General features: G+C 69.2%; 51 protein-coding genes and 4 tRNA genes (1 of these 55 only partly in view). 21 read left to right on the forward strand and 34 right to left on the reverse strand.

The features are described from left to right. The 4 genes from alaS to M7D61_RS05185 all read right to left on the reverse strand — a co-directional run. Positions 1-2553 (reverse strand): alanine--tRNA ligase (gene alaS / locus M7D61_RS05170; protein WP_298228267.1); only part of this gene is annotated, 2553 nt, incomplete at its 3' end. A gap of 17 nt (positions 2554-2570) precedes the next feature. Then, positions 2571-2756 (reverse strand): hypothetical protein, encoded by a 186-nt coding sequence (locus M7D61_RS05175; RefSeq protein ID WP_298228269.1) that lies wholly within the window; start codon positions 2754-2756, stop codon positions 2571-2573. 190 nt (positions 2757-2946) lie between these two features. After that, positions 2947-3576 (reverse strand): 30S ribosomal protein S4, encoded by a 630-nt coding sequence (gene rpsD, locus M7D61_RS05180; RefSeq protein ID WP_298228434.1) that lies wholly within the window; start codon positions 3574-3576, stop codon positions 2947-2949. A 337-nt stretch (positions 3577-3913) separates the two neighbouring features. Next, positions 3914-5236: a replication-associated recombination protein A gene (locus M7D61_RS05185; RefSeq protein WP_298228271.1), complete on the reverse strand. Its 1323-nt coding sequence runs from the start codon at positions 5234-5236 to the stop codon at positions 3914-3916. Between the two features lie 183 nt (positions 5237-5419). Between M7D61_RS05185 and M7D61_RS05190 the strand changes: the two genes are divergently transcribed. The 3 genes from M7D61_RS05190 (at position 5420) to M7D61_RS05200 (ending at position 8196) form a co-directional block, all read left to right on the forward strand. Beyond that, the gene (locus tag M7D61_RS05190) at positions 5420-6256 is read left to right on the forward strand and encodes a peptidylprolyl isomerase (protein WP_298228273.1); all 837 of its coding nucleotides are present in this window, start codon (positions 5420-5422) and stop codon (positions 6254-6256) included. 88 nt (positions 6257-6344) lie between these two features. Beyond that, entirely contained in the window at positions 6345-7574 is a 1230-nt protein-coding gene (locus tag M7D61_RS05195; RefSeq protein WP_298228274.1) for a DUF349 domain-containing protein, read from the forward strand. A 61-nt stretch (positions 7575-7635) separates the two neighbouring features. Further along, a complete protein-coding gene (locus tag M7D61_RS05200) occupies positions 7636-8196 on the forward strand; it encodes a hypothetical protein (protein ID WP_298228276.1) in 561 nt (186 codons plus the stop codon). 128 nt (positions 8197-8324) lie between these two features. Here M7D61_RS05200 and M7D61_RS05205 read toward each other — a convergent pair whose 3' ends face one another. From M7D61_RS05205 to thrS, 10 genes are all read right to left on the reverse strand, one after another. Further along, on the reverse strand, positions 8325-10577 hold the full coding sequence (locus M7D61_RS05205) for a bifunctional (p)ppGpp synthetase/guanosine-3',5'-bis(diphosphate) 3'-pyrophosphohydrolase (RefSeq protein WP_298228278.1): 2253 nt from the start codon (positions 10575-10577) through the stop codon (positions 8325-8327). Between the two features lie 18 nt (positions 10578-10595). After that, positions 10596-11612: a protein translocase subunit SecF gene (gene secF, locus M7D61_RS05210; protein WP_298228280.1), complete on the reverse strand. Its 1017-nt coding sequence runs from the start codon at positions 11610-11612 to the stop codon at positions 10596-10598. After that, positions 11612-13375, reverse strand: coding sequence for a protein translocase subunit SecD (gene secD, locus M7D61_RS05215; RefSeq protein WP_298228282.1), 1764 nt, complete (start codon positions 13373-13375; stop codon positions 11612-11614). Before secD ends, secF begins: the two co-directional genes overlap by 1 nt. Before the next feature lie 8 nt (positions 13376-13383). Further along, positions 13384-13830 carry a preprotein translocase subunit YajC gene (gene yajC, locus M7D61_RS05220; protein WP_298228284.1) on the reverse strand — a complete coding sequence of 149 codons (447 nt, stop codon included), beginning with the start codon at positions 13828-13830 and terminating at the stop codon, positions 13384-13386. An 84-nt stretch (positions 13831-13914) separates the two neighbouring features. Further along, a complete protein-coding gene (gene ruvB / locus M7D61_RS05225; protein ID WP_298228286.1) occupies positions 13915-14970 on the reverse strand; it encodes a Holliday junction branch migration DNA helicase RuvB in 1056 nt (351 codons plus the stop codon). Continuing rightward, positions 14967-15617 (reverse strand): Holliday junction branch migration protein RuvA, encoded by a 651-nt coding sequence (gene ruvA, locus M7D61_RS05230; protein WP_298228288.1) that lies wholly within the window; start codon positions 15615-15617, stop codon positions 14967-14969. Before ruvA ends, ruvB begins: the two co-directional genes overlap by 4 nt. A 65-nt stretch (positions 15618-15682) precedes the next feature. Then, positions 15683-16237, reverse strand: coding sequence for a crossover junction endodeoxyribonuclease RuvC (locus M7D61_RS05235; protein ID WP_298228290.1), 555 nt, complete (start codon positions 16235-16237; stop codon positions 15683-15685). Between the two features lie 4 nt (positions 16238-16241). Then, positions 16242-16997: a YebC/PmpR family DNA-binding transcriptional regulator gene (locus tag M7D61_RS05240; RefSeq protein WP_298228292.1), complete on the reverse strand. Its 756-nt coding sequence runs from the start codon at positions 16995-16997 to the stop codon at positions 16242-16244. Between the two features lie 34 nt (positions 16998-17031). Continuing rightward, positions 17032-17568: an HIT domain-containing protein gene (locus M7D61_RS05245; protein ID WP_298228294.1), complete on the reverse strand. Its 537-nt coding sequence runs from the start codon at positions 17566-17568 to the stop codon at positions 17032-17034. Continuing rightward, entirely contained in the window at positions 17556-19526 is a 1971-nt protein-coding gene (gene thrS, locus M7D61_RS05250; protein WP_298228296.1) for a threonine--tRNA ligase, read from the reverse strand. The genes M7D61_RS05245 and thrS overlap by 13 nt, the downstream gene beginning before the upstream one ends. On the opposite strand from thrS, the gene M7D61_RS05255 reads away from it, so the two are divergent. The 4 genes from M7D61_RS05255 to M7D61_RS05270 all read left to right on the forward strand — a co-directional run bounded on the left by M7D61_RS05255 (position 19519) and on the right by M7D61_RS05270 (position 22014). Continuing rightward, entirely contained in the window at positions 19519-19671 is a 153-nt protein-coding gene (locus tag M7D61_RS05255; RefSeq protein WP_298228298.1) for a hypothetical protein, read from the forward strand. The genes thrS and M7D61_RS05255 overlap by 8 nt on opposite strands. 23 nt (positions 19672-19694) lie before the next feature. Then, entirely contained in the window at positions 19695-21023 is a 1329-nt protein-coding gene (locus tag M7D61_RS05260; RefSeq protein ID WP_298228300.1) for a nucleotide disphospho-sugar-binding domain-containing protein, read from the forward strand. A gap of 254 nt (positions 21024-21277) precedes the next feature. Next, positions 21278-21727 carry a universal stress protein gene (locus M7D61_RS05265; protein WP_298228302.1) on the forward strand — a complete coding sequence of 150 codons (450 nt, stop codon included), beginning with the start codon at positions 21278-21280 and terminating at the stop codon, positions 21725-21727. Then, positions 21724-22014: a hypothetical protein gene (locus tag M7D61_RS05270; RefSeq protein ID WP_298228304.1), complete on the forward strand. Its 291-nt coding sequence runs from the start codon at positions 21724-21726 to the stop codon at positions 22012-22014. The genes M7D61_RS05265 and M7D61_RS05270 overlap by 4 nt, the downstream gene beginning before the upstream one ends. Positions 22015-22121: 107 nt before the next feature. On the opposite strand, the gene M7D61_RS05275 is transcribed toward M7D61_RS05270, so the two are convergent. The 3 genes from M7D61_RS05275 to M7D61_RS05285 all read right to left on the reverse strand — a co-directional run bounded on the left by M7D61_RS05275 (position 22122) and on the right by M7D61_RS05285 (position 22432). Further along, positions 22122-22196 (reverse strand) — tRNA-Val (locus M7D61_RS05275). Between the two features lie 58 nt (positions 22197-22254). Beyond that, positions 22255-22325 (reverse strand) — tRNA-Cys (locus M7D61_RS05280). Positions 22326-22359: 34 nt separating this feature from the next. After that, positions 22360-22432 (reverse strand) — tRNA-Gly (locus M7D61_RS05285). Between the two features lie 103 nt (positions 22433-22535). Here M7D61_RS05285 and M7D61_RS05290 point away from each other — a divergent pair. Continuing rightward, positions 22536-22608 (forward strand) — tRNA-Val (locus M7D61_RS05290). A gap of 85 nt (positions 22609-22693) precedes the next feature. Here the strand turns inward: M7D61_RS05290 and M7D61_RS05295 are convergent. Both M7D61_RS05295 and zapE read right to left on the reverse strand, forming a co-directional pair. Further along, the gene (locus M7D61_RS05295; RefSeq protein ID WP_298228306.1) at positions 22694-23962 is read right to left on the reverse strand and encodes an ammonium transporter; all 1269 of its coding nucleotides are present in this window, start codon (positions 23960-23962) and stop codon (positions 22694-22696) included. A gap of 301 nt (positions 23963-24263) precedes the next feature. Beyond that, the gene (zapE, locus tag M7D61_RS05300) at positions 24264-25307 is read right to left on the reverse strand and encodes a cell division protein ZapE (RefSeq protein ID WP_298228308.1); all 1044 of its coding nucleotides are present in this window, start codon (positions 25305-25307) and stop codon (positions 24264-24266) included. 121 nt (positions 25308-25428) lie between these two features. Here zapE and M7D61_RS05305 point away from each other — a divergent pair, with 121 nt between their 5' ends. Together M7D61_RS05305 and M7D61_RS05310 are read left to right on the forward strand one after the other, a co-directional pair. Then, the gene (locus M7D61_RS05305) at positions 25429-26328 is read left to right on the forward strand and encodes a sulfurtransferase (protein ID WP_298228309.1); all 900 of its coding nucleotides are present in this window, start codon (positions 25429-25431) and stop codon (positions 26326-26328) included. Positions 26329-26402: 74 nt separating this feature from the next. Further along, the gene (locus M7D61_RS05310) at positions 26403-26840 is read left to right on the forward strand and encodes a SufE family protein (protein ID WP_298228310.1); all 438 of its coding nucleotides are present in this window, start codon (positions 26403-26405) and stop codon (positions 26838-26840) included. Here the strand turns inward: M7D61_RS05310 and M7D61_RS05315 are convergent. Then, entirely contained in the window at positions 26806-28020 is a 1215-nt protein-coding gene (locus M7D61_RS05315) for an alpha/beta fold hydrolase (RefSeq protein ID WP_298228312.1), read from the reverse strand. The two genes, M7D61_RS05310 and M7D61_RS05315, sit on opposite strands and share 35 nt — an antisense overlap. Positions 28021-28076: 56 nt before the next feature. Between M7D61_RS05315 and M7D61_RS05320 the strand changes: the two genes are divergently transcribed. Both M7D61_RS05320 and M7D61_RS05325 read left to right on the forward strand, forming a co-directional pair. Then, positions 28077-28673, forward strand: coding sequence for a DUF3000 domain-containing protein (locus M7D61_RS05320; RefSeq protein WP_298228314.1), 597 nt, complete (start codon positions 28077-28079; stop codon positions 28671-28673). Further along, positions 28666-29871, forward strand: a complete 1206-nt coding sequence (locus tag M7D61_RS05325; protein WP_298228316.1) for an HRDC domain-containing protein — start codon at positions 28666-28668, stop codon at positions 29869-29871. The genes M7D61_RS05320 and M7D61_RS05325 overlap by 8 nt, the downstream gene beginning before the upstream one ends. A gap of 81 nt (positions 29872-29952) precedes the next feature. Here M7D61_RS05325 and dxs read toward each other — a convergent pair whose 3' ends face one another. Genes dxs through dut form a run of 5 tightly spaced genes read right to left on the reverse strand, consistent with a single transcriptional unit; the run spans position 29953 to position 36420 of the window. After that, positions 29953-31887 (reverse strand): 1-deoxy-D-xylulose-5-phosphate synthase, encoded by a 1935-nt coding sequence (gene dxs / locus M7D61_RS05330; protein WP_298228318.1) that lies wholly within the window; start codon positions 31885-31887, stop codon positions 29953-29955. 54 nt (positions 31888-31941) lie between these two features. Next, positions 31942-34629, reverse strand: a complete 2688-nt coding sequence (acnA, locus tag M7D61_RS05335; RefSeq protein WP_298228320.1) for an aconitate hydratase AcnA — start codon at positions 34627-34629, stop codon at positions 31942-31944. 53 nt (positions 34630-34682) lie between these two features. Then, positions 34683-35372, reverse strand: coding sequence for a DUF3159 domain-containing protein (locus M7D61_RS05340; RefSeq protein ID WP_298228322.1), 690 nt, complete (start codon positions 35370-35372; stop codon positions 34683-34685). Then, complete coding sequence (locus M7D61_RS05345) at positions 35369-35965, reverse strand: DUF3710 domain-containing protein (protein ID WP_298228324.1); 597 nt, start codon at positions 35963-35965, stop codon at positions 35369-35371. Before M7D61_RS05345 ends, M7D61_RS05340 begins: the two co-directional genes overlap by 4 nt. Beyond that, on the reverse strand, positions 35962-36420 hold the full coding sequence (gene dut, locus M7D61_RS05350; RefSeq protein ID WP_298228326.1) for a dUTP diphosphatase: 459 nt from the start codon (positions 36418-36420) through the stop codon (positions 35962-35964). Before dut ends, M7D61_RS05345 begins: the two co-directional genes overlap by 4 nt. 28 nt (positions 36421-36448) lie before the next feature. Between dut and M7D61_RS05355 the strand changes: the two genes are divergently transcribed. Further along, positions 36449-36907, forward strand: coding sequence for a DUF3093 domain-containing protein (locus M7D61_RS05355; protein WP_298228328.1), 459 nt, complete (start codon positions 36449-36451; stop codon positions 36905-36907). Between the two features lie 14 nt (positions 36908-36921). Here M7D61_RS05355 and M7D61_RS05360 read toward each other — a convergent pair whose 3' ends face one another. Beyond that, positions 36922-37212, reverse strand: a complete 291-nt coding sequence (locus M7D61_RS05360) for a DUF4193 domain-containing protein (protein ID WP_298228330.1) — start codon at positions 37210-37212, stop codon at positions 36922-36924. A gap of 202 nt (positions 37213-37414) precedes the next feature. On the opposite strand from M7D61_RS05360, the gene sepH reads away from it, so the two are divergent. Beyond that, positions 37415-38422, forward strand: a complete 1008-nt coding sequence (gene sepH, locus M7D61_RS05365; protein WP_298228332.1) for a septation protein SepH — start codon at positions 37415-37417, stop codon at positions 38420-38422. Here sepH and M7D61_RS05370 read toward each other — a convergent pair. Next, complete coding sequence (locus M7D61_RS05370; protein ID WP_366083780.1) at positions 38419-39555, reverse strand: nucleotide pyrophosphatase/phosphodiesterase family protein; 1137 nt, start codon at positions 39553-39555, stop codon at positions 38419-38421. The genes sepH and M7D61_RS05370 overlap by 4 nt on opposite strands. A gap of 75 nt (positions 39556-39630) precedes the next feature. On the opposite strand from M7D61_RS05370, the gene M7D61_RS05375 reads away from it, so the two are divergent. Beyond that, on the forward strand, positions 39631-42102 hold the full coding sequence (locus M7D61_RS05375; protein ID WP_298228334.1) for a DNA topoisomerase IV subunit A: 2472 nt from the start codon (positions 39631-39633) through the stop codon (positions 42100-42102). Between the two features lie 49 nt (positions 42103-42151). Here M7D61_RS05375 and M7D61_RS05380 read toward each other — a convergent pair whose 3' ends face one another. Beyond that, a complete protein-coding gene (locus tag M7D61_RS05380) occupies positions 42152-44233 on the reverse strand; it encodes a DNA topoisomerase IV subunit B (protein ID WP_298228336.1) in 2082 nt (693 codons plus the stop codon). Between the two features lie 120 nt (positions 44234-44353). On the opposite strand from M7D61_RS05380, the gene M7D61_RS05385 reads away from it, so the two are divergent. The 4 genes from M7D61_RS05385 (at position 44354) to ectB (ending at position 47715) form a co-directional block, all read left to right on the forward strand. Continuing rightward, positions 44354-44641, forward strand: coding sequence for a hypothetical protein (locus M7D61_RS05385; protein WP_298228439.1), 288 nt, complete (start codon positions 44354-44356; stop codon positions 44639-44641). A 25-nt stretch (positions 44642-44666) separates the two neighbouring features. Then, positions 44667-45320, forward strand: a complete 654-nt coding sequence (locus tag M7D61_RS05390; RefSeq protein WP_298228337.1) for an alanine racemase C-terminal domain-containing protein — start codon at positions 44667-44669, stop codon at positions 45318-45320. Continuing rightward, positions 45320-46366 (forward strand): alanine racemase, encoded by a 1047-nt coding sequence (locus M7D61_RS05395; RefSeq protein ID WP_298228339.1) that lies wholly within the window; start codon positions 45320-45322, stop codon positions 46364-46366. Before M7D61_RS05390 ends, M7D61_RS05395 begins: the two co-directional genes overlap by 1 nt. An 86-nt stretch (positions 46367-46452) precedes the next feature. Next, entirely contained in the window at positions 46453-47715 is a 1263-nt protein-coding gene (gene ectB, locus M7D61_RS05400; RefSeq protein WP_298228340.1) for a diaminobutyrate--2-oxoglutarate transaminase, read from the forward strand. A 71-nt stretch (positions 47716-47786) separates the two neighbouring features. On the opposite strand, the gene M7D61_RS05405 is transcribed toward ectB, so the two are convergent. The 5 genes from M7D61_RS05405 to M7D61_RS05425 form a co-directional block, all read right to left on the reverse strand. After that, positions 47787-48455: a cobyric acid synthase gene (locus tag M7D61_RS05405; RefSeq protein ID WP_298228342.1), complete on the reverse strand. Its 669-nt coding sequence runs from the start codon at positions 48453-48455 to the stop codon at positions 47787-47789. Beyond that, positions 48452-49732, reverse strand: coding sequence for a Mur ligase family protein (locus tag M7D61_RS05410; protein ID WP_298228344.1), 1281 nt, complete (start codon positions 49730-49732; stop codon positions 48452-48454). Before M7D61_RS05410 ends, M7D61_RS05405 begins: the two co-directional genes overlap by 4 nt. 7 nt (positions 49733-49739) lie before the next feature. Continuing rightward, positions 49740-51062 (reverse strand): RNA polymerase sigma factor, encoded by a 1323-nt coding sequence (locus M7D61_RS05415; RefSeq protein ID WP_298228346.1) that lies wholly within the window; start codon positions 51060-51062, stop codon positions 49740-49742. Positions 51063-51204: 142 nt separating this feature from the next. Then, positions 51205-52521 (reverse strand): MFS transporter, encoded by a 1317-nt coding sequence (locus tag M7D61_RS05420; RefSeq protein WP_298228348.1) that lies wholly within the window; start codon positions 52519-52521, stop codon positions 51205-51207. Further along, positions 52522-53460 (reverse strand): PAC2 family protein, encoded by a 939-nt coding sequence (locus M7D61_RS05425; protein ID WP_298228349.1) that lies wholly within the window; start codon positions 53458-53460, stop codon positions 52522-52524. Between the two features lie 43 nt (positions 53461-53503). Here M7D61_RS05425 and M7D61_RS05430 point away from each other — a divergent pair, with 43 nt between their 5' ends. Then, positions 53504-54982, forward strand: coding sequence for a leucyl aminopeptidase (locus tag M7D61_RS05430; protein ID WP_298228351.1), 1479 nt, complete (start codon positions 53504-53506; stop codon positions 54980-54982). 33 nt (positions 54983-55015) lie between these two features. Continuing rightward, on the forward strand, positions 55016-56458 hold the full coding sequence (locus tag M7D61_RS05435) for a 2-oxo acid dehydrogenase subunit E2 (RefSeq protein ID WP_298228353.1): 1443 nt from the start codon (positions 55016-55018) through the stop codon (positions 56456-56458). 32 nt (positions 56459-56490) lie between these two features. Here M7D61_RS05435 and M7D61_RS05440 read toward each other — a convergent pair whose 3' ends face one another. Further along, positions 56491-56880, reverse strand: partial view of a hypothetical protein gene (locus M7D61_RS05440; RefSeq protein ID WP_298228355.1) — the 3' end only. The gene runs 534 nt beyond the window's last position; 390 of the gene's 924 nt are visible here — the last part of the coding sequence; its start codon lies beyond the right edge, outside the window; the stop codon is at positions 56491-56493.

Genomic DNA, 56880 nt, shown 5'->3' on the forward strand with positions numbered 1-56880 from the left:
GAGCACCGCGGACGCGGTGCGGACGAGCACGCCGGCCTTGGCGCCGGCTTCGCGGGCGGCCTCGCTGGTGGCGACGATGACCGAGGGCTTGCCGTCGACGGTGGCGGTGAGTGCGACGACGGATGCCTGCGACCCGAGCCGCTCGCGCACCGCGAGCGCCACCTGTCGCAGGTCGTCGCCCGAGGCCGCCGTGCCGACGGTCTGCGCGATGAGCGTCACGGAGCCGGCGGGGGCGGCCGCCGCCACGAGCGCCGGCACCTTCTCGAGCAGGGACTTCGACTCATAGGCGGCGATCTTCTTCTCTGCGGCCTTGAGCTCGGCCGCGAGCGCGGCGACCCGCTCGGCGAGCTGGTCGCGCGGCGTCTTGAGGCTGCTCGTCAGCTCGGCGACGAGCGCCCGCTCGGCGGCGAGGTCGCGGAACGCGTCGAGTCCGACGAGGGATTCGACGCGGCGGCTCGTCGCGCCGACGGAGGACTCGCCGATGAGGTTGATGAGTCCGATTTCGGCCGTCGAGACGACGTGTGTGCCGCCGCAGAGCTCGCGCGACCAGGGGCCGGCGATCTCGACCATGCGCACCACGTCGCCGTACTTCTCGCCGAACAGCGACATGGCGCCGAGCGCCTTCGCCTCGTCGATGGGCATCTCGTGGGTGACGACGGCGAAGTTGTCGCGCACCGCGGCATTGGCGACCTCCTCGAGCTCGCTCTTCGTCTGGGCGGAGAGCGGACTGCTCCACGTGAAGTCGAAGCGCAGGTACCCGGCCTTGTTGTACGAGCCCGCCTGGTGGGCGTTCGGGCCGAGCAGCTGGCGGAGGCCCGCGTGCACGAGGTGCGTCGCGGTGTGGGCTTGGGCGGCGGCGTGCCGGTACTGCCGGTCGACGAGCGTCGTCGCGCGGTAGCCGGCGCCGACCTCGCCGACGAGCACCTTCACGGTATGGCTGATGAGGCCCTTCACCGGGCGCTGCACATCGAGGACCTCGAGCTCGTAGCCCGGGCCGACGATGGTGCCCTGGTCGGCATCCTGGCCGCCCGACTCGGCGTAGAGGGAGGTCTCGCGCAGGATGACCTCGGCGATGTCGCCCTCGCGTGCGACGGGGACGGCGGCGCCGTCGACGAGCACGCCGAGCACCTCCGACTCGGTGTCGAGGTCGGTGTACCCGGTGAACACGGTCTCGCCGAGCGCCCGGAGCGGGCGGTACGCCGAGAGGTCGGCGCGTTGGCCCTTCTTCGCCTTGGCATCGGCCTTGGCGCGGGCGCGCTGCTCGTGCATGAGCGAGTCGAACGCCGCGCGGTCGACCGACAGCCCGGCTTCGTCGGCGATCTCGAGGGTGAGGTCGATGGGGAATCCGTAGGTGTCGTGCAGCAGGAAGGCGGTGTCGCCGGCCAGCACCGCGGCGCCGGATGCCTTCGACTCCGCCACGGCGACGTCGAGGATCGTCGTGCCTCCGGCGAGGGTGCGCAGGAACGCCTCCTCCTCGCCGTAGGCGATGCTCGAGATGCGCGCGAAGTCGCTCGCCACCTCGGGCCAGGCCGTCTTCATGGCGTCGCGCGAGGTCTCGAAGAGTTCGGGGAACACCGCGCCGTCGACGCCCATGAGGCGCAGTGCGCGCACGGTGCGGCGCAGCAGGCGGCGCAGCACGTAGCCGCGCCCGTCGTTCGACGGCGTGACGCCATCGCCCATGAGCATGAGCGAGGAGCGCACGTGGTCGGCGATGACGCGCAGGCGCACGTCGTCGTCGTGCCCGGCGCCATAGGTCTTGCGGGCGATCGCGGCCGCGCGGTCGAGCACGGGGCGCACCTGGTCGATCTCGTACATGTTCTCGACGCCCTGCTTGATGAAGGCGACGCGCTCGAGGCCCATTCCGGTGTCGATGTTCTTCATCGGCAGCTCGCCGACGACGTCGAACTCGGTCTTCGACTTCACGTTGGCGATGAGGTTCTGCATGAACACGAGGTTCCAGATCTCGAGGTACCGGGTGTCGTCGACCTGGGGTCCGCCGTCCGGGCCGTACTTCGGGCCGCGGTCGAAGTAGATCTCCGAGCAGGGGCCGGCGGGGCCGGCCTGGCCGGTGGACCAGAAGTTGTCGCTGCGCCCGAAGCGCTGGATGCGCTCGTCGGGCAATCCCGCGATCTGCTTCCACAGCGCGATGGCCTCGTCGTCGTCCTCGAAGACGGTGACCCAGAGGTCGGATTCCCGGAAGCCTAGCCCGCCATCGCTCTCCGGCTGGGTGAGCAGCTCCCAGGCGTATTCGATCGCGCCGGCCTTGAAATAGTCGCCGAACGACCAATTGCCGAGCATCTGGAAGAAGGTGCCGTGCCGGGCGGTCTTGCCGACCTCGTCGATGTCGTTGGTGCGGATGCACTTCTGCACATCGGCCGCGCGCGGGTACGGTGCCGGCTCGATGCCGGTGAGGTACGGGATGAACGGCACCATGCCGGCGACGGTGAAGAGCAGCGACGGGTCATCGCTGACGAGGGACGCCGACGGCACGATGGTGTGTCCGCGCGCTGCGAAGAAATCGAGATAGCGGCGGTGGATTTCAGCGGTCTGCATGAAGGTGCGGCGCGCCCTTACTCGCTCTTGCCGCGCAACTCGGCCTCACGCGCGTAGTAGCCCTCGGCGACCGCGGCGCCGAAGTCGTGCGCCTTCTGGTCGAGTTCGGAGAAGAATTTCCGGCCCTGCTCGGTCTTGTTGACCTGGTGGGCGACGGCGAAGCCGGCGACGGCCCCGGCAAGCAGCCAGAGGACACTCTTCATTTCGTCACTTCCGATCGAGTAGAGAGCACGAGGGCGGGATTCCGAAGAACCCCGCCCTCAAGGCTAACGGTTTGTGCACAACCCGCCTATCGGCGGCGGCAGGGCGGTCCACCGGACCGTCCGGAACGCTACCTCCGCCTTCGGCGGCGGCTCGCGCGCGCAACGGCCCACCGGGCCGTTGCTCTGAGCGCTAGCGAGCCGCGTAGTACTCGACGACGAGCTGAACCTCGCACGTGATCGGCACTTCGGCTCGCTTCGGGCGGCGCACCAGGCGCGCCTGAAGCTTGTCCAGCTCGACCTCGAGATAGGCCGGGACCTTGGGTAGCACGTCGACGTGACCGCCGGCGGCCGCGACCTGGAACGGCTCGGTGCCCTCGGAGCGGGCCTTGACGTGGATGAGCTGGCCCGGCTTCACGCGGAAGGACGGGCGGTCGACGATCTGGCCGTCGACGAGGATGTGGCGGTGAGTGACGAACTGGCGCGCCTGCGAGGTGGTGCGGGCGAAGCCGGCGCGGAGCACGAGGGCGTCGAGACGCATTTCGAGGAGCTCGACGAGGTTCTCACCGGTGAGGCCCTGGGTGCGGTGCGCCTCGTTGAAGACGATGCGCAGCTGCTTCTCCTGGATGCCGTACTGGGCGCGGAGGCGCTGCTTCTCGCGCAGGCGGACGGCATAGTCGCTGTCGCTCTTGCGCTTGGTGCGGCCGTGCTCACCGGGAGCGTACGGACGCTTCTCGAGGTAGCGGGCGGCCTTCGGGGTGAGTGCGATGCCGAGAGCTCTGGACTCGCGGGTCTTGCTGCGGGCACGTGAGGACACGCGGATTCCTTTCGTTGAATTCGATCTCCCGACGGAGCGTGTGCGCTGAATTCGCACACCGACCGCCCCCGCCTTTCGGGGCCGGTCATCTCGTCGCCCGCAGGGCGAGCGACATCAATTCAGTGAGGGATTGCTCGGGGCACCCGGCTACAGGGCGCGCACCAAACCAATAGAGCCTATCAGAGCTCGCCCTGCTCCGGCGTCCCCGGCATGGCATGCCGACTGCGTTCTCTCGGGCTGAGATCCGGTCCGACACGCCGCCGGGGCATCCCTGCTGTGCCGCGCCGCGGAGAAAGTCAGCCCGAAGGGCGGGGCGACCTGCTGAGCGAGGCGCCGACTGCCCCTACTTCCCCCGGATGATCCGCTTCAGCTGCTCCCACCGCGACGCGATCTCACGCTCGAAGCCGTGCTCGGTGGGGCGGTAGTACGAAGCCTCGGCGATCTCGTCGGGCAGGTACTGCTGCTCGACGACGCCCGCCTCCGAGTCGTGCGCGTACTGGTACCCCTTGCCGTGGCCGAGCTTCTTCGCACCCGGGTAGTGGGCGTCGCGCAGATGCGGGGGGACGCGCCCCATCTTCCCGGCGCGGACGTCGGCCAGGGCGGAGTCCACCCCGACGATCACTGCGTTCGACTTCGGCGCGGTCGCGAGGTAGACCACGGCCTCGGCGAGCGGGATGCGCCCCTCGGGCATGCCGATGTACTGCACCGCGTCGGCGGCGGCCACGGCCATCTGCAGCGCGCGGGGGTCGGCCATCCCGATGTCCTCGGCGGCGAGGACGATCATCCGGCGGGCAATGAAGCGCGGATCCTCACCTGCCTCGATCATGCGGGCGAGGTAGTGCAGCGCCGCGTCGGCATCGGAGCCGCGCATCGACTTGATGAAGGCGCTGATGACGTCGTAGTGCTCGTCACCCTGCCGGTCGTAGCGCAGCAGCGCGCGGTCGACGGCGTGCGAGACGAGCTCGGCGGTGATGGTGCCGGTGTGGGAGGCGTCCGCGCCGACGGATGCCGCCTCGAGGGCCGTGAGCGCGCGCCGGGCGTCGCCCGAGGCGAGCTGGATGATCGCCGAGCGCGCCGCGGGTTCCAGAGCGAACCGGCCGCCGAGACCGCGCTCGTCGGCGACGGCACGGTCGATGACGGTGCCGAGGTCGTCGTCCGAGAGGGTTTCCAGGGTGAGCAGCAGCGAGCGCGACAGCAGCGGCGGAATGACGGAGAAGGACGGGTTCTCCGTCGTCGCCGCGACGAGGATGACCCAGCCGTTCTCGACGCCGGGCAGGAGCGCGTCCTGCTGGGCCTTGCTGAAGCGGTGGATCTCGTCCAGGAAGAGCACGGTCGAGATGCCATAGAGGTCGCGGTTGGACTGCGCCTCGTCCATCACCTGCCGGACGTCCTTGACGCCGGCCGACACCGCGGACAGCTCGACGAAGCGCCGCCCCGAAGAGCGCGCGATGACCTGGGCGATCGTCGTCTTGCCGGTGCCGGGCGGACCCCACAGGATGACCGAGACATTGCCGCGGTCGCCGATGGCGTCGCTCGCGAGCGCAACGAGCGGCGACCCCGCCGCCAGCAGGTGCTTCTGCCCGGCGATCTCGTCGATCGTGCGAGGCCGCATGCGCACGGCGAGCGGCACCTGGCCGCTCATCAGCCCGACCCGCGACTCCGCCATGCCGCAAGCCTACGTTCGGGCGCCGACGCTGCTCTCCGGCGCTCCGGGCCCGCTCGCCATCCACCCGAAGTGCGCCGGATCGACGCTAAAACCGGCGGGAAGCGTCGATCCGGCGCACTTCGCGGCGGTTTGGGCGCGCAGAGCGCGACTCAGTAGGGTTTCCCCGGACTCGAAAGGACTCCTGTGGCCAAGAAGACCGACCGCGAAGCCCGTGTCGCGCGGGAGCGGCTCCGCGCCTACCAGGCGCGCCAGGGCGTGCACCAGGCGAGACTGCGCCGTCGTCGCCGCGACAACATCGCGGCCGGTTTCGGCGTCATCGTTGCTGCGATCATCGCCGTCGGAGCTCAGCTCGGCTACTTCGGCGCCGGTCCCGGCGCCCCCGAGCCGGTGCCGAGTTCCAGCGCTTCGAACACCCCCTCGCCGGCCGCGTCGAGCGCCTCGCCCAGCGCCACGGGCGGGAATCAGGGCAACGTCCCAGCCCAGACCGTCGCCGCGAACCGCTCCTGGACCGGCACGCTGACGCTCAACAAGACCATCGCGCTCGGCATCGAGCTCGACGGCAAGGCCGCCCCGCAGGCGGCATCCGCGGTCATCTCGCTCATCAGATCGGGCTGGTACGACGGCACGGTCTGCCACCGTCTGACGACCTCGGGCATCTACGTGCTGCAGTGCGGCGGTGGCAGGACCGTCGCGACCGCGGGCAGCGGCGGTCCCGGCTACAGCTACGGTCCGGTCGAGAACGCTCCGGCCGACAACGTCTACGCGACCGGCGTCATTGCGATGGCCCGGCAGAGCGACAACGGCTACAGCAACGGCAGCCAGTTCTTCATCGTCTACCAGGAGTCGACGATCCCGTCCGACATCGTCGGCGGCTACACCGTGGTCGGAAAGGTGACGAGCGGCCTCTCCGGCCTGGTCACCCAGGTCGTGGACAAGGGCGAGACGGATTCCAACCCGTCCGCCCCCGGCGACGGCACCCCGAAGGTCGCGACGACGATCACCTCGGTAACGATCAAGTAGCCCGGTCGCGCCCGTTTCCGGCCCTGCAATAGGCTGAACGCCGTGTCAGCATCGGCCGAGCCATCGGCCGCCCGAGCAAGGTGGGGCTTTGTCCAATCCTGAACAGCGGCCCTGGGGCCGTGTCGCAGAAGACGGAACCGTGTACGTCCGAGACGGCGATGGCGAGCGCGTCGTCGGCGAATATCCGGACGCCTCGCCGGAAGAAGCCCTCGCCTACTTCGAGCGCAAGTTCGCCGACCTCGCGGGCCAGGTATCGCTGCTCGAGCAGCGCGCCCGGCGCGGCGCACCGGCCGCCGACGTCGCGAAGTCCGTGGTCTCGTTGAAGAAGAACCTCGACGGCGCGAACGCGGTCGGCGACTTCGCGTCGCTTCTGACCCGGCTCGACACGCTGGGCGGCTCCGTCGAGGAGCTCACCGAGCAGCAGTCGGCCGAGGCGAAGGCGATCGTCGGCGCCGCGCTCGCCGAACGCGAGGCGATCGTCGTCTCCGCCGAGAAACTCGCCGCCGAAGATCCGGCGAAGGCGAACTGGAAGCAGGTGACGACCGAGCTCGACGCGCTCTTCCAGAAGTGGCAGGCCCACCAGCAGACCGGCCCGCGGCTGCCGAAGGACGCCGCGAACGAGCTGTGGAAGCGTTTCCGCACGGCGCGAACCTCCATCGAGCAGCACCGCAAGGCGTTCTATGCCGAACTGGATTCCGTGCACCGCGACGCCCGCGCCGCCAAGCACGCCCTCATCGAGAAGGCCGAGGCGCTCGTCACCAGGGGTGCCGACGCCATCCCCGCCTACCGCACCCTGCTCGACGAGTGGAAGCTTGCCGGCCGCGCCGGCAAGCGTGACGACGACACCCTCTGGGCGCGCTTCAAGGCGATCGGCGACCAGATCTACGCCGCCAAGGCCGACGTCGCCGCTGCCGAGAGCGTCGAGTACGGCGCGAACCTCGAGGCGAAGCTCGCACTGCTCGCCGAAGCCGAGCCGCTGGCCACGGCCACCGATCTCGCCCACGCCAAGAGCAGGCTCTCCGACATCCAGCGCCGCTGGGACGCCATCGGCAGGGTGCCTCGCGAGCAGGTGCGCGTCGTCGAGGACCGGCTGCGCACGATCGAAGCCGCCGTGCGCAAGCTCGACGAAGACCACTGGCGGCGCAACAACCCCGAGAAGCAGGCGCGCTCCGCCGGTCTCGCGGCGCAGCTCGAGGACGCCATCGCGCGCCTCGAGACCGAGCTCGCCGAGGCGAAGTCGGCGGGTGACGCGAAGGCCGCGGCCGACGCCCAGGAAGCGATCGACGCCCGCAAGGCGTGGCTCAACGCGCTGAAGTAGCCCGACCTGCCTTCTCCACAGGGTTGCGTGGCGCGCCGCGCCGTCGCGGCATCATGAGCCCGTGTCGTCCGTCATCCCGCCCGTCCTGTCGCACCGCGACATGCCCATCGCCGAGCTCAGCGCCCTGCGCCTCGACGGCGAGGTGTTCGCGCTCGGTGCCGGCGTCGTCGGTGCCGACGAACCGGTGACCGCGCACCACCGTGCCGCGGCGCTGGGCCTGCGCCTGCCCGGGAAGCTCGTCCCCGAGCGCGACAGCGCGCTGTGGGTGCACGGCTTCCTCGCCGTCGAACCGTCCGTGCCGACGGTGGCGATGACCCGCACCGACCGGACCTATGCCATGAACATGCAGGGCCTCGCCGTGCGCGAAACGAGCCTCCTGCCCGAGGAATGCGCCGAACTCGGCGGAATCCTCGTCGCGAGCCTCTGGCGCACGCTCTACGACCTCGCCTTCCAGCCGGAACCGATTTCCGGATTGATCGACGACGCGATGCGGGATGCCGCGCACGCGCGTCCGCGGGCCCTGGCCGCAGCCCTCGGTCGGGTCGCCCTCGACGCCCGCAACCCCGGCAGCCGCACCGCGGCAGCCCGCCTCCGCGCGCTTGAACGTGAGGCATGCACCTGACCAGCCTGCCGCGACGCGGCGACGTGCTGGCCGGTTCGCGGAACGGCTATCGCTGAACGGCGACGATCCAGTGGATCGTCGCGCGAGAGCCGCCGCCGAAGGCCGGCGCCGCAGCAGCGGCGGCGCGGTCAGTTGGCAGACACCCGGTACACGTCGTACACCGCATCGATGCGGCGGACGGCGTTGAGCACACGGTCGAGGTGCGTGGCATCGCCCATCTCGAAGAGGTACCTGCTGTAGGCGATCCGATCGTTCGAGGTCGTCACGGTCGCCGAGAGGATGTTGACGTGGTGCTCCGAGAGCACGCGGGTGATGTCGCTGAGCAGGCCGGAGCGGTCGAGCGCCTCGACCTGGATCTGCACGAGGAACACCGCCTTCGACGTGTCGGCCCACTCGACGTCGATCATCCGCTCGGGTTCGCCGGTCATCAGCGACTTCACGTTGACGCACGACGCCTGGTGCACCGAGACGCCGGAGCCGCGGGTGATGAATCCCACGATCTCGTCGCCGGGAACCGGCGTGCAGCACTTCGCGAGTTTGACGAGGATGTCGGGCGCGCCGCGCACGAGGACCCCGGACTCGCTCCCCCGGGTGACCTGTCGGCCCTTGACCCGGGCAGGGATCTCGGTGACCGGTTCCTCGGTGTCGGCCTGCATGCGGGCGACGACCTTCTCCAGCACGGACTGCGTCGAGACCCGCCCTTCGCCCACGGCGGCGTAGAGCGACGAGACATCGTCGAGCTTGAGAACCGCCGCGACGTCCTGCAGCGAGTCCTGCGTCATGAGCTTGGTGAGCGGCAGGTTCTGCTTGCGCATCGCGCGGGCGATCGCATCCTTGCCCTGCTCGATCGCCTCGTCGCGGCGCTCCTTGGTGAACCACTGGCGGATCTTGTTGCGCGCGCGAGGGCTCTTGACGAAGTTGAGCCAGTCCTGGCTCGGGCCGGCGTCGGGGTTCTTCGACGTGAAGACCTCGACGACGTCGCCGGTCGCGAGGGTGGATTCCAAGGGCACGAGCCGCCCGTTGATCTTGGCGCCCATCGTGTGGTGGCCGACCTCGGTGTGCACTGCATAGGCGAAATCCACCGGTGTCGAGCCCTCGGGCAGGCCGATGACCTTGCCCTTGGGCGTGAAGACGTAGACCTCTTTCGCGCCGATCTCGAATCGCAGGTTGTCGAGGAACTCGCTCGGGTCGTCGGTCTCGGACTGCCAGTCGCTGATGTGCGCGAGCCAGGCGAGGTCGGTATCGACGGGCTTCGCGTTGTCGTCCGCGCCGCGCGCGACGCGCTCCTTGTACTTCCAGTGCGCGGCGACGCCGAACTCGGCGCGCTGGTGCATCTCGTCGGTGCGGATCTGGATCTCGACCGGCCGGCCCTCCGGCCCGATCACCGTGGTGTGCAGCGACTGGTAGAGGTTGTACTTCGGGGTCGCGATGTAGTCCTTGAAGCGTCCCGGCATCGGCGTCCAGCGCGCATGGATCTGGCCGAGGACGGCGTAGCAGTCGCGCACCGTCGTAACGAGCACGCGGATGCCGACGAGGTCGTAGATCTCGTCGAACTCTCGGCCTCGCACGACCATCTTCTGGTAGATCGAGTAGTACTGCTTGGGCCGGCCGACGACAGAGCCGCGGATCTTCGCGCTGTGCAGGTCGTCCTGGATGACCGAGATGACCTGGGTCACGATGCGCTCGCGCTCGGGCGAGCGCTGCCTGACGAGGTTCTCGATCTCGACGTACAGCTTCGGCTGCAGCACGGCGAAGGAGAGGTCCTCGAGCTCGGCCTTGATCATCTGCATGCCGAGGCGGTGCGCCAGCGGCGCGTAGATCTCGAGGGTCTCCTTGGCCTTGCGCTCCGCGTTGGCGCTCGGCACGAAGCCCCAGGTGCGCGCGTTGTGCAGCCGGTCGGCGAGCTTGATGACGAGCACCCGGATGTCCTTCGACATCGCGACGATCATCTTGCGCACCGTCTCGGCTTGAGCGCTGTCGCCGTACTTGACCTTGTCGAGCTTGGTGACGCCGTCAACGAGCATCGCGATCTCATCGCCGAAGTCGTTGCGGAGCTGTTCGAGGGTGTACTCGGTGTCCTCGACGGTGTCGTGGAGCAGCGCCGCGGCCACCGTCTTCGAGCCGATGCCGAGATCGGCGAGGATCTGCGCGACCGCGAGCGGATGGGTGATGTACGGCTCGCCGCTGCGGCGGGTCTGCCCATTGTGCGCGCGCTCGGCGACCCGGTACGCACGCTCGACGAGCGGGACATCCGCCCGGGGGTGGTTCTGGCGGACCGTCTTCAGCAGGCGGTCGAGGGCACCGCTGCCCTGCGCCCTGGAGAACAGGCGCGGCACGAGGCGGCGCAGCGAAGCGGTCTGGTTCGATGCAAGATCAACCATGGCCGCCTCCTGTACCGATTATCGCGCGGCCGCGGCGCCGTCGGTCTCGAGCGGTGCCTTCGCGCGCAGCCCCAGGACGCGCTTGTCGTGCTTGACGATCTTGGGTTCGCCCTCGCGCATCCACGAGTAGAGCGGCGCGGCGACGAAAATCGTCGAGTACGTGCCGATGAGGATGCCGATGAAGAGCGACAGCGAGATGTCCTGCAGCGTCGAGGCTCCGAGCACGAGCGCGCCGATGAAGAGGATGCCTCCGACGGGCAGCGCCGCGACGACGGCCGTGTTGATCGAGCGCACCAGAGTCTGGTTGACGGCGAGGTTGACGGACTCCCCGAAGATGCGTTTCTGACCGCCCTGGTCCTCGCGGGTGTTCTCGCGGATCTTGTCGAACACCACGACGGTGTCGTACAGCGAGTAGGCGAGGATCGTGAGGAAGCCGATGACGGTGGCCGGGGTCACCTCGAAACCGACGAGCGCGTAGACGCCCGCGGTGAAGAGCAGGTCATGGAAGAGCGTCACGATCGCCGAGATCGACATCTTCCAGGTGCGGAAATACAGCGCCATACCCACGAAGGCCAAGGCGAGGAAGACGCCGAGGCCGGTGAGCGCCTGGCGGCTGATGTCTGCGCCCCAGCTCGGGCCGATGAGGGAGGACGTGATCGTCGTCGAGTCGACCTGGTAGCCCGCGGCGAGCTTGTCGGTGACGGTCTTGAGCTCGGCGTCGGGGAGGGCGTCCGTCGTGACGCGTACTCCGTTGCCGTTGACGATGGTGACCTGAACGACAGCGTTCGCGTCGACACTGCGCACCGCATCCAGCGCGATCGACTGGTTCGTCGTCGCGCTGTTCGGCACCTGGAACTGGGTGCCTCCCCGGAAATCGATGCCCCAGTTCACGCCCTTGAAGACGAGGACGAGGATGCAGAGGATCATCAGCACTGCCGAGATCGTCAGGTAGACCTTGCGCCCGCCGACGAAGTTGATCGTGCGCTTGCCGCTGTAGAGGTCGTTGCCGAAGCGCTGGAAGCGGGTCTGGGCCATCAGTCGTCGCCTCCGTCGTTCGAATCGGTCTGGTGCGCCTGGGCGGCCTTGCGCTCGGCGATCGTCTGGCGGCGCGCCGCCTCGCGTGCGCTCGACGCCGTCTTCGCGACGGGAACAGTCGGTGCTGGCCGGAACTGTCCGGCGCCGCGGTACAGCGCGCCGAGGCCCTCGGGGTCGAGCCCGGAGAGCGGGTGCCCGTCGGCGAAGAAGGAGGTTCGGGCGGCGAGCTGCAGCATCGGGTGCGTGAAGAGGATGACGATGATGATGTCGATGATCGTGGTGAGTCCGAGCGTGAACGCGAAGCCCTGCACGTTGCCCACGGCGAGGAAGTAGAGCACGATCGCGGCGAGCAGGTTGGTCGTCTTCGCGGCGTAGATGGTTCGCTGCGCGCGCTTCCAGCCTGCTTCGACGGCCGAACTCAGCGGGCGTCCGTCGCGCAATTCATCCCTGATGCGCTCGAAGTAGACGATGAACGAGTCGGCGGTGAAGCCGATGGCGACGATGAGGCCCGTGACGCCGGCGAGCGAGAGCCGGTAGTCGATCTGCCACGACAGCAGCGAGATCGCCTCCCAGGTCAGTGCCGCCGAGATGATGAGCGAGGCGATCGTGACGAAGCCGAGCACCCGGTACTGGATGAGCGTGTAGATGAAGACGAGCAGCAGGCCGATGGCGCCGGCGATGAGACCGGAGAGGAGTTGCTGCGAGCCGAGCGTCGCCGAGATGGTTGCCGAGGTCTGCACCTTGAAGCTCACCGGCAGCGCGCCGAACTTGAGCTGGTTGGCGAGCGTCTGCGCGCTCGACTGGGTGAAGTTGCCGGTGATCTGCGACGTGTTGCCGGTGATCTGTCCGATCATCGCCGGCGCCTCGAGCACCTTGCCGTCGAGGACGAAGGCGAACTGCGCGCGAGGGTCGGTCGAGCTCGCCGCGTAGTAGCCGTAGAGCCGGGTGCTCATCGCGTTGAATTTTGTGGCGCCCGCATCGTTGAGGGTGACGCTGACGACCCAGGCGCCGGTGCTGACGCCCTGCGAACTCGTGCCGAGCTGGGCTGATGCATCGGTGATGGCCGTTCCGTCGACCTCGACAGGGCCGAGCAGGTACTTCTGGGTGAGCGTGTCGTCACAGGTGATGAGCGGCTTGTCGGCGGGAGCTACGTTCGTCGTGCCGGCGGCGAGCGAGTTGCAGTCGAAGTTCTCGTACGCGTTGCCGAGCGCCGCCGTGACGTAGGAGAGGTCCGAATTGTTCGTCGGACTCGTCGACGGGATGCTGTTGAGCGGCGAGGTCGGCGTCGGGCAGGCGGCGTACGGCTGTCCGGCCGGGGTTGGGCACGGTGTGGCCTTGCCGTCGGCGCCGACGTACTCGGCGGCGGCGGCCGTCTCGAGCAGCACCGGTCTGATCTCCATCTTGGACGAAGCCTGGATGCGCTGCTTGGTCGCGTCGTCGAGGGTGCCGGGGATGTCGATGACGATGTTCTGCGAGCCCTGCGTCGACACCTGCGCTTCCGAGACGCCGGACGCGTCGACGCGGTTGCGGATGATCGTCACGGCCTGTGCGAGTTCGTTCGAGGTGATCTGCTGCCCGGTCTGGAGCTGCGGGGTGAGGATGACCTCGGTGCCGCCCTGCAGGTCGAGGCCGAGCTTCGGCATCCAGCTCGCACCACCCCAGAGGACACCGCCGCCGAGGGCGGCGACGAGGACGGCGACGAGCACCGCCAGCCAGATCAGGGAACGCGACGCCTGACGGGTCGGCGTTGGCGTCTTTGCCACGCGGTTGCCTACTTGGTGTCGGTCTTGGGCTCGTCTTCGATCCGCTCGCCATAGAGCGGCTGGCCCTCCGGGGTCTCCGTCGGCGGGAGCTCCTCGTGGTGCTCGTTCGCGGCGGGCTGTTCGACGAGGCGCGTGATGACCTGGCGGTGTACCGTGACGGTCGTGCCCGGGCCGGTCTCCAGGACGACCTTGTTCGTCTCCTCGTCGATCGACCGGATCGTGCCGAAGAGGCCGAAGTTGGTCATCACCTCGGCACCGGGAAGGAACTGCGACTGCTGCTCGGCCACCTGATTACGGCGGCGGCGGCTGTTGCGCCACATGAAGAGGACGATGACGATGATGACCGCGATCATCACGTAGTTGAGCCAGGGGACGCTGCTGCTGCCGGCCGTCGTCGGCGTCGATGTCGGAGACGGGGTGTCGAGCAGCAGATGCGAGAGCAGGGCAAGGCCCATGGGGGTTTCGGTCCTTTCGGGGGTGAGGGGGTGGGCACCTCACGGCTCGGGAAGCGGGACTGAAGCCCCGGCAGCGAGTATAGGTTACTCGGTGACGAGCCGCTCCTGGGACGCGCTGCCCGGCCGCAGGCCGAAGTGGCGCCAGGCCGCAGGGGTCGCCACCCGCCCGCGGGGCGTGCGCGAGATCAACCCGATGCGCACGAGGAACGGCTCGACGACGGACTCGATCGTCTCGGCCTCTTCGCCGACGGATACTGCGAGCGTGCTGAGACCCACCGGACCGCCGTCGAAGCGCTCGAGGATGATCTGCATCACCGCGCGGTCGAGCCGGTCGAGGCCGAGGGGGTCGACGTCGTAGAGCTCGAGCGCGGCGCGCACGGCATCCACGCCGACGACACCGATCGCCGAGCCCGTCGAGCCGTGGACGAGCGCGTAGTCGCGCACCCGGCGCAGCAGGCGATTGGCGATGCGCGGCGTGCCGCGACTGCGGCTCGCGATCTCGGCGAGGGCTTCTGACGCCACGTCGAGGCCGAGCAGCTCGGCGGCGCGGCGGATGACCTCCTCGAGCTCGCCGTCGGAGTAGAACTCGAGGTGGGCGGTGAAACCGAAGCGGTCGCGCAGCGGGTTCGGCAGCAGTCCGGAGCGGGTCGTCGCGCCGACGAGGGTGAACGGTGCGAGGTCGAGGGGGATACTGGCAGCCCCTGCCCCCTTGCCGACCATGATGTCGATGCGGAAATCCTCCATGGCGAGGTAGAGCATCTCCTCGGCGGAGCGGGCCATGCGGTGGATCTCGTCGATGAAGAGCACCTCGCCGGGCTGCAGTGACGAGAGAACGGCGGCGAGGTCGCCGGCGTGCTGGATCGCGGGGCCGCTCGAGAGGCGCAGCGGCCGCCCGCTCTCGTTGGCGACGATCATCGCGAGAGTCGTCTTGCCCAGACCCGGCGGCCCCGCGAGCAGGATGTGGTCGGCGGTGCGCTCCTGGATCCGTGCGGCGGTGAGCAGAAGCTGGAGCTGACCGCGCACCTTCTGCTGGCCCACGAACTCGGCGAGCGACCTCGGCCGGAGGGCGCCCTCGAAGGCGAGTTCCGCCTCATCGCGCCCGCTCGGCTCCGCGAGCCCCATGTCGAGCTCGTCGCTCATCGCGCCGCCGCCGGGGCCGAAGCGGCAGGGCCGAGGATGGCGAGGGCGCGGCGGAGCAGCGCGGGAACGCTCGCGCCGGATGCCTCGGCTGCAGCGTCGCCGAGCTCGGCTAGGACCTCGGCGACGGCGTCCGCAGCGGTCTTCTCCGGCCAGCCGAGGCCGACGAGGGCGATGCGGACGTCGTCCGCCACGGAACCCCGCGTCCCGCCGGCTGCGCCTGTCGGAGCCCCTGCGCCGGTCGGCGCGACGGATCGGAGCCTACCGGCGAGCGACACGACGATGAGCTTGGCCGTCTTGGGCCCGATGCCGCTCACCTTGCGGAACGCGCTGTCGTCGTCGGCCTGCACCGCCAGGGCGATCTGGTCGGGGGTGAGCTCGGCGAGCACGCCGAGCGCCGACTTCGGGCCGACGCCGTTGACGCCGAGCAGCAGCTCGAACACCTCGAGCCGATCGATGTCGGCGAAGCCGAAGAAGCTCAGCGAGTCCTCGCGGACGATGAGCGAAGTGTGCACGAGCGCCTCGTCGCCGACGCGCAGTGAGAGGGCGTGCGCCGGCGTGACCGCGACGGCATAGCCGACGCCCGCGACCTCGATCACGAGCATCGAGCCGGCGACGCGGAGCACGGTGCCGCGCAGCGAGGAGATCATGACCTCACGCTAGGTGCGATGGGGCGGGCGAAACGGCAGCGACATGCGATGTTCGAACAGAAGTTCTACTTGGTGCGCGCGGAGCGCTCGGCGGCCAGCCATGCCCGCTGCGCCGGAGTGAGCGCCTCCTCGTCGGCCACGGCGACGCGGCGACCCTGCCGACGCCCGACCGCGATGGCGATGGCGAGCGCGTCGGCCGCATCCGCCGGGGTGGGCGCCACCTCGAGCGCGAGCAGCCGGGTGACCATCGTGGTGACCTGCCGCTTGTCGGCGGCGCCGTAGCCCGTGACCGCGGCCTTGACCTCCGTCGGGGTGACGAGCTCAAGCGGAATCCCCCGCTTCGCCGCCTCGTGGATGACGAGTCCGGAGATCTGGGCCACGCCCATGACGGTGTTGACATTGTGCTGGGCGAAGAGGCGCTCGAGGCCGATGACATCGGGCCGGTACTCGTCGATCGCATCGAAGACCGTGCGCGCGATGCTCACCAGCCGGTCGCCGTGCGGCGTGCGGGCCGTGGTGCGGGCGACGCCGAAGCGCACGAAGTTCGGCGTTCCGAGTTCGACGACGCCGATGCCGCAGCGCGTGAGGCCGGGGTCGATCCCCAGCACGCGCACGGCCATCGGCCTACTCGTCCTCTTCGAGCTCGGCCTGGACCTCGGGGCTGAGGTCGAGATTGGTGTAGACGTTCTGCACGTCGTCGCTGTCCTCGAGGGCGTCGATGAGCCGGAAGACCTTGCGCGCCGTCTCGGCGTCGGCGTCGACCTTCACCGCGGCCACGAACTCGACGTCGGCCGACTCGTAGTCGAAGCCGGCGCTCTGGAGGGCGCTGCGGGTGGCGACGAGGTCGCTCGGTTCGGTGATGACCTGGAATCCGTCGGGGATCGCCTCGACCTCTTCGGCCCCGGTGTCGAGGACCGCGGCGAGGATGTCGTCCTCGCTGGGGCCTTCGCTGACGACGATGACGCCCTTGCGCGTGAAGTTGTAGGCCACCGAGCCCGGGTCGGCGAGCGTGCCGCCGCTGCGGCTCAGCGCGGTGCGCACCTCGGCCGCCGCCCGATTCTTGTTGTCGGTGAGGCACTCGATGAGGAGGGCGACGCCGCCGTGGGCGTAGCCCTCGTACACGATCGAGGCGTAGTCGACGGATTCACCCGAGATGCCGGCGCCGCGCTTGATGGCGCGATCGATGTTGTCGTTCGGGACGGAGGTCTTCTTCGCCTTCTGGACCGCGTCGTAGAGAGTCGGGTTGCCGGCGAGGTCGGCGCCGCCGAGCTTGGCCGCGACCTCGATGTTCTTGATGAGCTTCGCGAACGACTTGGCGCGGCGCTGGTCGATGACGGCCTTCTTGTGCTTGGTCGTCGCCCACTTGGAATGCCCGGACATGAATCTCCTGTACTGGGGATGGCTTCAGAACATCTTAAGCGGGCCAGGCGGCGGCGATCGCCTCGCGCATCTCCCCCAGCAGCTGCGGCAGCGCCTTCGTCCTCGCGACGATCGGAAGGAAATTCGCGTCGCCCGCCCAGCGCGGCACGACGTGCTGGTGCAGGTGCGAAGCGATGCCCGCCCCGGCGACGGCACCCTGGTTCATCCCGATGTTGAAGCCGTCGCAGTTCGCGGCGACGCGCACCGCGCGCATGGCCTGCTGGGTGATCGCGGCGATCTCGGCCGTCTCGGCCTCGGTCGCCTCGTCGTAGAGCGACACATGCCGGTAGGGGCAGACGAGCAGATGGCCGCTGTTGTAGGGGTAGAGGTTGAGCAGCGCGTACGCGGTGCGGCCGCGGTGGACGATGAGGGACTCCTCGTCGCTGCGCCCCGGCGCTGCGCAGAACGGGCAGTCGGTCTCACCGGGCTGCGTCTGGCCCTGCCCGACGTAGACCATGCGGTGCGGCGTCCACAGCCGCTGGAACTCGTCGGGAACCCCGGCGAAGTGCGCCGCGTCGCTCAGCTCAGCCATGCCGTGTCGACCAGCTCGTGCTCGCGGATGGCCTTGAGGATGCGCGCGATCGCCTCGTCGACGGGCACGCCGTTGAGCTGGCTGCCGTCGCGGAACCGGAAGCTCACGGCCTGGTTGGAGCGGTCCTCCTCGCCGGCGATGAGCTGGAACGGCACCTTCTGCGTCGCCCAGGTGCGGATCTTCTTCTGCATCCGGTCGTCGCTGCGGTCGACCTCTGCGCGCACGCCGTCCGCCGCGAGCCGCGCGACGACGCCGCCGAGGTAGTCGGCGTACTCCTCGGCGACGGGGATGCCGACGACCTGCACCGGCGACAGCCAGGCCGGGAACGCCCCGGCGTAGTGCTCGAGCAGGATCGCGAAGAAGCGCTCGATGGAGCCGAAGAGCGCCCGGTGGATCATGATCGGCCGCTTGGCGGTGCCGTCGTGGTCGGTGAACTCGAGGTCGAAGCGCTCCGGCAGGTTGAAGTCGATCTGCACGGTCGAGAGCTGCCAGGTGCGGCCGAGCGCGTCCTTGGTCTTGAGGTCGATCTTGGGGCCGTAGAACGCGGCCTCGCCCGGGATTTCGGTGAGCTTGAGACCGGAGGCCTTCGCGACCCGGCGCAGCGCATCCGTCGCCTGCTCCCAGTGCTCGTCCGAGCCGATCCACTTGGTCTTCTCGTCGTCCTTCATCGAGAGCTCGAGCTCGAACTCGGTGAGACCGAAGTCCTGCAGCAGCGAGATGACGAACTCGAGCACTTTGCCGGCCTCATGCTCGAGCTGGTCGGGGGCGACGAAGAGGTGCGAGTCGTCCTGCGTGAAGCCGCGCACCCGGGTGAGGCCGTGCAGCGCCCCGGAGAGCTCGTTGCGGTAGACGGTGCCGTTCTCCCAGAGCCTCATCGGCAGGTCGCGATAGGAGCGCGGCCGCTCGCGGTAGATGAGGATGTGCATCGGGCAGTTCATCGGCTTGAGGTAGTAGTCGACGCCCTGCTTGGTGATGTTGCCCTCGGCATCGCGCTCCTCGTCCTGGCGGATCGGCGGCCACATGCCGTCCGCGTAGGTGACGAGGTGGTTCGACGTGATGAACAGGTCGGCCTTGGTGATGTGCGGCGTGTAGACGTAGCTGTAGCCGTTCGCGAGGTGCTTGCGGCGGGCGTGCTGCTCCATCTCGCCGCGGACGATGCCGCCCTTCGGATGCCACACCGAGAGGCCGGAGCCGATCTCGTCGGGGAACGAGAACAGGTCGAGGTCCTTGCCGAGCTTGCGATGATCGCGGCGGGCGGCCTCGGCGAGGCGCTCCTGGTAGGCGCGCAGCTCGTCCTTGCTCGGCCAGGCGGTGCCGTAGATGCGCTGGAGCTGCGGGTTCTTCTCGCTGCCGCGCCAGTACGCGCCCGCGACGCGCGTCAGGGCGAAACCGTTGCCGATGAGCTTGGTGGTCGGCAGATGTGGGCCGCGGCAGAGGTCCTTCCACACCGTCTCGCCCGTCTTCGGGTCGACGTTGTCGTAGATGCTGAGCTCGCCCGCGCCGACCTCGACGCTCTCGTTCTCCGCGCCGCCGGCGTGGCCCTTGATGCCGATGAGCTCGAGCTTGAACGGCTCGTCCGCCATCTCGGCGCGGGCCTCGTCGTCGGTGACCACGCGGCGCACGAAGCGCTGACCGCGGTTGACGATCTCGAGCATCTTCTTCTCGACGGTCTTGAGGTCCTCGGAGGTCAGCGGATTCGCGAGCTGGAAGTCGTAGTAGAAGCCGTCGACGATGGGCGGGCCGATTCCGAGCTTCGCCTCCGGGTTGATCGACTGCACCGCCTGGGCGGCGACGTGGGCCGCGGAATGGCGCAGGATGCTGAGGCCGTCGGGCGAATCGATGTCGATGGCCTCGACGGAATCCGTGGTTGCAACCTCGCTCGAAAGGTCCTTCAACTCGCCGTTGACGCGGATGGCGACGACGCGGGGGTCGGAGAAGAGATCGGAGCCGGTGGTCACCGAACCAGCCTACCGAGCGGTGCCGAAGACGCTGGTCGTCGTCGCCGTCACGGCCCCGTCGAAGAAGGGCGGCTATCGCGGCTCGGTCACGGTGACGGCGGGCAACGCTCAGACCGCCGTCGCAGTGACGGGCACGTCAGCGTGACACGGCGCTGGCAGACTGTGCGCGTGACCCCGCCTCTCACCGTGCTCTTCATGCCCGAGTCCGCATACGGCCCGACCAACCAGTGCATCGGGCTCGGAAAGGTGCTGCTCGACCGCGGCCACACCGTCGTGTTCGCCGCGGAGCGCTCCTGGGAGGGCAAGCTCGCGCCGTTCGGGTTCGTCGAGGACCTCGTCGACCTCGCGCCGCCCGCCACGGGCGTCGACGGCGCCGAGCCCGAGGCGGCCGGCCAGTACTGGATCGACTTCGTCAGGCAGACGGCGCCCGAGTTCCGCAAGGCGACGATCGAGCAGCTCGCGACCGTCGTCGAGCCGACCTACCGGGCGCTCGTCGACGGGGCGAAGTATTGCGAGCCGCAGCTGCGCGACATCATCGCCCGCCACCGGCCCGGTGTCATCGTCGAGGACAACGTCGTCTCGTTCCCTGCGCTGATGACCAGCGGTGCTGCGTACGTGCGCATCGTCTCGTGCAATCCGCTCGAGGTGAGGGGTACCGACGTAGCGCCGCCGTTTTCGGGATACCCCGAGGACGACCGATCGGAATGGGACGCCTTCCTCACCGCCTTCGACATCACCCACGGCGAGCTCTGGTCGGACTTCGACGCCTGGTGCCGGGAGCAGGGCGCGCCGCCGCTGGGCCCGCGCGACTTCATCCATGTCTCCCCCGTCGCGAACCTCTACGTGTTCCCCGAGGAGCTCGACTACATCGACCGCCGCCCGCTGGACGAGACCTGGCACCGGATCGACTCGAGCGTGCGCGAGACGGATGCCGGGTATGCGCTGCCGGAGGACTTCGCCCATCGGCCGGCGGGCAGCGCTCTGATCTACCTCTCGCTCGGCTCGCTCGGCGGAGCGGACGTCGGGCTGCTCCAGCGGCTCGTCGACCTGCTGGCCGAGACGCCGCACCGGGTGATCGTGAGCATGGGGCCGCGCGCCGATGAGATCCGGCTGGGGCCGAACATGGTGGGCAGTGCGATCGTGCCGCAGACGACGATCATTCCCCAGGTCGACCTCGTCATCACCCACGGCGGCAACAACACCACGACCGAGGCCATGCACTTCGGCAAGCCGATGATCGTGCTCCCCCTCTTCTGGGACCAGCATGACAATGCGCAGCGCGTCGCCGAGAAGGGCTTCGGCGTCCGCCTCAACACCTACGGATTCGACGACGCCGAACTCTTCGACGCGCTGGAGCGGCTGCTCGGCGACGGTGAGCTGCGGACCCGGCTCGACGGCATCGGCACCGCCATCCGCGAGCGCGACGGGCTGCACCGTGCCGCCGACATCATCGAGCGGGTCGGGCTCGAGCACGCGGGTGATGCCTGTACACGCTGATGTTCGGCCGGCGGCGCGGCGACTGCCGAGCAGACCTCAACGTGACCCAGCCTCTGGTGCTCACCCTTGGCGGCTCGGGCACCCAGCAAATCGGCACGGCGGTCACGACATTCCGCGCAGACGAGCGTGCGTGAGGGCCCACGGGAGTCGCACGCTCCCCTTGACGCTGCGTTTCGACAGCACATTCGAGCGGCCTTTGGGCGGCGACGAGGCGCTGCACTAGATTCGAACGAAGCGATCCTGGAGGTGCAGCCATGGCGGACCAGCCGGATAAGGGACTCATCGTCGTCGGCGTCGACGGCTCGGACGCGAGCGTCGCGGCACTCGAATGGGCCGTGCAGGACGCCCGGCGTCGCGAAGCTCGCATCCTTGTCGTGACGGGTTTCGACATCCCTTGGACGATCACGGTCGTCCCCACGTACACCGAGAGCGACTACGGGCGCGACGCCCAAGAGATGCTGGACCGCACGCTGAAGCAGTTCCGCGCGGATCACGTCGAGCACGATGACGTGGAAATCGAGACCCGGCTTGTGCAAAGGAAACCGGCTTTGGCCCTCACTGAGGCCGCCCGCGACGCCGACCTCCTCGTCGTGGGCAGCCACGGATACGGCGCGCTCCCCGGCATGCACCTTGGGTCCGTTGCGACCTATTGCGTGCACCACGCCCCTTGCCCGGTTCTGGTGCATAGAACGCGCGAGTCTTGACAGCTGTTCGGCCACAGCCCGCAAAGCCTCCCGGCAAGGCGCGCCTCGCCGGGCTGTGGGGTGCGATGGTCGGCGCCGGCGTCGGCTTCGGCCTCGGGGCGCTCGGCTACACACTGATCGTTCCGGTCCTAGAGGCGAGTTCCGGCGTGGTCCGGGAGTTGCAGGGGTTCGCGTGGAACGTCGTGCCCGGGTCGAGCGTCTTAGGCGCGATCATCGGGCTGCTACTGGGCCGCGCCTGGCGACGCAGAGTGCTGCGCCGCGCAGCACGGCCAATGTCGAGCGTCTAGCTTTGCGGATTGGTCGATCTATCGGCAATCTGGCTGCTGCTACAGCACATAGACAGCACGACGGGCGACGCGGCTTAACATAACTGGCCGCTGGCTAGGTATCTCTATGGTGGGCGATACTGGGATCGAACCAGTGACCTCTTCCGTGTCAGGGAAGCGCGCTACCGCTGCGCCAATCGCCCGTGCGTGTTCAGTTTTCGACTTCGAGTCCGAGGACCCCGCCGGATCTGCGGGCTCTCGAGGTGGCGACGGGATTCGAACCCGTGTATACGGCTTTGCAGGCCGCTGCCTCGCCTCTCGGCCACGCCACCAGGCCCGCATGATCAGTCGTACTGCTCACACTCGAGCGGATGACGAGACTCGAACTCGCGACCCTCACCTTGGCAAGGTGATGCGCTACCAACTGCGCTACATCCGCACTGCTCCGTTTACCGGGGCGTCACCAACCCTAACCGAAAGCGCAGGCACCGTCCAAATCATCCCGGGCCTGTCGGATTCGGTATGATCGACGGGCACCGCGCGGGCGATTGGCGCAGTTGGTAGCGCGCTTCCTTCACACGGAAGAGGTCGTCGGTTCGAGTCCGGCATCGCCCACGATCCCGCAAGAATCGCGAGTCTCTCCGCGGCGCAACAGAGCAGGGCCCCGGCTTCCGCCGGGGCCCTGCTCTGCCTGAGGGGACTAGATGGTGGGGTCGAGCGCGTACGACTCCTCGCCGTGAACGGTGACGTCGACGCCGGCCGACTCCTCTTCGCTCTTGATGCGGAAGCCCATCGTCTTCTCGATGATCCAGCCGATGATGAAGGCCATCCCGAACGAGTAGATCGCGACACCGAAGGCACCGATCGCCTGAGCGGCGAGCTGGTACCACGAGCCGGAGTCGATGAGGCCGATGCCGGTTCCGAAGAAGCCGATGTAGAGGGTACCGACCATGCCGCCGACCAAGTGCACGCCCACGACGTCGAGCGAGTCGTCGAAGCCGAGCTTGTACTTGAGGTCGATGGCGAGGGCGCAGATCGCGCCGGTGATGAGGCCGAGCACGATGCCCCAGCCCGGGCTGAGGATGTTGCAGGCCGGGGTGATCGCGACGAGGCCCGAGACGGCGCCGGAGGCGGCGCCGATCGAGGTCGGCTTGCCGTCCTTGATCTTCTCGGTGATGAGCCAGCCGAGGGTGGCTGCGGCGGGAGCGGCGAGGGTGTTGATCCACGCAAGACCCGCGACGCCGTCGACGGCGGCTTCCGAGCCGGCGTTGAAGCCGAACCAGCCGAACCACAGCAGCGAGGCGCCGAGCATGGTCAGCGGCACGTTGTGAGGCTTGGCCATGCCCTTCGCGAAGCCGATGCGCTTGCCGAGGACGAGGGCGAGCGCGAGACCCGCGGCACCGGCGTTGATGTGGACCGCGGTTCCACCCGCGAAGTCGTTCACCCCCAGGCCCCAGACCGACCAGCCGCCGTCTGCGTAGCCATGGTTGCCCCAGTCCCACCCGAGGGTGTTGGTCGGGTTGCCGGTGGTGAAGTTGAACACCCAGCTCGCGACCGGGAAGTACACGAGCGTCGCCCAGACCCCGGCGAACACCATCCACGCGCCGAACTTGGCGCGGTCGGCGATGGCGCCCGAGATGAGCGCGACCGTGATGATCGCGAAGGTCGCCTGGAAGCCGACGAATGCGAGCCCCTTGGCGCTGCCGATCTCGTTGACCAGGAAGTTGTCGCCGAACGGGTTGAGCAGCACGTGCGGCCACCACCAGTCGGTGATGTTTCCCGCCGAGTCGCTCTCACCGAACGACATCGAGTAGCCGTAGATGACCCAGAGGACGGCGACGAGGGCGATCGCGCCGAAGCTCATCATCATCATGTTGACGACGGATTTCGCGCGAACCATGCCGCCGTAGAAGAACGCCACGCCGGGCGTCATGAGGAGAACGAGCGCAGCAGCCACCAGCAGCCACAACGCATTGATATTCGTTGTTGCGGTTGCGAAGTCTGAAGCCTCGTCAGCGAGTACCGAGATCACGTCTGGTTACCTCTCTCTTGGGTTGGGGGTGCACCGGAGAGTCGACGGCAGGCAGGCAGCCGCGAACCGGGGGGTACCTGCGCAAGTTTGTCGGCGGAGTGTTTCGCCAAGCAGGTTCGGCCGTTTCGGCCCGGTTACACGGAAACTTCGAATGTAAACGTTAGGTTTCGCGTCGCTGCCGATTGCGTGGCAATCCCCCGCCAGAACGCCGAGGGGATTCTGCCCTCGGGAACGTGCGTCAGGCGGGCAGCGTCGCTGCCGTCATGGCGATCATGCGCGAGACGCAGCGCAGATACTTCTTCCGATACCCGCCGCCGAGCATCTCGTCGTCGAAGGCCTCGTTCAGCGGCGTCCCCTGAGCGAGGACAGGCAGCTCGGCGTCGTACGCGCGGTCGATGAACGCGACGAGGCGCAGCGCCTGCATCTGGTCGTGGAGCTGCGTCACGCCCGTGAGGGCGATGGCATCGACGCCGTCGATGAGCTTGATGTAGCGCGAGGGGTGCACCGTCGCCAGATGGTCGATGAGACCCGCGAAGGTGTCGAGCGTGACGGTCCTGCCGGCCTCCCGCAAGTCCGCGACGGTCTGGTGCAGGGTGTCCGGGAGGTACGCGACGGCCTGGCCGTCGATGCCGCGGCGGCGGTAGTCCAGGCCGTCGATGCGCAGGGTCTCGAAGTTGTCCGCCATGGCATGGATCTCGCGCAAGAAGTCGCTCGCGGCGAACCGCCCCTCCCCCAGCGCGTTCGGCGGGGTGTTGGACGTCGCCGCGACACGGGTGCCCGAGGCCACGAGCTCGCCGAGCAGGCGGGTCATCATCATCGTGTCGCCGGGGTCATCGAGCTCGAACTCGTCGATGCAGATGAGCGCGGAGCCGGTGAGCTGCGTGACGGTCTGCGCGTAGCCGAGCGCGCCGACGAGGGCGGTGTACTCGATGAAGGTGCCGAAGTACTTGGGGCCTTCGCTCGCATGCCAGAGCGCGGCGAGCAGGTGGGTCTTGCCTACTCCGAATCCGCCGTCGAGGTAGACGCCCGGCTTCCTGGCGGGCGCGGCGGGCTTCCGGCGACCGAACCGGCCGCCGCCCTTCTTCGGCCCGGAATCCGCCGACTGAATGAAGGCACGGAGCGCCTCGACGGCAGCCGCCTGCGACGGGTAGTCGTCATCGGGACGGTAGTTGTCGAAGGATGCGTTCGCGAACTGCGGCGGCGGCGCGAGGCTCGCCACGATCTCAGCGCCGGTGATGGAGGGCTGGCGCGCGACGAGGCTCGTCAGGGCGTCAGCGGTCATGGGTCACCAGGGTGGAATTTAAGGAGGCGCTGTGTCGAAGTCTTACCGCCGACAGGTGCAGGGGGCGCGGGACACGCCTAGCGTGGTATCCGGCCACATCAGCCTAATGGAGGAGCCAGAGATGTCTGTCGGTACCGATCCGTCGCCCAAGTTCGCCGAGTACGCCCACCCCGAGCGCCTGGTGAGCACGGAGTGGCTCGCTGCGCACCTGGGCGAACCGGGGCTCGTGGTGGTGGAGTCCGACGAGGACCCGCTGGTGTACGACACCGGCCACATCCCCGGCGCGGTGAAGATCGACTGGCACACCGATCTGCTCGATCCGGTCGTGCGCCAATACCTCGACGGATCCGGCTTCGCGAAGCTGTTCGGCGGCAACGGCATCGCCCGCGACACGACCGTCGTCGTCTACGGCGACCGGAACAACTGGTGGGCGGCCTATGCCGCGTGGGTGTTCACGCTCTTCGGCCACGCCGATGTCCGACTGCTCGATGGCGGCCGCAACAAGTGGATCGCCGAGGGCCGCGAGCTCTCGAGCGAGACGCCGACCCCTGTCGCCGTCGACTACCCGGTCGTCTCGCGCGACGACTCGACCTACCGCATCTTCAAGGATGCGGTGCTGGCGCACATCGGTCACGGGCCGCTCGTCGACATCCGCTCGGTCCCGGAGTACACCGGCGACCGGATCGCCATCCCCGACTATCCGGAGGAGGGCGTGCTGCGCGGCGGTCACATCCCCACCGCGCGGAACGTGCCGTGGGCGACCGCGGTCGCCGAGGACGCCACCTACAAGCCCCGCGCCGAGCTCGAGGCGATCTACCAGGCGGGCGGCCTCGGCATCGCCTCGGGTGACGCGGTCGTCACCTACTGCCGCATCGGCGAGCGCTCCAGCCACACCTGGTTCGCGCTGCACTTCCTGCTCGGCATCGAGAATGTCCGCAACTACGACGGCTCATGGACCGAGTGGGGCAACGCGGTCGGCATGCCCATCGTCAAGGGCGCGGAGCCGGGTCTCGCCGCGTAGCCGCGCCGTCGAGGCGGCCGCCGGGGCCTCGGCCGGGCGGCCGCTTCGTGCATCCGAGGTGAAAGAATTGCAGGATGGCTCTTCCCGAGGCGCTGCAGCAGACCAAGGACGATTTCCTTGCCCTCACCCAGCCGGAGCGGCTGCAGCTGCTGCTGGAGTTCTCCAACGAACTCCCCGGCCTGCCGGAAGAGTTCCGCGATCACCCGGACCTCTTCGAGCGGGTCACGGAGTGCCAGTCGCCCGTGTTCATCCACGTCGACGTGGCCGACGACGAGCCGGGCACGGTAGCGGTCTACGCCACCGCCCCAGCCGAGGCCCCGACGACGCGCGGTTTCGCGTCGATTCTCGTGCAGGGCCTGTCGGGGCTGTCGGCCGACGACGTGCTGGCGGTTCCCGAGGACTTCCCGTCTGAGCTCGGCCTCGAGGCCGCGGTGTCGCCGCTGCGCATCCGCGGGATGACCGGAATGCTGGGGCGCATCAAGCGTCAGGTCGCGCTGCGGCGGGGCGTGTAGGGAGTTCGTCGAGCCAGGAGCCGATGACGGCCGTCCAGCGCTCGGGGTCGTAGTTCCAGAGCTTGGTGTGGCGCGCGGTGTCGAAGCGGGCGAACTCGATGATGTCGGGGCGCTTGGCCGCGAGGGCGCGCGGTGCGAACGGCGGGGCGACCCCGTCGTCGTCGCTGTGGAGCATGAGCATCGGCTTGGTGAGTTCGTTCGCGCGTTCCACCCAGTTCATCTCCGGAAGCCCGATGGGGGCGCGGTGGCCGAGGAGACGGCTCGCGGCGGGTGCGTCGAGCATGCGGAGGGCGCCCTCGGCCGTGGGGCGGGGCACACCGACCTCGTTGGCCTGGAAGCGCAGCACATCCGCCCAGTCGACGACGCTCGACTCGAGGATGATGCCGTCGATGCGGTCCTTCAGTTCGGTGCGCGCGGCGGCCTGCAGCACGATCGCGCCGCCCATCGACCACCCCATGAGGACCACATGGGATGCGCCGTTGTCGACGGCGTACCGCAGTGCGGCGTCGACGTCGCGCCATTCCGTCGAGCCGAGCCCATAGCGGCCGTCGTCGCTGCGTGGGCCGTCGCCGTCGTTGCGGTAGGACACGACGAGCGACGTGTAGCCGCGCTCCTGGAAGATCGGCACCGCCCGCAATGCCTCCTGACGCCGCGAGCCGCGACCGTGCACGTGGATCGCCCACAGGTTGCGGCGCGGGGTGCGCTGGGCCTTCGTGCGCGGCGGGTCGAAGCGCCACGCGGGAGCCGCGCCGAAATCCGTCTCGAGCAGCACGGTCTCGTGGGGAAGGCCGAGCTCGTGCGGGTCGAGATACCACCAGCCGGCGAAGCGGCCGCGCTTCGCGTCGACGAGGTCGCCGAAGCTCACTTCGACCACCTCGCGGGTGACCGACTCGTTGTCGCGGGCGACGATCCTGCCGAGGCGGGCGTGCCCGGAATCCCCGTCGAACCAGAAGCTGTACCGGCCGGGAACGACGGTGTCGAGCGTGGCGCTCAGCGTGACGAGCCGAGAATCGGGCGCGACCTGGAGGATGCGGATGGGCTCATCGGGCTTGCGCGGCGGGGTGACGATGGTGCGCGCGACGACGACGGCCGATGCGGCGAGTGCCGCAGCGGCGGCAGCGCCGACCCCGAGCAGCATGCCGACGGGTACGACGACGTACCGCAACCGTCTGCGTGGCATGAGGCCTCCCGGCGTGGCGTGCCCGTTCTCTCATGTGCGACTTTAGTGTTCTGTTCGTGCCGACCATACCCGAGGGCCAGGGGCTGCCCGCCGAGTTCGCCCGCGCGCTCGACTCCGTGAAGCGCATCGCGATGCGCGACGAGCTCCGCGTGACGTCGATCCCGGCGCCGGGTCGGTTGGCGCCGTTCTCCTTCGCGCTCGCCGCGGATGTCTCGCCGAGCGACCACGGCGAGGACTCCGACCTGGGCACAGGGCGCTTCGTCATGCTCTACGACAGCGACGAACCCGAGGAGTGGGGCGGCCGGTTCCGTATCGTGTGCTTCGCCCAGGCGCCGCTCGAAACCGAGATCGGCGTCGACCCCTTTCTCGCAGAGGTCGCCTGGTCGTGGCTCATCGACGCCCTTGAGGTCAGGGGCGCGAGCTACCATGCGGCATCCGGCACGGCCACGAAGATCATCTCGACGGGCTTCGGCGAGCTCGCCGCGCAGGGCGACGGTGCCCAGATCGAGCTGCGCGCATCATGGACCCCCGCCGGCGTCGACCTCGGCGCGCACGTCGAGGCATGGGGCGACCTGCTGTGCATGCTGGCCGGGATACCCCCGACCGCCGCGGGCGTGAGTGCGCTCGCTCTCAGAAGACAGCGCCGTGCCTGAGGGGGCGTACCACGTCATCGACACGCGAGACGAGTACCGTGCAGCGGTCGAGACGTTGAGGAACGGCACCGGCCCCGTCGCCGTCGACGCCGAGCGCGCGAGCGGATTCCGCTACTCGCAGCGCGCCTACCTCATCCAGATGTTCCGGCGCGGCGCCGGCGTGTTCCTCTTCGATCCGCCCGCGATCGGCGACTTCAGCGCGCTGCAGGAGGCGCTCGGCGGCGAGGAGTGGGTGCTGCACGCGGCGAGCCAGGATCTCGCCTGCCTGCGCGAGGTCGGACTGGACCCCATCCGGATCTTCGACACCGAGCTCGGCGCACGCCTGCTGGGACGTCCTAAGGTCGGTCTCGGCGCCCTCGTCGAGGAGCTGCTCGGCATCCACCTCGCGAAGGAGCACTCGGCGGCGGACTGGTCGACCAGACCGCTGCCGCAGGGGTGGCTCGAGTACGCCGCTCTCGACGTCGAGCTCCTCGTCGACCTGCGCGATGAGGTCGCCGCCCTGCTCGACGAGCAGGGCAAGACCGCGATCGCCGGGCAGGAGTTCGAGGCCGAACTCGCCAAGGAGGCGAAACCCGCGAAGGCCGAGCCGTGGCGGCGCCTGAGCGGCATCCACTCCATCAAGGGCGCGCGCGGCCTCGCGATCGCCCGCGAGCTCTGGTTGGCCCGCGATGCGCTCGCCCAGGAGCGTGATGTCTCCCCCGGACGCCTGGTACCGGATCTGTCGCTGACGGCCGCCGTGAAAGCCGCCCCGGCGAGCAAGTCCGAGCTCGCCGCGCTCAAGGAGTTCAACGGCCGCGCGAGCCGCACCGAGCTCGACCGCTGGTGGGCTGCGATCGACCGCGGCCGCACGACGACCGATCTGCCGGCCGTGCGCCCGCCCGCTGCGGACTCGATGCCCCCGGTGCGAGCATGGGCGGACCGGAACCCCGCGGCGGATGCCCGCTACAGGCACGCCCGCGGGCGTCTCACGGCGCACGCCGAGGGGCGTGCGATCCCGGTCGAGAACCTGCTCACGCCCGAACTGCTAAGGAGGGTGAGCTGGGAGCCGCCTGCCGATATCAGCGCGGAATCCGTCGGCCGGATGCTGGAGGCGCTAGGCGCGCGGGCCTGGCAGGTCGACGAGACGGCACCGATAATCGCAGCAGGCTTTGCGGAGGCCGGGCATAGCACGGCGGAGCCGGTTGCGGGTGATTCCTAGCGTCCATCCCGCATCCGGCGATGAGAGGCGTCGACTGATCTCGCCCTGCTCCTGACCAGACGGCGGACGCACTCGCTCCGGTCAGAGAGACTGCGACGCCTCTTCGTGGGCGAGCTCGGGCCGCGCGGCCGGCAGTCTGGTGCCCAGCACCTGCGCGGTCACGTCACGGGCGATGCGCTGGGGGGTCAGCCCGGCTTCCTCGAGGATCTCCGACCGGGTGCCGTGCGGAATGAAGGCATCCGGAAGGCCCAGCTCGTCGACGCCGGTGTCGACGCCGGCCGCGCGAAGATCCTGGCGGAGCCTCGTCGCCACGCCCCCGACCCGGATGCCGTCTTCGAGCATGATGACGAGACGGTGCTCGCCGGCGAGATCAATGACGCTGCGCGGGATGGGAACGACCCAGCGGGGGTCCACGACGGTCGCGCCGATGCCCTGCGCCTTGAGCAGCTCGGCGACGCGGATGGCCGTCTCGGCGAAGGGCCCGACGGCGACGATGAGGACGTCGGGGCGTTCCGCCTCCCAGAGCACGTCGACGCCGTCCCCAAGCCGGCGAACGGCGCGGATGTCCTCGGCCGGTGCGCCCTTGGGGAAGCGCACGACGGTGGGGCCGTCCTCGATGGCGACCGCCTCGGCAAGCTCCTCGCGCAGGCGCACTGCGTCGCGAGGCGCCGCAAGGCGGATGCCGGGCACGATCTGCAGCAGCGCGAGGTCCCAGATGCCGTGATGCGACGGGCCGTCCGGACCGGTGACGCCGGCATTCGGCAGCACGAAGGTGACGCCGGCGTGGTGCAGGGCGACATCCATGAGCACCTGGTCGAACGCCCGGTTCATGAATGTCGCGTAGAGCGCTACGACGGGGTGGAGGCCGCCGTAGGCAAGCCCCGCCGCGCTCGTCACGGCGTGCTGCTCGGCGATGCCGACGTCGTGCACCCGGTCGGGGAAGGCTTCCGCGAACTTGTGGAGGCCGACCGGGCGCATCATCGCGGCGGTGATTCCCACGAGCCGGGGATTGTGCTTCGCCAGTTCGAGGATCTCGTCGGCGAACACCGCCGGCCACGAGGGCGCGCCCGTTCTCGCCTCGACGGGCTCGCCCGTCTTAGGGTCGATCTGGCCGACCGCGTGGAACTGGTCGATCTCGTCGTTGCGGGCGGGCGCGTAGCCGCGCCCCTTTTCGGTGATGACGTGCACGATGACGGGGGCGCCATAGCCCTTCGCCTGGGCGAACGCCTCTTCGAGCGCGCGGATGTCGTGGCCGAAGACCGGGCCGATGTATTTGATGTCCAGGTTCGAATAGAGATGGTCGTTGTTCGTCACCCGGGCGAGGAAACCGTGCAGGCCGCCACGGACGCCGCGGTAGATCGCCCGGCCCACGGGTCCGAAAGCGTCGGCGACCCTGCGGCTGGTGCGGTAGGCGGCGCGGTAGGCGCGTGAGGTGCGCGTCTGGCTGAGGTAGCGGGCAATCCCGCCGATGGTCGGGGCGTAGGAGCGGCCGTTGTCGTTGACGACGATGACGAGGTTGCGATCGTTGTCGTCGGTGATGTTGTTGAGCGCCTCCCACGTCATCCCGCCGGTGAGCGCACCGTCGCCGACGACCGCGACCACGTGCCGGTCGTCCTGGCCGGTCACGGCGAAGGCGCGCGAGATGCCGTCGGCCCACGACAGCGAGCTCGAGGCGTGTGAGGACTCGACGATGTCGTGCTCGGACTCGGAGCGCTGGGGATAGCCGGCGAGGCCGCCGCGCTGGCGCAGCGTCGAGAAGTCCTGCCTCCCGGTGAGGAGCTTGTGCACATACGCCTGGTGGCCGGTGTCGAAGACGATCGGGTCATGCGGCGAGCGGAACACCCGGTGCAGCGCGATGGTGAGCTCGACGACGCCGAGGTTCGGGCCGAGGTGGCCGCCCGTCTTCGACACGTTGGCGATGAGGAATTCGCGGATCTCGGCGGCGAGCTCGGTGAGCTGCACCGGGGTCAGCGAGTCGAGGTCGCGGGGACCCTTGATCGATTCGAGCAGACCCATGGTGTTAAAAGCCTAAGCGGACGGGCCGAAACCCGCCCGCTTCGTCAGGCATCTCTACACGAGGCTCCGCAGCACATACTGCAGAATGCCGCCGTTGCGGTAGTAGTCGGCCTCGCCGGGCGTGTCGATGCGGACGACCGCATCGAACTCGACGGGCGCCTTACCGGGGGCGGACTGGGCGCTCGGGTCGGCGGTGACGTGCACGGTCTTCGGGGTCGCGCCCTCGTTGAGCGCAGTGAGGCCCGAGATCGTCACGATCTCGGTGCCGTCGAGCCCGAGGCTGTCAGCCGATTCGCCGGCAGGGAACTGCAGCGGGACGACGCCCATGCCGATGAGGTTGGAGCGGTGGATGCGCTCGAAGCTCTCAGTGATGACCGCCTTGACCCCGAGCAGGTTCGTGCCCTTGGCCGCCCAGTCGCGCGACGAGCCCGAGCCGTACTCCTTACCGCCGAGGATCACCAGCGGCACTCCGGCAGCCTGATAGTTGACCGAGGCGTCGTAGATAAAGGCCTGCGGTCCGTCGGTCTGGGTGAAGTCGCGGGTGTAACCGCCCTCGACGCCGTCGAGGAGCTGGTTCCTGAGGCGGATGTTGGCGAAGGTGCCGCGGATCATGACCTCGTGGTTGCCGCGGCGCGACCCATAGGAGTTGAAGTCCTTAGGCTCGACGCCGTGCTCGATGAGGTACTTGCCGGCGGGGCTGTTCGCCTTGATGGAGCCTGCCGGGCTGATGTGGTCGGTCGTCACCGAGTCGCCGAGCTTGGCGAGCACGCGCGCGCCGACGATGTCGGCGACGGGGCTCGTCTCGAGCGTCATGCCGTCGAAGTACGGCGGCTTGCGGACGTAGGTCGACTCTGCCGGCCATTCGAAGACCGAGCCGGTCGGGGTCGGAAGGCTCCGCCAGCGCTCGTCGCCCTCGAACACGCTGCCGTACTCGTGGAGGAACATGCCGGTGTCGATCGACTCGTCGATGGTCTTCTGCACTTCCGCGGCATCCGGCCAGATGTCCTTGAGGAAGACATCGTTGCCGCCGGAATCCTGGCCCAGCGGATCGCTCTCGAAGTCGAAGTCCATCGAGCCGGCGAGGGAGTAGGCGATGACAAGAGGCGGGCTCGCGAGGTAGTTCATCTTCACGTCGGGGTTGATGCGGCCCTCGAAGTTGCGGTTGCCGGAGAGCACCGCGGTGACGGCGAGATCGTTCTGGTTGACAGCGGCCGAGACCTCGTCGATGAGCGGACCGGAGTTGCCGATGCAGGTCGTGCAGCCGTAGCCGACGGTGTAGAAGCCGAGTGCCTCGAGGTCGCCGGTGAGACCGGCCTTCTCGTAGTAGTCGGTGACGACCTTCGAGCCCGGGGCGAGCGTGGTCTTGACCCACGGCTTGGCCTTGAGGCCCTTCCGCACCGCGTTGCGGGCGAGGAGGCCGGCAGCGAGCATGACCGATGGGTTCGACGTGTTGGTGCACGAGGTGATCGCTGCAATCGCCACCGCGCCGTTGTCGAGCTCGAAGCTCGTTCCGTCGGCGAGGATGACCGGAGTCTTCTTCGAGGCCTTGTCGGAGTAGGACGGCAGCACCTGCTCGAAGGCAGACTTCGCGTCGGAGAGCACGATACGGTCCTGCGGGCGCTTCGGGCCGGCGATCGAGGGCACGACCGTCGACAGGTCGAGCTCGAGGTACTCGCTGTAGACCGGCTCGTGCGAGGCGTCGTGCCAAAGGTGCTGAGCCTTCGAATAGGCCTCGACGAGCGCGATCTGCTCCTCGCTGCGCCCGGTGAGGCGCAGGTAATCGAGGGTGACGTCGTCGATCGGGAAGATCGCGGCGGTGGAGCCGAACTCGGGGCTCATGTTGCCGATGGTCGCGCGGTTGGCGAGCGGCACGGAGGCGACGCCGTCGCCGTAGAACTCGACGAACTTGCCCACGACGCCGTGCTTGCGCAGCAGGTCGGTGACGGTGAGGACGACATCCGTCGCCGTCACACCGGTCGGGATCGAGCCGGTGAGCTTGAATCCGACGACCTTGGGTATGAGCATCGAGACCGACTGGCCGAGCAGTGCGGCTTCCGCCTCGATGCCGCCGACGCCCCAGCCGAGCACACCGAGGCCGTTGACCATCGTGGTGTGGGAGTCGGTGCCGACGAGCGTGTCGGGGTAGGCCTGGAGGACGCCGTCGACGACGCGCGTGAAGGTGACGCGGGCCAGGTACTCGATGTTGACCTGGTGCACGATGCCGGTGCCGGGGGGCACCACCTTGAAGTCCTGGAATGCCGTCTGGCCCCAGCGGAGGAAGCGGTAGCGCTCACCGTTGCGCTCGTACTCGATCTCGACGTTGCGCTCGAAGGCGTTCGGGGTTCCGAAGAGGTCGGCGATGACCGAGTGGTCGATGACGAGTTCGGCGGGGGCGAGCGGATTGATCTTCGTGGGGTCGCCGCCCAGGTCGACGACGGCCTCGCGCATCGTGGCGAGGTCGACGATGCACGGCACGCCGGTGAAGTCCTGCATGACGACGCGCGCCGGCGTGAACTGGATCTCCGTGTCGGGCTCGGCGGTGGGGACCCACCCGCCGAGGGCCGCGATCTGATCCTTGGTGACGTTCGCGCCGTCTTCGGTGCGGAGCAGGTTCTCGAGCAGCACCTTGAGGCTGAACGGGAGCTTGTCGTAGCCGGGAACCTTCTCGATGGAGAAGATCTGGTAGTCGGTGCCGCTCACCGTGAGGGTGGTCTTCGCACCGAAGCTGTCAACCGCTGCCATCGCGCCTTCCTTCGTTGGATCTATCTTGACGTCGAGATAAGTCTAGCGGGTTGCTACCCGTCGGAATCCTCCTCCGCCGGATCCTTCCGCGGGTAGAGCGGACGTACCAGAAGCCACGTCACGAGCAGCACGGGCACGTAGAGCGGCACACCCATGACCAGATGCGCCACGGCGAGGCCGGTGAGGTCGTTCGCAAGGAACAGCGGCACCTGGACGGCGAGTCGGGCGGCGAACATCCCGATCCAGACGAGGGTCGCAAGCCGGAGGATGCGGTACTTGGCCCGCTCGGTGCGCCAGAGCGTGCCGTCCCCCATGAGGTAGCCGACCGCGAGTCCGATGATCGGCCATCGGACGAGCGTCGAGACGAGGAACACGACGCCGAACAGCGCGTCGATGCCGAGGCCGATGAGGAAGTTGTCGGTCGGGCGGTTCGAGACGATGGCGAGGATCGCGGAGGCGCCGACGCCGATCAATCCGCCTATCGCCTGCGACACGGGAGTGCGGCCCGCGATACGCAGGACGGTGAACACGAGCGCGATGAGGACGGACGCGCCCAGCGAGATCGGCACCGCCTGGGCGGTGAGCGGGGTCGCGAGCAGGATCGTGTACGCGACGATGAACACCAGACCGGGCAGCACCGCCTCGCAGAGCCCGCGCACGCCCCCCATCGCCATGAGCACGGCGCGCCCGTCGAGGTGGTCCTGATCAGCTAGCGCCCGGTAGCCGCCGAGCTTGTCGCTCATGCGTCCGCTGTCGTCGCTGGCATCTTCAACGGGATGAGATCGCGCGGCGGCATCGGCACCGTGCCGCGAACGACGACGATGCTGCGGAACAGCTCTTCAATGGCGGCGGAGGCCTCGGGCTGCGCGGCTGCGTCGCCGGCGATGACCCCGCGCAGGAACCAGCGTGGCCCATCGACGCCGACGAAGCGGGCCAGGCGGGTCTGGCCCGCGGTGCCGGCGACGGGGATGTCGGCGAGCAGCTCAGGGCCGAGGGCGCCCTCGCGCTCGTGCACGCGACCGCCCTGCGCGACGACCTGCTGAGCGATCTGCTGGCGGATCTCATGCCAAAGTCCCGAACCGCGCGGAGCGGCGAACGGCTGGACCTGCAGGGTGGAGCCGGAGTAATCGAGGCCGACGGCGACGACGCGCTGCGTCTCCTCCTCGACCTCGAGTCGGAGGTGGAGACCCTCGCGCGGCAGCACCCTCACCCCGCCGAGGTCGATATAGGGGCGGACCGGATTCGCCTCGCTCTCATCGAGCGGGCCCTCGATCTCGCGATCCGCCGGCGCCGACTTCTCGTACTCGTCCGGACCGGGCTGCTGCTCGTCGCTCACGCGGCCCCTCCGCGAGTGAGGTCGGAATATCCGGTCGAACCGAAGCCGCCGGTGCCGCGCGCGCTGTCGGAGAGCTCGTCGACGCCGACGAAGGTGGCGTGCGCGACAGGCACCAGGATGAGCTGCGCGATGCGGTCGCCGACCTGGACCGGGTACGGCTGGTCGAGGTCGGTGTTGAGGAGGGTCACCCGCAACTCGCCGCGGTAGCCCGCGTCGATGGTGCCAGGGGCGTTCACGATGGTGATGCCGTGCTTCGCGGCGAGACCGCTGCGGGGCACGACGAACCCGGCGAAGCCGTCGGGGATCGCGACGCTGACGCCAGTGCCCACGGTCGCCCGCCGCCCCGGCGCGATGGTCACCGCGTCGGCGGAGCGGAGGTCGGCCCCCGCGTCGCCGGGGTGCGCGTACTCGGGAAGGGTCTCGGCGACCGCTTCGACGTCGACGGATTGGGTCACGGTGACGAGGCTAACCGAAGATGGGGACATGGTCCTCTTCCGCGAACGCGTGTACGCCGCCCCTTGGATGTTCCTTGTGACGGTGCTCCTCGTGCCCGCAGCGATCGCGGTGTTCGCGCCGATCCACCCGCCTTCGGGGCTGCAGTGGGGCATTGGCGTCGGCATCGGGCTCTATGCGGCGATCGTGCTCGCGCTTGCCTTCGGAGCGCCGCTGCTGGTCGTCACCGACGCGGCGTTCCACGCTGGCCGTGCGATGGTCGAACGGCAGTACGTCGGGGCGGTCGAGGTGTACGAGGGCGCGGCGGCTCGTGAGCAGCGCGGCCCCGCCCTCGACGCGCGGGCGTGGCTGCTGCTGCGCGGCAGCCTGCCCGTCGTGAAGATCTGGATCGCGGACGACTCCGACCCGGTGCCGTACTGGCTGGTGTCGACGCGGCGCCCGCACGAACTCGCTCGAACCCTGACCGGCGCCGAGGTCGCTCCGCGATGAACGCCTGCGGCTGATCAGGCCGCGCACTCCTTGCAGATCGGGCCGAGCTTGGTGTCGTGATCGAGCTGCGAACGGTGCTTGACGAGGAAGCAGCTCACGCAGGTGAACTCGTCCGCCTGAGGCGGCAGCACGACCACATCGAGGTCGAGATCCGAGAGGTCGGCCCCATCGAGTGCGAACTCGGGATTGTCTGCGTCCTCGAGGTCGACGACGCCCGACATCTTGTCAGGAACCCGCTCCTTGAGAGCCTCGATCGACTCGGAGTCGTCGTCGGACTTGCGCGGGGCGTCGTAGTCGGTCGCCATAACCATCCACTTCTCGATGAATTTCCGTTCCGACCTGCTGATCGGCGGCCACAGTCTGCATCAGAACCGGGCATATCTCAAACCGGTTCGGATGTGCCCGGCGACTCCGTGGGAAACTTGCGGCGCGCCCACGGTATTCCCAGGCGGTGCGATGCGTTCGTGGCATCCTTTCGGCATCCGGGCTGAGCTGAGAGGCAGTGTCATGGCGCAGGATCTGAAGGTCGTCGGCATCGAGGACGGCGCGCTCATCGCAAGCGACGACGACGGCGTGCGGTTCCGCATCGAGATCGACGAGTCGCTGCAGGCGAAGCTGCGCCAATACCGCCTCGAGCAGTCGACCGGTCCGCGGATCTCGCCTCGCGACGTCCAGTCGCATATCCGCGCCGGCCTGTCGGCCGAGGACGTGGCCGAACTCACCGGCGCATCGATCGAATACGTCGAACGCTTCGTCGGGCCCATCATCGCCGAGCGCGAGCACATCGTCGCCCAGGCCCTCGCGATACCGGTGCGCAGCGGTGCAGAGGTCGACCCCCTCGCCGAGGCGCTCAGCTTCGGTGCCGCCATTCGCGAGCGCCTCGCCTCACTCGGCGCGCACGGCGAGCGCTGGGCGTCGTGGAAGGAGCCCGAGAGCGGCTGGTTCATCAAACTCGAGTTCACCGCCGACGGCATCGACCACGACGCGCGCTGGGCGTTCGATGCGCGCAAGAGTTCGCTCGCGCCGGCGAACGCCGAGGCGAACACGCTCTCGCAGCACGGCGAGGCCTCCAGCGGTCTGATCCCCCGTCTGCGGGCCGTCCCGCTGCTGCCCGACGAGTCGCGGTTCGACAGCGGCGCGTTCGATCTCGATGTGGAGGTGTCCACGCCTGCCGCCATCGAGCCCGCCCCGACGCGTGCCGCGGTGCCGGTGGGCGCGATCCGGACCGAAGAGGCACCGAAGGACGTCCACGACACCGCCGACCTTCTCGAGGCGCTGCGCAAACGCCGTGGCGAGCGTCAGGACGTCGCGCTCTACGATTTCGACGCCGACTTCGGCGTCGATGGCGCACCGGAGGACGACTATGACGAGATCTCGGACGACGATGACGTCGTCGAGCCTTTTGCGCCGACTCCACTGATCTCCACGGCCGCCGGGTCGCGCAAAGGCCGGGCGTCGATGCCGAGCTGGGACGAGATCGTGTTCGGGTCGCGGAGCGAGGAAGACCCCGCCTAGAACACCCCGAAGGGCAGGAGGGGGACGCGTACCTCGTCGGGCGAGAACGATCCGTGCTGGCCGATCATCGCCAGGGATTGCGGTCTTGCCGTCCGCGAGTCGTAGTAGGCCACTCGGGCGCGTGCCGCGACGAACACGTCGCCGAGCCGCGGCTCGACGAGCGGCGACACCGGGCCGAACCATCCGGCAGCGATCGCCTCCGCCTTCGTGGCTATCCAGGCGCGCGCACCCTCGGCGGCGCGCCATCTCGCCGCCAGCGCCCCGGCTTCGTCGGCCGAGGCACCGGATCGGAGGTAGAGCTGCAGCAGCCGCGGCTCCCCGCCGATCGCGTCGACACCCGCCGTGAGCGACGGGTTCTCGTCGAAGAGCACATGCGCGTGCAACGGCACGTCGACGATGCCGTGGTCGGCGCTGACGAGCATGCCGTCGCGCGGGCCGAGCGCGGCCTCGAGCGCGCGCACGTTCGCGTCGAGCACCTCGAGCGCGGCCGCCCAGGCGTCGCTCTCCCACCCCTGCTCGTGCGCGATCTGGTCGAGTTCGGGGACGTAGAGGTAGACGAGGGCCCCGCCGGGGGCGGCGAGCAGGTCGGCGGCGGCGTGGAATCGGTCGTCCACGGTCTCCGCCGTGACGTACTCCGCTCCGCGCAGGATCGCCCTGGTGAACTGCGAGCTCGCATACCGGCCCTGGCCGATGGCGTAGGAGGGCACGCCGGCGGTCGCGGCGCGCTCGAAGACGGTCGGAAGCGGCTGCCACGCCTCAGGAGCCGGATCCCCGACCCAGCCGCTGAGGTGGTTGAAGACCCGCCCCGTGCCGGGATCGCGCGACTGGTAGCCGACGAGCCCGTGCGCGCCGGGGAGGGCGCCGGTCGTGAGACTCGCGAGCGCGGACGCGGTGGTCGTGGGGAATCCGCTCTCGATGGTCGTCGACTTCGTGAGCCGTGTGGCGAGCGCGCGCGCGTGGCCAGCCCGAGTCTTGAGGGCGGTGGCGCCCAGCCCGTCGACGAGCACCACGATCGCCTTGTCGACGGCGGGAAGCCCGAGGGGCGAAACCTCGCCGCGCACCGCGGCCAGGCAACTCGTCAGAACATCGGCAAGGCTCCGGGCGCCGGCCGGCCGGCTGGGTAGCATCGACATCGCGCTCAGTCTGGCACGGTGGATCCGGCCCTCCCGACACGCGCGACCCATTCAGAAACGAGCAGAAACGAACCTGTGACCCCAGCAGATCGCACGCCGGCCGATATCGAGGAGCGCATCGAAGAGGTCGACGTCGCGACCGAGATGCAGGGCTCGTTCCTCGAGTACGCGTACTCGGTGATCTACGCCCGTGCACTGCCCGACGCGCGCGACGGCCTCAAGCCCGTGCAGCGCCGCATCCTCTACCAGATGGCGGACATGGGGCTGCGCCCGGACCGCGGCCACGTCAAGTCCGCGCGCGTCACCGGCGAGGTCATGGGCAAGCTGCACCCGCACGGTGACTCCGCGATCTACGACGCACTGGTGCGCATGGCGCAGGACTTCACGCTGCGCCTGCCGCTCATCGACGGGCACGGCAACTTCGGCTCGCTCGATGACGGTCCTGCCGCCGCCCGCTACACCGAGGCGCGGCTCGCCGAGGCGGCGCTCGCGATGACGGAGGGCCTCGACGAGGATGTCGTCGACTTCGTCCCCAACTACGACGCGCAGCTCGAAGAGCCGGAGGTGCTGCCGAGCGCCATCCCGAACCTGCTCGTCAACGGCGCGAGCGGCATCGCCGTCGGCATGGCGACGAACATGGCCCCGCACAACCTCATCGAGGTCGTCGGCGCCGCCAAGCACCTGCTCGAGAACCCGCAGGCAACGCTCGACGACCTCATGGCGTACGTGCCCGGCCCCGACCTGCCCACCGGCGGCACGATCGTCGGCCTCGACGGCATCCGTGAGGCGTATGAGACCGGCCGCGGCTCGTTCCGCACGCGTGCGAAGGTGCGCGCCGAGCAGGTCAGCGCACGCAAGACCGGCCTCGTCATCACGGAGCTGCCCTACCTCGTCGGTCCTGAGAAGGTCATCGAGAAGATCAAGGACGGGGTGAACTCGAGGAAGCTCGCCGGCATCTCCGACGTCACCGACCTCAGCGACCGCGTCCACGGCCTGCGTCTCGTCATCGGCATCAAGACCGGATTCAATGCGGATGCCGTGCTCGAGCAGCTCTACAAGCACACGCCGCTGGAAGACGGCTTCGCCATCAACAATGTCGCGCTCGTCGACGGCGGCCCGCAGACCCTGGGTCTGCGGGAGCTGCTGCGCGTCTACCTCGACCACCGCGTCGAGGTGGTGACCCGGCGCTCGCGGTTCCGCCTGGCGCGGCGCCAGGAGCGCCTGCACCTCGTCGAAGGCCTCCTCATCGCGATCGTCGACATCGACGAGGTCATCCAGATCGTGCGCGGCAGCGACGACATCGAGCAGGCGCGCACCCGGCTCATGGGCGTGTTCGATCTGTCGCAGGCGCAGGCCGACTACATCCTCGAACTGCGGCTGCGCCGTCTCACCCGGTTCTCGCAGATCGAGCTCGAGGCTGAGCGCGACCAGCTCAGGGCCGAGATCGGCGAGCTCGAGGCGATCCTCACCTCGCCGGTGCGCATCCGGCAGGTCGTGGCCGAGGAACTCGATGCGGCCGCCGAGAGGTACGGCACCCCGCGGCGCACACTGCTCACCGAGGCGCGGCCGTCCATCGCGAAGGTCGGCGGGGCGAGGGCATCCGCCGCGGCCGGCACGGCGCTCGAGATCGCAGACTCCCCGATGATCGTCTACCTCTCGACCACCGGCCGCACGGTGCGCGTCGACCTCGCCGAGGGGGCCGAGTCGCCGCCGCTCGCCGCGCGCCGCGCGAAGCACGACGCCGTGCTCTCCTCCATCGTGACGACGTCGCGCGCCGAGATCGGTGCGGTGACGAGTGCCGGACGCCTCATCCGCTTCTCCCCCGTCGACTTGCCTGTCGTGCCGGTGAACTCGGTGCAGCTCGCCGCGGGAGCGCGCATCGGCGACTACCTCGGGGTGCTCGCCAAGGGCGAGCGGGTACTGGCGCTCGCCTCGCTCGCCGCGGAGGCCGCACCCCTGGCGCTCGGGACCCGCGAGGGCGTTGTCAAGCGCGTCGCGGCCGGCGCCTGGCCCAACAGGGGCGACTTCCCGGTCATCGCGCTGAAACCCGGCGACGAGGTTGTCGGTGCGGCACCGGCCGCCGACGATGCCCAGCTCGTCTTCGTCACCTCGGACGCCCAGCTGCTGCACTTCCCGGCGTCGGCGGTGCGCCCCCAGGGCGCGCCCGCCTCCGGGATGGCGGGCGTCGGCCTCGCCGGCGGGGCGAAGGTCATCTCCTTCGCCGTCGTCGATCCGACGGCCGACAACGTCGTCGTCACGGTGGCGACGCCGCTCGGGACCCTGCCCGGTCTGGATCCCGGCCGTGGCAAGGTGTCTGCGCTCTCCGAGTTCCCCGGCAAGGGGCGCGCGGCTCGCGGCGTGCGGGCGCAGACCTTCCTCAAGGGCGAGGGCGCGCTCGCGCTCGCTTGGGTCGGGCCGTCTCCCGCTCGCGCGGTCGGCGCAGACGGCTCGGCCCGCGAGCTACCCGAGGCGCTCGCCAAGCGCGACGCATCGGGTACGCCGCTCGCCGGCGTCGTCGACAGCGTCGGCTCGGCGATCGGAGCCTGAGCGGCGACCACCGGTCCAGCGGCGCCTTCGGGGCCGGTGGACACCACGGTCAGGCGTCGATCTGATCGCGCGACAGCCGGTCGCTGGACTCGACGAGGAAGTCCTTGCGCGGTGCCACGTCGTTGCCCATGAGCAGTTCGAACACCCCGGCCGCCTTCTCGGCATCCGTCACGCGCACCCGGCGCAGCAGGCGATGGCGCTTGTCCATCGTCGTCAGCGCGAGTTGGTCGGCGTCCATCTCGCCGAGGCCCTTGTAGCGCTGGATGGGGTCCTTGTAGGCGATGCCGCGCTTCTTGAGGTCGGCGAGGACCGCGTGCAGCTCGGGCTCCGAATAGGTGTAGATCATTTCGGACTGCCGCGAGCCGCGCCCGATCGTGAGCACGCGGTGCAGCGGAGGCACTGCGGCGTACACGCGGCCGGCCTCGATCATGGGCCGCATGTAACGGAAGAAGAGGGTGAGCAGCAGGATCCGGATGTGGGCGCCGTCGACATCGGCGTCCGACATGATGATGACCTTGCCGTAGCGCGCCGCGTCGAGGTCGAAGGTGCGGCCCGAGCCGGCGCCGACGACCTGGATGATCGCGGCGCATTCGGCGTTGGAGAGCATGTCGCTCATCGAGGCCTTCTGAACATTGAGGATCTTGCCGCGGATCGGCAGCAGCGCCTGGTACTCACTGTCGCGTGCGCGCCGGGCGGTGCCGAGCGCGCTGTCGCCCTCGACGATGAAGAGCTCGGTTCCCGCAACGTCGTTGGAACGGCAGTCGACGAGCTTCGGCGGCAGCGACGACGTCTCGAGCGCGTTCTTGCGGCGCTGCGTCTCCTTGTGGGCACGGGCGGAGATGCGCGACTTCATTTCGGAGACGACCTTGTCGAGCAGCAGCGCGGCCTGGGCCTTGTCGTCGCGCTTCGTCGACGCGAACCGCGCCGCGAGGCCCTCGGTCAGCACATTCGACACGATGGCGCGAACGGCGGACGTGCCGAGCACCTCCTTCGTCTGACCCTCGAACTGCGGCTCGGGCAGGCGCACCGTGAGCACCGCGGTAAGGCCGGCAAGGAGGTCGTCCTTCTCGAGCTTCTCGCCCGCAGCCACCTTGAGGCGCCGCGCATTCTGCTCGACCTGCGCACGGAAGAACTTCATGATCCCCTGCTCGAAGCCGAGCTGGTGCGCGCCGCCCTTGGGGGTCGCGATGATGTTGACGAAGCTCTTGAGAGTCGTGTCGTAGCCGGTGCCCCAGCGCAGCGCGATGTCGACCTGGCAGGTGCGATGGACCTCGGTGGGCTGCATCGCGCCGGCATCCGACAGCACCGGCACCGTCTCGGTGAAGTCGCCTTCGCCGGTGATGCGCCAGGTGTCCGTCACCGGGCCGTCGGGGGCGAGGAAGTCGACGAACTCCGACGGACCGCCGTCGTAGCGGAACTCGGTGCGCTGCTCGGGGCCGCGCAGATCGTCGATCGTGAGACGCAGTCCGGGAACGAGAAACGCGGTCTGGCGCGCCCGGGCGAGCAGGTCATCGGGCCGGAACGTCGCGTCGCGGCCGAAGATCTGGCGGTCGGCCCAGTAGCGGATGCGGGTGCCGGTGACGCCCTTCGCAACCTTGCCGACGACCCGCAGCTCGCTGCCCGACTCGAACGGCGCGAACACCGAGTCCGGGCTCGGCGTGCCGGAATCCCGGAAGACGCCCGGCTCGCCGCGGTGGAACGACATGGCCCAGGTTTTCCCATCGCGATCGACCTCGACGTCGAGACGCTCCGACAGGGCATTGACAACCGAAGCGCCCACACCGTGCAATCCGCCCGACGCGGCGTAGGAGCCGCTGCCGAACTTACCGCCGGCGTGAAGCTTGGTGAAGACCACCTCGACACCGCTCAGCCCGGTTTTGGGCTCGATGTCGACGGGGATGCCGCGCCCGCGGTCGCGCACCTCGACCGAGCCGTCCGCGTGCAGCACGACCTCGATGCCCGTGCCGTAGCCCGACAGGGCCTCGTCGACGGAGTTGTCGATGACCTCCCAGAGGCAGTGCATGAGCCCGCGGTCGTCAGTCGAGCCGATGTACATGCCGGGCCGCTTGCGCACCGCCTCGAGTCCTTCAAGCACCGAGAGGTGCCGCGCAGAATAATCGGAGGCTGCCACGCGTTTACACTAATGAAGCCCGCACCGCCCCGCTGGGAGCGACGCTCGCACGACGCGCAACGCAAGCGCAACATACGCGGTGAGCGAAACGCACCGCTTACGCGGCATTCTGTGCATTCGATGGTGTTTCATGGCTTCAATACGCAGTACTTCGTTGATTGGTTTGGAGGCCGCACCGTGACGTACACCACCACTGAAAGCGCCGAGGGTCTCCAGGTCGAGCCGCAGCTCACCGCAGCGGACCGCTGCGATGCGTGCGGCGCGCAGGCCTATGTCCGCGTCACGGTCAACGGAACCGACCTGCTGTTCTGCGCGCACCACGCCAAGCGCCACCAGGAGAAGCTCTCCGCCGTCGCCGAGAACTGGCACGACGAGACGGCTCGCCTGGCTGAAGACGCCCGCGCCTAGCCTTCCCCCCTCCTAGCTCTACGGCATGCACCGCGTCGCACGGCTGTCCGAGTCTGCCCTGCTGAGAAATCTCGCGGCGCTGCGCGACGAGGTCGGCCCGGAGCTCGTGCTTGACGTGCGGGCGGATGCCTACGGGCACGGTCTCGACCGCGTGGTCGAACTCGCCCTCGGCGCAGGCGTGCACCGCTTCTGGCCGGGAATCGGCGTCGCAGTGCCTCGGGGCACGGCCTCGATCGGAGCCGACTGGCGCTCGCTCGCGCTCTACGGCTTCAGGCAGGGCTCCACGCCGGTGCTGACGCTGGAAGCCGAGGTCGTGTCGGTCAAGTCCGCCGGCTCGGGCGCCCCAGTGTCTTACGGGTATACCTATCGCACCGCTGCGCCTACCCGGTTGGCGCTCGTCGCGCTCGGCTACGCGGATGGCGTGCCGCGGCGCGCCTCCAATACGGCGAACGCTGCGCTCGGCGGTGCTCAGCACGTCATCGCCGGGCGCATCGCCATGGATCAACTGGTGCTCGACATCCACGACACCGAGGCCGAGATCGGATCCGTCGCGGCGCTCTGGGGCGATCCCGCCGCAGGCGCTCCATCGCCGCTGGACTGGGCGCGGTGGACCGCGCGCACTCCAGCGGCGCTGACGGCGGCGCTCGGACCGCGCATCCGTCGCGAATGGGTGGCGTGATGGCCGCCATTGCCGAGATCGACGCCGGCGCGTTCCGCCGCAATCTGCAGAAGCTCTCCGCCCTCGTCGCGCCGACGCCGGTGATGGCGATGGTCAAGGCGAACGCCTACGGCCACGGCATGGTCGTTCTCGCCCGCGAGGCCGTCGCGGCCGGCTGCGAATGGCTCGGCTGCCTCGAGATCTCCGCGGCCCTCGAATTGCGCGATGCCGGCATCGACGTGCGGCTCTTCGCCTGGTTGCACGGGCGGGACGCCGACTTTGCGGCAGCGGCCGCACAGGGTGTCGATGTCGGGGTCACCGCCGCCTGGCAGCTCGAGGCGATAGCGCGCGCGAAGCCGATGCGGCCGTTACGGATCCACCTCAAGATCGACTCGGGCCTGCACCGCAACGGCATCCCACCCGAGGAGTGGGAGGCCGCGGTGCGGTGCGCGCTCGACCTCGAGAGGAGCGGCGTTGTCGAGATCACGGGCATCTGGTCGCACCTCGCGGATGCCGGGTACGACAACGACCGGGACGCCCTGGCCGAACTGCTCGCCGCGGTCGATCAGGCGGCGGCGCTCGGCGCCCGGCCGCGGCTCGTCCACCTCGCGGCGTCCTCCGCGGGCATCCGCGAACCGGAGGCGCGGCTCGACCTCGTGCGGTTCGGCATCGCCGCCTACGGCATCTCGCCGTTCGACGACGAGACGGGTCTCGAGCTCGGGCTGGAGCCCGTCATGACCGTGAAGTCGACCGTGGTCGCGTGGGGTGACGACGGGATCGTCCAGGCGGGGGCGGGTTTCGCGGACGGCATCGCGCCAGACGCCGGGCCCGAGGCGGAGGTGCTCGTCGGCGGGAAGCGGGCGCGCATCCTCTCGGTCGACGTCGACACCTGCACCATCGCCTCCGACGCCCCGCACGGCAGCGAGGTCGTGTTCTTCGGCGCTCCCGCCGGCCTCGCCCCGCACGCCGAGGAATGGGCCGCCTGGGCCGGGACCATCGGCGACGAGATCGTCACCAGGATCGCCGTGCGCGTACCCCGGGTGGCGGTCGACGCCACGCCGCACTAGTCATCCGGACCGGTCTCGCAGGAGGCCGCAACTAAACTCGACCTACGCCGCCGCGCCGGCACGGCGGGGCCGATCGGAGGAAGACAGTGGACCTCAGCATCTTCGACGAGTGGGAGTCCGAGGTCCGCGGCTATGTGCGCTCGTTCCCGGTCGTCTTCGACACCGCGCACGGTTCGTTCCTGGTCGACCAGGACGGCACCGAGTACATCGACTTCTTCTCCGGCGCGTCCGCCCTCAACTATGGGCACAACAACCCGAACTTCAAGCCCGCCCTCATCGACTACCTCGAGAAGGGCGGCATCATCCACGGCCTGGACATGGCCACGACCGCCAAGGCCGAGTTCATCGGCGCCTTCACCGAACTCGTTCTGAAGCCGCGCGGACTGCGCTACAAGCTTCAGTTCACCGGCCCGACCGGCGCGAACGCGACCGAAGCGGCGATGAAGCTCGCGCGCCTCGCCACCGGCCGCACGAACGTCGTCGCGTTCACCCACGGCTACCACGGTCTCAGCCTCGGTTCGCTCGCCGCCACCGCCGCCCAGCACTACCGCCACGCCGGCTCGGTGCCGCTGACGAACGTCACCTTCGCGCCATACGACGGCTACTACGGTGCCGGCATCGACACCCTCGCCCTGCTCGCCAAGCAGCTCGACGACCCGTCGAGCGGGCTCGACCTCCCCGCGGCGTTCATCGTGGAGTGCATCCAGGGCGAGGGCGGCGTCAACGCGGCCTCCGGCGAGTGGCTGCGCGGTCTCGCCGACCTTGCGAGGCGCTACAGCATCCCGCTCATCGTCGACGACATCCAGGCCGGAGTCGGCCGCTCGGGGGACTTCTTCTCCTTCGAGGATTCCGGAATCACCCCGGACCTCGTCGTGCTGTCGAAGTCGCTCTCCGGCTACGGTCTGCCGATGTCGCTCGTTCTCATCAATCCTGATCTGGATGTCTGGAGTCCGGGCGCCCACACCGGAACGTTCCGCGGCAACAACCTCGCCTTCGTCGGTGCGACGGCCGCGCTGAAGACCTATTGGGCCGATGGCGCGTTCCCGGCCGAGATCAAGCGCAAGGGCGAGCTCGTGCGCTCGCGCCTGGCCGCGATCGCGGAGCAGCACCCCGGTGAACTCGACGTGCGCGGTCGCGGCATGTTCTTGGGCCTCGCCTCGCTCGGCGACCCGTCCTTCGGCGCGAAGGTCTCGCAGGAGGCGTTCCACCACGGCGTCATCATCGAGACGGCAGGCGCCCGCGACGAGGTCGTGAAGTTCCTCCCCGCGCTCACCATCGACGATGAGACGCTGCTGCGCGGCCTCGACATCGTCGAAGCCGCGGTCGCAGCAGCCCTCGCCACGGTCTGACCGCCGCTCAACGGCCAGTTCTGCACGGTGGCGCAGCACAGCACTATGCGGAACTGACGGTTCGACGGCGCCTAACGCCGATTCAGGCGCACGGCGATCGCGGTGCGCGCCCTCGCGGCAGCCTCGTCGGCCCGGGCCAAGTCGGGGCTGATCGGAGCAGGCAGCATCTCGCCTTTGCGCCCCAGTGCCGACGTCAAAAACTCGTCTGCGAACGACGGATTCATCGGCAGGAACGGCCCCATGATGTCGGTCGCAAGGGAAGCGCCACTGCGAAGCAGCTCCCCCGCGTCGATCCTCACTGTTCCGCGGTTGACGAATCCGGCGACGCCGGCAACGTGGTACTCGCCGACCTTCCGCTCTGCACCGATGCCCTCGGTGGTTGCGAACACCCGTGCGGTGTCCACGCGGTCGCCATCGGGGGCGACGACGAGCCGCTCCCCGAGCAGTGACCACCCCGCGGCGTTGGCGAAGATCGGCACTCCGGCGTCGCGGAGCGCGCGCAGGCCTTCGCCCGCCGCGGCGAAGACAGGTGCCAGCGCGACGACCGTCGACAGCGGAGCGAAGCCGGCGCACACGACGAGGTCGACATCGGATGGCACCGGCTCGCCCGGAATCCACTCGATGATCTCGGTCTCGATCCCACGCCACTCGGCGCGCCCGGCGAGGCACAGCACGTTGCCGTAGCAGCCGTTGAGGTCGAGGTGCCGCGGGAAGAGCGACAGGATGCGCAGCGTCGTCACTTCGCGCCCTCGATCTCGAGGTAGCCGAACTTCCGGCGCAGCCACATCATGATCTCGTAGTTGACGAGTGCGACTCGCGGCGAAGGCGACTCAGGCGCAGGCAGAGCCCAGAACGCGTCGACCGCGGCGTCGAGGTCCTCAACGACCTGAGCGATGGGAATCCCCAGGTAGGCGAACAACGTCGCGAACTGCCACGCCTTCGTCCCCGCGAGCACGTCGACATGGTCGATTCTCGACCAGTCGATCCCCCAGATCCACGACGGGTCGGGCGTGCCCTCGTCGACGGCGAGGAACAGCCGCTCCGGAGCGCCCTCGAGCGCGTCGAGGTTGAGTTGCAGGCTCGGCGGATTCTTGAACATGACGATCTCGGTCGGCTCGCCGTGGATCTTGATGATCTCACCGCGGCCGTACACCGGCGCGAAGGAGGCGAACGCCCGTTCTGCCGCCGCCGGATCGAAGTCGCCTCCGAGCAGCCGTTGCGCCGCGACGAGTGCGCCCGCCGCATCGACGGCGTAGTGCAGACCCCGAGCAGGCAGCGCCACGTCGAGTGAGTCCGTCCCAAGGGCGATCGTTGCCGTCTCCCCCGTCACCGCGGCCACCGTCGCGACGTTCGGCGCGTCGGTGGCCGCTGCGCGCACCCGCTCGGCCGCGGCGACGCCGTGCGCTGAGGCGGCGAGCACGGAATCGGCGACGTCGAAGCCGAGCACCTCGCGGCTCTCGGCAATCAGTGAGGCCGCGAGCTCGCGCAGGTTGTCGTCCGCGTTGTTGAGCACCACCGTCTGCGAGGTCGAGCGGGCGATCGCCGTGAGCATCCCGAACACCCGATCCGGCTCGAAGAAGCGGTTGAGCTGGTCGATCTGGATGTTGAGCAGCAGTGCCAGCCGCGGTGCGAGCGTCGTTGCCAGCGCCGGGCCGAAGCCCTCGTCGACCTCGACGACCGCGATGTCGGCGTCCAGCCGGCCGTCGAGGCCGGTCGCGCCGACGAGCGCCGACGCGACGCCCTGCGGCAGGTTGCCGCCCGCCGAGTTCGTGAAGACACGCAGGCCGTGCGCACGCAGCACCGCGACGAGCATCGAGGTCGTCGTCGACTTGCCGTTGGAGCCGGTGACGACGGCCACGCCGAGCGGCAGGTGCTCGACGGCGTGCGTGAGGTAGTCGGGCGCGAGGGCCAGCACGACGCGGCCGGGGATGGCCGATCCGCCGCCCCGGCGGCGCGCCAGCGCCCGCGCGAGTCGGCCGAGCAGCACGGGGATCGCGTAGCGCAGCAGGTCGCGCAAGGGCGGCCTACTCGAGGTAGTCGCGCAGCGACTGCGACCGCGAGGGGTGCCGCAGCTTCGCCATCGTCTTCGACTCGATCTGGCGGATGCGCTCGCGTGTCACGCCGAAGGTGTCGCCGATCTGGTCGAGCGTCTTCGGCTGGCCGTCGCCGAGGCCGAAGCGCATGCGGATGACGCCAGCCTCACGCTCCGACAACGAGTCGAGCAGGCTTTCGAGCTGTTTCTGCAGCATCGTGAAGCCCACGGCGTCCGCGGGCACGACCGCCTCCGTGTCCTCAATGAGGTCGCCGAACTCGCTGTCGCCATCCTCGCCGAGCGGGGTGTGCAGCGAGATGGGCTCGCGGCCGTACTTCTGCACTTCGATGACCTTCTCGGGAGTCATATCGAGCTCGCGCGACAGTTCTTCCGGCGTGGGCTCGCGGCCGAGATCCTGCAGCATCTGGCGCTGCACGCGGGCGAGCTTGTTGATGACCTCGACCATGTGCACCGGGATGCGGATGGTGCGAGCCTGGTCCGCCATCGCGCGCGTGATCGCCTGGCGGATCCACCACGTCGCGTAGGTCGAGAACTTGAAGCCCTTGGTGTAGTCGAACTTCTCGACCGCACGGATGAGACCGAGGTTGCCCTCTTGGATGAGATCGAGGAACTGCATGCCGCGGCCGGTGTAGCGCTTCGCGAGCGAAACGACGAGGCGGAGGTTCGCGCCGAGCAGATGCGACTTGGCACGCTGGCCGTCGCGGGCGACCCAGGAGAGCTCGCGGCCGTACTGCGACCGCTTCTCCTTATCGCTCATTGCCGCGAGCTTCTCCTCGGCGAAGAGGCCCGCCTCGATGCGCATGGCGAGCTCGACCTCTTCCGCCGCGTTGAGCAGCGCGACCTTGCCGATCTGCTTGAGGTAGTCCTTCACCGGGTCGGCGGTGGCGCCCGTGATGGCGCTGGAGTAGACCGGGACGTCGTCGTCCTCGTCGGCGGCGCGCAGCACGATCGCGCCGGTGGGCAGCGGCTCGTCGGCGCTGATCGTCGACTTGCGGGCCTCGCCGTCCTCGTCCTCCACGACGTCGATGGCGCTCGTCACCGGTGCGGGCTCGACGGATTCCGTGCCCGGCGCCTCCGCCTCTTCCTCGACGACGACCTCGATGTCCTGCTCGAGCTCGTCCTCGGCGAGCTCGGGCTCGTCGTCGTCTGCCTTCTTCGCGCGGCGCTTCGCGCTAGTGGCAGGGGCGGCAGCCGCGGCGTCGGCCTTCGGGGCGCGCTTGGCGCGCGGCTTCACCTCGGTCTCGACGACGACCTCGACGGTCTCATCGACAACGGCAGTCTTCGCTCGCGCCATGGCTCCACCCTCCGGCCCGCATCCGCGGACATTACTAAGGCCCATGTCAAATCCGGGGGAACCGTCGTCGCTGTCATTCAGCTGGCGACCGCGGAGATGAATGGGTCCAGTCAAGTATTGCATGGCCTTCCCGCGCCCGATTTCAGGCCCGCGGTCGCCGCCATGCTCTGGAGAGTGCAACCCATAGCGGGGCGACTTCTATTCCCTCCTCGTCGTGCATCCGGCGCCTCGTGCGGCGTCTCGCATGCAGTAGGAAGCCGACTCCGATACCGACGACGAGGTACTGCGCGAGGAACGCGAAACGGAACGAGTCGAGCGAGTACATCGGCTGTCCGAAGACGGTGTGGGCGACGTCGAGGAGGACGCCGACCAGGTACATGATGATAAAGCTCGCGAGGAATCCGCCGACATTGACGATGCCGTTCGCGCTGCTGAGGGCGTGCTGCGGGTTGAAGCTTCGGGCGAAATCGAAGCCGATGAGCGCGCCGGGCCCGCCGACGCCGATCGCCACGAAAAGGAGGACGACGAGCCACAGCGGCGGCCTGCCCGGCCAGGCGAGCACGACGGTCCAGAGCGCGAACATGGTCGACACGATGCCGAGGACGAGAGCGCTGCGGCGCATCGGGAAGCGAGCGGCGAGGATGCCGAGAACCGGGCCGCTCACAAGCCCCGCGCCGGCGACGACGAGCAGCATCGCGGAGGCCTGCGGCGGTGGATAGCCGAGCCCGTAGACCAGGAAGGGCACACCCCAGATGAGCATGATGACCGTGCCGGACGGCTGAGAGATGAAGTGCGTCCAGAACCCGAGCTGCGTCCCCGGGCGCCGCAGCGCGTCGCCGAGCTGTCGGATCGACTGCGTCCACGTCGCGGGCCTCGGGGCGGCAGGAGTCCCTGTCGGCCGATCGGCGATGCCGACGAGGACGACGACGACGCCGAGTGCCGCGAAGGCGGCGGCAGTGAGGAAGGCGACGGTCCAGCCTGTCTCGCGCAGCAGGAGCGCGAACGGCACCGCCGAGATAACCTGGCCGAGCGTGCCGGTCGCACCGAGAATCTGGGCGGCGAGGGGAACCTGCCGCGGCGGAATCCACACGTTCACGATGCGCACGGCCGAGACGAACATCGCCGCATCGCCGACGCCGACGATCACGCGGCCGGCGAGGGCCAGCGGCACGGTCGTCGCGTAGGCGACCGCGACCTGGCCGATCGTCATCAGCACGGTGCCCGCGATCATCAGCGCACGCGGCCCGAGCCGGTCGAGCAGGACGCCGACCGGAACCTGGAGCCCGGCGTAGACCGCGATCTGGAGGACGGCGAGCGTCGAAAGCAGCGCGGCGTTGGTGTCGAAGCGGTCCGTCGCGGCTACCCCTGCGACGCCGATCGTCGTGCGCTGCGTGAACGCGACGACGTAGGCGAAGAGCGCAGCGGCGTAGACGAACCAAGCCCGGCGCTCGCTGCTCACTCAGAACAGGCTATCGCGGCCGTTCTCGTCGTCGCTGTGCCGCCTGACGGCAAGGAACTTCTCGAGCTCGGCAGCGATCTCGTCCGCGCTCGGCAGCGACGCCTGGCTGTCGGCGATCGCACCGGACGGCAGCGGGTTCTCGGCGAGGTAGCTGTCGTGGCGCTCTTCGAGCGCATGGATGAGCCGCTGCAGCTCCGAATTGCCCTGCACCTGCTCGTCGATGTTCGAGAGGTAGTCCCGTTCCGCATCTCGCAGCGAATCGGTGGGGAAGATGAGCCCGGTCGCGGCGGAGATCTTCTGCAGCGCGGTGATGAGGGCGGTGGGGTACTCGGTGTCGCCGAGGTAGTGCGGCACGAGGAAGACGAATCCGACGACGTCGAGGTCGTCCTGAGTGAGGTCGTATTCGATGAGGTGCAAGGCCGTTCCGGGTACCTGCGTGACCGGACGCCATATCGAGAACTGGTCGATGAGGTCCCGACGGTTGCCGCTGACGGTCACGCCGACGGGCCGGGTGTGCGGAATGGGCATCGGAACGCCGTGGATCCAGGTGAGCCCCGACACGCCGAGTTCGCCGACGAGGTCGATGACCGCGGCGCTGAAGGCGCGCCATTCGAAATCGGGCTCGTAGCCGTGCAAGAAGAGGAAGGGCCGGTGCAGCTCGTCGTAGGCGAGGTAGAGGGCGAGCTTCGGGGGCTGGTAGTCCGAGATGTGGTCGCGGGAGAACGTGATGACCGGGCGGCGCGCGCGATAGTCGAGGAGGATATCGGGCTCGAACTCGGCGAGCATCTCGTGCTCGAGGGTGCCCAGCACGTACGCTCCGAGTTGCAACACAGTGTGGCCGGCGTCGGCGAACCCGCTGAGGCCGGCGATGAGCGGCAGACCCCGGGGCACGAGCCTGGGCTCCATCGCCCACTCGTAGAGGTCCGCCGGATTGCGCATGACACGAGTCTAGGCGGGGGAGCGTCGTCGATACCCTGGAACGATGACGTTGCCCGATCTCGCCGTTGTCCCCGCGCTCGGAATCGCAGACGTGGTGGTGGTCGGAGCGACGAGCGGCACGGGCGGGCCGGAACTCCTGCGCGGCCGGATTCCGGAGTCGGTGGCATCGGCCATCGCCGCACAGCTCCCTCTCATCGGCTTCTCTGCAGCGCCCGACGAGCTCGTGCGCCTCGTCGTCGACGGCGCGGTATACGGAGTGATCGGGCTCGGGGGCAAGATCGGCGTCGACGCGCTCCGGGCCGCGGCGGGTTCGGCCATCCGCCAGCTCGCCGGCGTCGGCTCGGTGGCCTTCGCGCTTCCGATCGAGCAGGAGGCGGAGCTTCGCGCAGTGCTCACCGGCGCCGCCCTCGGGGCGTACGGCTACTCCGGGTACAAGGCGCGCGACGCGAAGGCGCCGGTGAGCGCGGTCGCGGTGGTGGCCGACATTCCGGCAGATGCCGCTGTTGCCCGCGCTGTCGTCGACGCGAGCGCCGTCGCACTCGTCAAGGACCTCGTCAACGCTCCCCCGCTCGATCTCTATCCCGAGACGCTCGTCGCCGCCTCGCTCGAGGCCGTCGCGAGCCTTCCGATCGCGACGCGCGTGTGGGACGAATCCCAACTCGCCGCTGACGGGTTCGGCGGCATCGGCGGCGTCGGGCAGGGCTCGGCGCGGCCGCCGAGGCTGCTCAAGCTGAGCTACGAGCCTGCCGGCGCGGTCCGGCACGTCGCACTCGTCGGGAAAGGCATCACCTTCGATTCGGGCGGCCTGTCGCTCAAGACCGGCCCGGGCATGGTCGGGATGAAGACCGACATGGCCGGCGCGGCGAGCGTTCTTGCCACGATCAGGGCCGCGGCGGAGCTCGCCCTGCCGGTGCGCGTCACGGCCTGGCTGTGCATCGCCGAGAACATGCCCTCGGGTACTGCGATCCGCCCGAACGACGTGCTGCGCATCCGCGGCGGCAAGACGGTGGAGGTGCTCAACACCGACGCGGAGGGCCGGCTCGTCCTGGCTGACGGACTCGTCGCCGCGAGTGAGGAGCATCCGGACGAGCTCATCGACATCGCGACACTGACCGGCGCGAAGATCACCGCACTGGGCACGCGCTACTCGGCCGCGATGGGCTCCGATGCGCTGGTCTCCGCGATCCGGAACGCCGCGGCGGCCGAGGGCGAGCTCCTCTGGCCGATGCCGCTGCCCGACGAGTTGCGCCCGACGATCGCGTCGCAGGTCGCCGACATCGCGAACGCCAATCCTGGAGTGGCTGCAGGCGGGATGCTGCTCGCGGGCGTGTTTCTGCGGGAGTTCGTCGGCACGGCCGCCGAAGGCGACGACGCGGCGCCCATTCCATGGGCCCACCTCGACATCGCGGGCAGTGACGAGAACAAGGGCGGAGCGTACGGATTCACCGGAAAGGGGCCGACCGCGGTGCTCGTCCGCACCCTCATCGCGCACCTGGCCGATAGCGGGTCGGTATTAGGCTGATCCGGGACAAAATCGTCATAAGGAGAGCAATCCATGAGCGAATCCGTCAGCCTTCCGGCCCTCGGCGAAAGCGTCACGGAAGGCACGGTCACCCGCTGGCTCAAGAACGTCGGCGACCGCGTCGAGGTCGATGAGCCGTTGCTCGAGGTCTCGACCGACAAGGTCGACACCGAGATCCCCTCCCCGGTCGCTGGCACCCTCGAGCAGATCCTGGTCCAGGAGGACGAGACCGTGGAGGTCGGGACCGCTCTCGTCATCATCGGCGACGGAAGCGGCGCTGGCTCGGCGCCGGCCCCGGCAGCCGAACCCGCCGCGGCTCCGGCCCCCGAACCCGCGGCTGCTCCGGCACCGGCACCCGAACCCGTCGTCGTGCCTGCTCCTGCTCCGGCGCCCGTAGCCGCTCCGGCACCCGAACCCGTCGTCGTGCCTGCTCCTGCTCTTGCTCCGGCGCCCGTAGCCGCTCCGGCACTCGAACCCGTCGTCGTGCCTGCTCCTGCTCCGGCACCGGCCCCCGTCGCACCGGTCGCCGCATCGGCCCCCGCCGCCGTGGCCCCGTCTGCTCCAGCGCACGGCGGCACCCAGTACGTGACCCCGATCGTCCGCAAGATCGCCGAAGAGCAGGGCGTCGACCTCGGCGCTCTCGTCGGCTCCGGTGTCGGCGGCCGCATCCGCAAGGACGATGTCCTCGCCGCCGCGAGCAGCGCCGGCGCGGTGCCGGGAGCCGCCCCAGCCAAGTCGCCCGCCATCGTGGAGATCTCGCCGCTGCGCGGCACCACCCAACCTGCTTCGCGCCTGCGCAAGCTCATCGCCGAGCGCGCCGTCGCCTCGCTCCAGGCCACTGCGCAGCTCACCACCGTGGTCAAGGTCGATGTCACCAGGGTCGCCGAGCTCCGCATGAAGGCGAAGTCGCAGTTCGAGGCCGCCACCGGTGCCAAGCTCTCGTTCCTGCCGTTCTTCGCTCTCGCCGCAGTCGAGGCCCTCAAGACCTACCCGGTCGTCAACTCGACCTTCAACGGCGAGACGATCAGCTACCCCGCTGCCGAGAACCTCTCGATCGCCGTCGACACCGAGCGCGGGCTCCTCACGCCTGTCGTGCGCGGAGCCGGCGACCTGACCATCGCGCAGTTGGCGCAGCAGATCGCGGACCTCGCCGAACGCACCCGCAGCAACCAGCTGAAGCCTGACGAGCTCGCCGGCGGCACGTTCACGCTGACCAACACGGGTTCGCGCGGCGCTCTCGTCGACACCCCACTCGTGTTCCAGCCGCAGTCGGCCATCCTGGGCACCGGCAGCGTGTTCAAAGAGCCCGCCGTCGTCTCCGTCGGCGGCGTCGACGCCATCGCCATCCGCTCGTCGGTCTATCTGGCGCTGTCCTACGACCACCGCATCGTCGACGGTGCGGATGCCGCCCGCTACCTCGCGCAGGTGAAGGCCCGCCTCGAGGAAGGCGCCTTCGAGGCGAACCTGGGGCTGTAGCGCCTGTTTTGCGCCGGTCCGCGCTCGGCGCGCTAACCAGCGAAGATTGCGCGCAGCCGCCAACCGGCTTCGGTCCGCATGAGCAGAACCGAGGCCGGTTTCGTCGCGCCGTCTGCTGACGTCAAGGCGATGAGTGCAGAATCCCCCACGCGCTCGATGAGCACCGCCCGGTCGGTGGCCAGTGCTCGGGCCGGCGCGGCAAGGGCGTCCGGATCGCCATCGGCGAGGGCGGTCAGACACACCCGAATCACATCGGCGGACCCGGTGATGCAGGCGTCGCGCGCGGCGAGCAGGATCGGCGCGGCCGCGACCGGATCGCTCGGAAACGTGCTCGAGGTCGCCGACGCTATCGGCGAGACGGAAGTCCCCACTGCGGAGTTCGACGGCGCCGACGCGATGCCCGATGCACTCTCACCGGAGTT

The sequence above is a fragment of the Gryllotalpicola sp. genome (assembly GCF_027352875.1).
Taxonomy (GTDB): Bacteria; Actinomycetota; Actinomycetes; order Actinomycetales; family Microbacteriaceae; genus Gryllotalpicola.

Excerpts from the sequence above, each read along its gene's own strand:
- M7D61_RS05415 (WP_298228346.1), bottom strand. The coding sequence starts at position 51,062 with ATGGCGCGAGCGAAGACTGCCGTTGTCGATGAGACCGTCGAGGTCGTC.
- M7D61_RS05395 (WP_298228339.1), top strand. The coding sequence starts at position 45,320 with ATGGCCGCCATTGCCGAGATCGACGCCGGCGCGTTCCGCCGCAATCTG.
- ruvB (WP_298228286.1), bottom strand. The coding sequence starts at position 14,970 with ATGAGCGACGAGCTCGACATGGGGCTCGCGGAGCCGAGCGGGCGCGAT.
- M7D61_RS05265 (WP_298228302.1), top strand. The coding sequence starts at position 21,278 with ATGGCGGACCAGCCGGATAAGGGACTCATCGTCGTCGGCGTCGACGGC.
- M7D61_RS05245 (WP_298228294.1), bottom strand. The coding sequence starts at position 17,568 with ATGGCTGAGCTGAGCGACGCGGCGCACTTCGCCGGGGTTCCCGACGAG.
- M7D61_RS05430 (WP_298228351.1), top strand. The coding sequence starts at position 53,504 with ATGACGTTGCCCGATCTCGCCGTTGTCCCCGCGCTCGGAATCGCAGAC.
- M7D61_RS05340 (WP_298228322.1), bottom strand. The coding sequence starts at position 35,372 with ATGAGCGACAAGCTCGGCGGCTACCGGGCGCTAGCTGATCAGGACCAC.
- zapE (WP_298228308.1), bottom strand. The coding sequence starts at position 25,307 with ATGACCGCTGACGCCCTGACGAGCCTCGTCGCGCGCCAGCCCTCCATC.
- yajC (WP_298228284.1), bottom strand. The coding sequence starts at position 13,830 with ATGGGCCTTGCCCTGCTCTCGCATCTGCTGCTCGACACCCCGTCTCCG.
- dxs (WP_298228318.1), bottom strand. The coding sequence starts at position 31,887 with ATGGGTCTGCTCGAATCGATCAAGGGTCCCCGCGACCTCGACTCGCTG.
- M7D61_RS05435 (WP_298228353.1), top strand. The coding sequence starts at position 55,016 with ATGAGCGAATCCGTCAGCCTTCCGGCCCTCGGCGAAAGCGTCACGGAA.
- M7D61_RS05370 (WP_366083780.1), bottom strand. The coding sequence starts at position 39,555 with ATGTCGATGCTACCCAGCCGGCCGGCCGGCGCCCGGAGCCTTGCCGAT.
- sepH (WP_298228332.1), top strand. The coding sequence starts at position 37,415 with ATGGCGCAGGATCTGAAGGTCGTCGGCATCGAGGACGGCGCGCTCATC.
- M7D61_RS05205 (WP_298228278.1), bottom strand. The coding sequence starts at position 10,577 with ATGGTTGATCTTGCATCGAACCAGACCGCTTCGCTGCGCCGCCTCGTG.
- M7D61_RS05315 (WP_298228312.1), bottom strand. The coding sequence starts at position 28,020 with ATGCCACGCAGACGGTTGCGGTACGTCGTCGTACCCGTCGGCATGCTG.
- ruvA (WP_298228288.1), bottom strand. The coding sequence starts at position 15,617 with ATGATCTCCTCGCTGCGCGGCACCGTGCTCCGCGTCGCCGGCTCGATG.
- secF (WP_298228280.1), bottom strand. The coding sequence starts at position 11,612 with ATGGCCCAGACCCGCTTCCAGCGCTTCGGCAACGACCTCTACAGCGGC.
- M7D61_RS05185 (WP_298228271.1), bottom strand. The coding sequence starts at position 5,236 with ATGGCGGAGTCGCGGGTCGGGCTGATGAGCGGCCAGGTGCCGCTCGCC.
- M7D61_RS05310 (WP_298228310.1), top strand. The coding sequence starts at position 26,403 with ATGGCTCTTCCCGAGGCGCTGCAGCAGACCAAGGACGATTTCCTTGCC.
- M7D61_RS05360 (WP_298228330.1), bottom strand. The coding sequence starts at position 37,212 with ATGGCGACCGACTACGACGCCCCGCGCAAGTCCGACGACGACTCCGAG.
- M7D61_RS05390 (WP_298228337.1), top strand. The coding sequence starts at position 44,667 with ATGCACCGCGTCGCACGGCTGTCCGAGTCTGCCCTGCTGAGAAATCTC.
- M7D61_RS05385 (WP_298228439.1), top strand. The coding sequence starts at position 44,354 with ATGGTGTTTCATGGCTTCAATACGCAGTACTTCGTTGATTGGTTTGGA.
- M7D61_RS05240 (WP_298228292.1), bottom strand. The coding sequence starts at position 16,997 with ATGTCCGGGCATTCCAAGTGGGCGACGACCAAGCACAAGAAGGCCGTC.
- M7D61_RS05175 (WP_298228269.1), bottom strand. The coding sequence starts at position 2,756 with ATGAAGAGTGTCCTCTGGCTGCTTGCCGGGGCCGTCGCCGGCTTCGCC.
- M7D61_RS05305 (WP_298228309.1), top strand. The coding sequence starts at position 25,429 with ATGTCTGTCGGTACCGATCCGTCGCCCAAGTTCGCCGAGTACGCCCAC.
- M7D61_RS05425 (WP_298228349.1), bottom strand. The coding sequence starts at position 53,460 with ATGCGCAATCCGGCGGACCTCTACGAGTGGGCGATGGAGCCCAGGCTC.
- acnA (WP_298228320.1), bottom strand. The coding sequence starts at position 34,629 with ATGGCAGCGGTTGACAGCTTCGGTGCGAAGACCACCCTCACGGTGAGC.
- M7D61_RS05355 (WP_298228328.1), top strand. The coding sequence starts at position 36,449 with ATGGTCCTCTTCCGCGAACGCGTGTACGCCGCCCCTTGGATGTTCCTT.
- M7D61_RS05235 (WP_298228290.1), bottom strand. The coding sequence starts at position 16,237 with ATGGCCGTGCGCGTGCTGGGGATCGACCCCGGCCTCACGCGCTGCGGC.